The organism is Streptomyces sp. NBC_00557, assembly GCF_036345995.1.
Taxonomy (GTDB): domain Bacteria; phylum Actinomycetota; class Actinomycetes; order Streptomycetales; family Streptomycetaceae; genus Streptomyces.
Genome location: NZ_CP107796.1, coordinates 5,880,040 through 5,934,706, shown reverse-complemented (window position 1 = coordinate 5,934,706; position 54,667 = coordinate 5,880,040). Strand labels below are relative to the sequence as shown.

At 72.5% G+C, this 54,667-nt stretch carries 57 protein-coding genes, 1 tRNA gene and 2 pseudogenes (1 of these 60 cut by a window edge); 30 read left to right on the top strand and 30 right to left on the bottom strand.

All coding sequences use genetic code 11. The features are described 5' to 3' along the window. Window positions 1-103 precede the first annotated feature (103 nt). Window positions 104-886 (bottom strand): class I SAM-dependent methyltransferase, encoded by a 783-nt coding sequence (locus tag OG956_RS25980; RefSeq protein WP_330340404.1) that lies wholly within the window; start codon window positions 884-886, stop codon window positions 104-106. A 168-nt stretch (window positions 887-1,054) separates the two neighbouring features. Between OG956_RS25980 and OG956_RS25975 the strand changes: the two genes are divergently transcribed. Beyond that, entirely contained in the window at window positions 1,055-1,696 is a 642-nt protein-coding gene (locus OG956_RS25975) for a response regulator transcription factor (protein ID WP_330340403.1), read from the top strand. A 21-nt stretch (window positions 1,697-1,717) separates the two neighbouring features. Here OG956_RS25975 and OG956_RS25970 read toward each other — a convergent pair whose 3' ends face one another. Then, entirely contained in the window at window positions 1,718-3,154 is a 1,437-nt protein-coding gene (locus tag OG956_RS25970; RefSeq protein WP_330340402.1) for an MFS transporter, read from the bottom strand. Between the two features lie 211 nt (window positions 3,155-3,365). Here OG956_RS25970 and OG956_RS25965 point away from each other — a divergent pair, with 211 nt between their 5' ends. The 4 genes from OG956_RS25965 to OG956_RS25950 all read left to right on the top strand — a co-directional run bounded on the left by OG956_RS25965 (window position 3,366) and on the right by OG956_RS25950 (window position 7,803). Further along, the gene (locus OG956_RS25965; RefSeq protein ID WP_330340401.1) at window positions 3,366-5,111 is read left to right on the top strand and encodes an MFS transporter; all 1,746 of its coding nucleotides are present in this window, start codon (window positions 3,366-3,368) and stop codon (window positions 5,109-5,111) included. A 110-nt stretch (window positions 5,112-5,221) separates the two neighbouring features. Then, window positions 5,222-5,875 carry a class I SAM-dependent methyltransferase gene (locus tag OG956_RS25960; RefSeq protein WP_330340400.1) on the top strand — a complete coding sequence of 218 codons (654 nt, stop codon included), beginning with the start codon at window positions 5,222-5,224 and terminating at the stop codon, window positions 5,873-5,875. A 21-nt stretch (window positions 5,876-5,896) separates the two neighbouring features. Further along, window positions 5,897-6,889, top strand: coding sequence for an N-acetylmuramoyl-L-alanine amidase (locus OG956_RS25955; protein ID WP_330340399.1), 993 nt, complete (start codon window positions 5,897-5,899; stop codon window positions 6,887-6,889). Window positions 6,890-6,972: 83 nt separating this feature from the next. Further along, on the top strand, window positions 6,973-7,803 hold the full coding sequence (locus OG956_RS25950; protein WP_330340398.1) for a hypothetical protein: 831 nt from the start codon (window positions 6,973-6,975) through the stop codon (window positions 7,801-7,803). Between the two features lie 111 nt (window positions 7,804-7,914). On the opposite strand, the gene OG956_RS25945 is transcribed toward OG956_RS25950, so the two are convergent. After that, window positions 7,915-8,496, bottom strand: coding sequence for a hypothetical protein (locus tag OG956_RS25945; protein ID WP_330340397.1), 582 nt, complete (start codon window positions 8,494-8,496; stop codon window positions 7,915-7,917). A gap of 129 nt (window positions 8,497-8,625) precedes the next feature. On the opposite strand from OG956_RS25945, the gene OG956_RS25940 reads away from it, so the two are divergent. After that, a complete protein-coding gene (locus OG956_RS25940; protein ID WP_330340396.1) occupies window positions 8,626-8,919 on the top strand; it encodes a hypothetical protein in 294 nt (97 codons plus the stop codon). 21 nt (window positions 8,920-8,940) lie between these two features. Here the strand turns inward: OG956_RS25940 and OG956_RS25935 are convergent, their stop codons facing one another. The 3 genes from OG956_RS25935 to OG956_RS25925 are packed head-to-tail and all read right to left on the bottom strand — an operon-like array spanning window position 8,941 to window position 12,193. Beyond that, entirely contained in the window at window positions 8,941-10,011 is a 1,071-nt protein-coding gene (locus OG956_RS25935; RefSeq protein ID WP_330340395.1) for a prenyltransferase/squalene oxidase repeat-containing protein, read from the bottom strand. Then, window positions 10,008-10,742, bottom strand: a complete 735-nt coding sequence (locus OG956_RS25930) for a class I SAM-dependent methyltransferase (RefSeq protein ID WP_330340394.1) — start codon at window positions 10,740-10,742, stop codon at window positions 10,008-10,010. The genes OG956_RS25935 and OG956_RS25930 overlap by 4 nt, the downstream gene beginning before the upstream one ends. Further along, window positions 10,736-12,193, bottom strand: a complete 1,458-nt coding sequence (locus tag OG956_RS25925) for a glycosyltransferase family 4 protein (RefSeq protein WP_330340393.1) — start codon at window positions 12,191-12,193, stop codon at window positions 10,736-10,738. Before OG956_RS25925 ends, OG956_RS25930 begins: the two co-directional genes overlap by 7 nt. Before the next feature lie 220 nt (window positions 12,194-12,413). Here OG956_RS25925 and OG956_RS25920 point away from each other — a divergent pair, with 220 nt between their 5' ends. Then, on the top strand, window positions 12,414-13,034 hold the full coding sequence (locus OG956_RS25920; RefSeq protein WP_330340392.1) for a TetR family transcriptional regulator: 621 nt from the start codon (window positions 12,414-12,416) through the stop codon (window positions 13,032-13,034). Window positions 13,035-13,049: 15 nt separating this feature from the next. Here the strand turns inward: OG956_RS25920 and OG956_RS25915 are convergent, their stop codons facing one another. The 3 genes from OG956_RS25915 to OG956_RS25905 are packed head-to-tail and all read right to left on the bottom strand — an operon-like array spanning window position 13,050 to window position 14,721. After that, on the bottom strand, window positions 13,050-13,172 hold the full coding sequence (locus OG956_RS25915) for a hypothetical protein (RefSeq protein ID WP_330340391.1): 123 nt from the start codon (window positions 13,170-13,172) through the stop codon (window positions 13,050-13,052). A gap of 37 nt (window positions 13,173-13,209) precedes the next feature. Beyond that, window positions 13,210-14,100 carry a hypothetical protein gene (locus OG956_RS25910; protein WP_330340390.1) on the bottom strand — a complete coding sequence of 297 codons (891 nt, stop codon included), beginning with the start codon at window positions 14,098-14,100 and terminating at the stop codon, window positions 13,210-13,212. A gap of 9 nt (window positions 14,101-14,109) precedes the next feature. Continuing rightward, window positions 14,110-14,721 carry a hypothetical protein gene (locus tag OG956_RS25905; RefSeq protein WP_330340389.1) on the bottom strand — a complete coding sequence of 204 codons (612 nt, stop codon included), beginning with the start codon at window positions 14,719-14,721 and terminating at the stop codon, window positions 14,110-14,112. Window positions 14,722-14,952: 231 nt separating this feature from the next. On the opposite strand from OG956_RS25905, the pseudogene OG956_RS25900 reads away from it, so the two are divergent. Beyond that, window positions 14,953-15,234, top strand: a pseudogene (locus tag OG956_RS25900) (nuclear transport factor 2 family protein); the annotation flags it as partial. 52 nt (window positions 15,235-15,286) lie between these two features. On the opposite strand, the pseudogene OG956_RS40255 reads toward OG956_RS25900, so the two are convergent. Beyond that, window positions 15,287-15,699, bottom strand: a pseudogene (locus OG956_RS40255) (phosphotransferase); the annotation flags it as partial. 342 nt (window positions 15,700-16,041) lie between these two features. Here OG956_RS40255 and OG956_RS25885 point away from each other — a divergent pair. The 7 genes from OG956_RS25885 (at window position 16,042) to OG956_RS25855 (ending at window position 23,184) form a co-directional block, all read left to right on the top strand. Further along, a complete protein-coding gene (locus tag OG956_RS25885) occupies window positions 16,042-17,265 on the top strand; it encodes a prenyltransferase/squalene oxidase repeat-containing protein (protein ID WP_330340386.1) in 1,224 nt (407 codons plus the stop codon). Continuing rightward, on the top strand, window positions 17,262-17,924 hold the full coding sequence (locus OG956_RS25880; protein ID WP_330340385.1) for an SCO2322 family protein: 663 nt from the start codon (window positions 17,262-17,264) through the stop codon (window positions 17,922-17,924). Before OG956_RS25885 ends, OG956_RS25880 begins: the two co-directional genes overlap by 4 nt. Next, window positions 17,911-19,062: a CbiQ family ECF transporter T component gene (locus OG956_RS25875; RefSeq protein ID WP_330340384.1), complete on the top strand. Its 1,152-nt coding sequence runs from the start codon at window positions 17,911-17,913 to the stop codon at window positions 19,060-19,062. Before OG956_RS25880 ends, OG956_RS25875 begins: the two co-directional genes overlap by 14 nt. Continuing rightward, the gene (locus OG956_RS25870; RefSeq protein WP_330340383.1) at window positions 19,059-20,792 is read left to right on the top strand and encodes an ABC transporter ATP-binding protein; all 1,734 of its coding nucleotides are present in this window, start codon (window positions 19,059-19,061) and stop codon (window positions 20,790-20,792) included. The genes OG956_RS25875 and OG956_RS25870 overlap by 4 nt, the downstream gene beginning before the upstream one ends. Then, complete coding sequence (locus OG956_RS25865; RefSeq protein ID WP_330340382.1) at window positions 20,789-21,694, top strand: ECF transporter S component; 906 nt, start codon at window positions 20,789-20,791, stop codon at window positions 21,692-21,694. The genes OG956_RS25870 and OG956_RS25865 overlap by 4 nt, the downstream gene beginning before the upstream one ends. Window positions 21,695-21,980: 286 nt before the next feature. Further along, entirely contained in the window at window positions 21,981-22,397 is a 417-nt protein-coding gene (locus OG956_RS25860) for a transglycosylase SLT domain-containing protein (protein ID WP_330340381.1), read from the top strand. 88 nt (window positions 22,398-22,485) lie between these two features. Next, window positions 22,486-23,184 (top strand): YoaK family protein, encoded by a 699-nt coding sequence (locus tag OG956_RS25855; protein ID WP_330340380.1) that lies wholly within the window; start codon window positions 22,486-22,488, stop codon window positions 23,182-23,184. 90 nt (window positions 23,185-23,274) lie between these two features. Here the strand turns inward: OG956_RS25855 and OG956_RS25850 are convergent, their stop codons facing one another. Then, entirely contained in the window at window positions 23,275-25,317 is a 2,043-nt protein-coding gene (locus OG956_RS25850; RefSeq protein ID WP_330340379.1) for a bifunctional glycosyltransferase 87/phosphatase PAP2 family protein, read from the bottom strand. A gap of 388 nt (window positions 25,318-25,705) precedes the next feature. Here OG956_RS25850 and proP point away from each other — a divergent pair, with 388 nt between their 5' ends. Together proP and OG956_RS25840 are read left to right on the top strand one after the other, a co-directional pair. Next, a complete protein-coding gene (gene proP, locus OG956_RS25845) occupies window positions 25,706-27,079 on the top strand; it encodes a glycine betaine/L-proline transporter ProP (protein WP_443065609.1) in 1,374 nt (457 codons plus the stop codon). 177 nt (window positions 27,080-27,256) lie between these two features. Then, window positions 27,257-27,928 carry an O-methyltransferase gene (locus OG956_RS25840; protein ID WP_330340378.1) on the top strand — a complete coding sequence of 224 codons (672 nt, stop codon included), beginning with the start codon at window positions 27,257-27,259 and terminating at the stop codon, window positions 27,926-27,928. Between the two features lie 28 nt (window positions 27,929-27,956). Here the strand turns inward: OG956_RS25840 and OG956_RS25835 are convergent, their stop codons facing one another. After that, window positions 27,957-28,349, bottom strand: coding sequence for a hypothetical protein (locus tag OG956_RS25835; RefSeq protein WP_330342948.1), 393 nt, complete (start codon window positions 28,347-28,349; stop codon window positions 27,957-27,959). Between the two features lie 127 nt (window positions 28,350-28,476). On the opposite strand from OG956_RS25835, the gene OG956_RS25830 reads away from it, so the two are divergent. Continuing rightward, window positions 28,477-28,914: a J-domain-containing protein gene (locus OG956_RS25830; protein WP_330340377.1), complete on the top strand. Its 438-nt coding sequence runs from the start codon at window positions 28,477-28,479 to the stop codon at window positions 28,912-28,914. A 24-nt stretch (window positions 28,915-28,938) separates the two neighbouring features. Here OG956_RS25830 and OG956_RS25825 read toward each other — a convergent pair whose 3' ends face one another. Both OG956_RS25825 and OG956_RS25820 read right to left on the bottom strand, forming a co-directional pair. Next, window positions 28,939-29,712 (bottom strand): hypothetical protein, encoded by a 774-nt coding sequence (locus tag OG956_RS25825; RefSeq protein WP_443065608.1) that lies wholly within the window; start codon window positions 29,710-29,712, stop codon window positions 28,939-28,941. A gap of 5 nt (window positions 29,713-29,717) precedes the next feature. Then, window positions 29,718-30,350: a hypothetical protein gene (locus OG956_RS25820; RefSeq protein ID WP_330340376.1), complete on the bottom strand. Its 633-nt coding sequence runs from the start codon at window positions 30,348-30,350 to the stop codon at window positions 29,718-29,720. A gap of 189 nt (window positions 30,351-30,539) precedes the next feature. On the opposite strand from OG956_RS25820, the gene OG956_RS25815 reads away from it, so the two are divergent. Continuing rightward, on the top strand, window positions 30,540-31,043 hold the full coding sequence (locus tag OG956_RS25815; protein ID WP_330340375.1) for a GNAT family N-acetyltransferase: 504 nt from the start codon (window positions 30,540-30,542) through the stop codon (window positions 31,041-31,043). On the opposite strand, the gene OG956_RS25810 is transcribed toward OG956_RS25815, so the two are convergent. Next, window positions 31,030-33,069: an MDR family MFS transporter gene (locus tag OG956_RS25810; protein WP_330340374.1), complete on the bottom strand. Its 2,040-nt coding sequence runs from the start codon at window positions 33,067-33,069 to the stop codon at window positions 31,030-31,032. The two genes, OG956_RS25815 and OG956_RS25810, sit on opposite strands and share 14 nt — an antisense overlap. 141 nt (window positions 33,070-33,210) lie before the next feature. Here OG956_RS25810 and OG956_RS25805 point away from each other — a divergent pair, with 141 nt between their 5' ends. Continuing rightward, window positions 33,211-34,230 (top strand): peptidoglycan-binding domain-containing protein, encoded by a 1,020-nt coding sequence (locus OG956_RS25805; protein WP_330340373.1) that lies wholly within the window; start codon window positions 33,211-33,213, stop codon window positions 34,228-34,230. Window positions 34,231-34,370: 140 nt separating this feature from the next. Here the strand turns inward: OG956_RS25805 and OG956_RS25800 are convergent, their stop codons facing one another. Further along, a complete protein-coding gene (locus OG956_RS25800) occupies window positions 34,371-35,039 on the bottom strand; it encodes an HAD family hydrolase (RefSeq protein ID WP_330340372.1) in 669 nt (222 codons plus the stop codon). Between the two features lie 185 nt (window positions 35,040-35,224). Continuing rightward, window positions 35,225-35,806, bottom strand: a complete 582-nt coding sequence (locus OG956_RS25795; RefSeq protein WP_330340371.1) for a TMEM165/GDT1 family protein — start codon at window positions 35,804-35,806, stop codon at window positions 35,225-35,227. A gap of 395 nt (window positions 35,807-36,201) precedes the next feature. Here OG956_RS25795 and OG956_RS25790 point away from each other — a divergent pair, with 395 nt between their 5' ends. Continuing rightward, entirely contained in the window at window positions 36,202-36,846 is a 645-nt protein-coding gene (locus OG956_RS25790; RefSeq protein WP_330340370.1) for an HNH endonuclease family protein, read from the top strand. 55 nt (window positions 36,847-36,901) lie between these two features. On the opposite strand, the gene OG956_RS25785 is transcribed toward OG956_RS25790, so the two are convergent. After that, window positions 36,902-37,516 carry a DedA family protein gene (locus tag OG956_RS25785; RefSeq protein WP_330340369.1) on the bottom strand — a complete coding sequence of 205 codons (615 nt, stop codon included), beginning with the start codon at window positions 37,514-37,516 and terminating at the stop codon, window positions 36,902-36,904. A gap of 242 nt (window positions 37,517-37,758) precedes the next feature. On the opposite strand from OG956_RS25785, the gene OG956_RS25780 reads away from it, so the two are divergent. Then, window positions 37,759-38,292 carry a superoxide dismutase family protein gene (locus OG956_RS25780; RefSeq protein ID WP_330340368.1) on the top strand — a complete coding sequence of 178 codons (534 nt, stop codon included), beginning with the start codon at window positions 37,759-37,761 and terminating at the stop codon, window positions 38,290-38,292. 70 nt (window positions 38,293-38,362) lie between these two features. Here OG956_RS25780 and OG956_RS25775 read toward each other — a convergent pair whose 3' ends face one another. Next, a complete protein-coding gene (locus tag OG956_RS25775) occupies window positions 38,363-38,818 on the bottom strand; it encodes a DoxX family protein (RefSeq protein WP_330340367.1) in 456 nt (151 codons plus the stop codon). Window positions 38,819-39,089: 271 nt separating this feature from the next. After that, on the bottom strand, window positions 39,090-39,320 hold the full coding sequence (locus OG956_RS25770; protein ID WP_330340366.1) for a DUF2277 domain-containing protein: 231 nt from the start codon (window positions 39,318-39,320) through the stop codon (window positions 39,090-39,092). A gap of 93 nt (window positions 39,321-39,413) precedes the next feature. Between OG956_RS25770 and OG956_RS25765 the strand changes: the two genes are divergently transcribed. Further along, window positions 39,414-40,325, top strand: a complete 912-nt coding sequence (locus tag OG956_RS25765; RefSeq protein ID WP_330340365.1) for a ketopantoate reductase family protein — start codon at window positions 39,414-39,416, stop codon at window positions 40,323-40,325. A 131-nt stretch (window positions 40,326-40,456) separates the two neighbouring features. After that, window positions 40,457-40,798, top strand: coding sequence for a hypothetical protein (locus OG956_RS25760; RefSeq protein ID WP_330340364.1), 342 nt, complete (start codon window positions 40,457-40,459; stop codon window positions 40,796-40,798). 45 nt (window positions 40,799-40,843) lie between these two features. Here the strand turns inward: OG956_RS25760 and OG956_RS25755 are convergent. Further along, window positions 40,844-40,918: transfer RNA gene (locus tag OG956_RS25755), tRNA-Val, on the bottom strand. A gap of 217 nt (window positions 40,919-41,135) precedes the next feature. Here OG956_RS25755 and OG956_RS25750 point away from each other — a divergent pair. The 4 genes from OG956_RS25750 to OG956_RS25735 all read left to right on the top strand — a co-directional run bounded on the left by OG956_RS25750 (window position 41,136) and on the right by OG956_RS25735 (window position 43,934). Further along, window positions 41,136-41,501, top strand: a complete 366-nt coding sequence (locus OG956_RS25750; protein ID WP_330340363.1) for a hypothetical protein — start codon at window positions 41,136-41,138, stop codon at window positions 41,499-41,501. A 96-nt stretch (window positions 41,502-41,597) separates the two neighbouring features. Continuing rightward, the gene (locus tag OG956_RS25745) at window positions 41,598-42,989 is read left to right on the top strand and encodes a hypothetical protein (protein WP_330340362.1); all 1,392 of its coding nucleotides are present in this window, start codon (window positions 41,598-41,600) and stop codon (window positions 42,987-42,989) included. Window positions 42,990-43,097: 108 nt separating this feature from the next. Continuing rightward, a complete protein-coding gene (locus tag OG956_RS25740; protein ID WP_330340361.1) occupies window positions 43,098-43,706 on the top strand; it encodes a DUF4383 domain-containing protein in 609 nt (202 codons plus the stop codon). Between the two features lie 9 nt (window positions 43,707-43,715). After that, on the top strand, window positions 43,716-43,934 hold the full coding sequence (locus OG956_RS25735; protein ID WP_330340360.1) for an FmdB family zinc ribbon protein: 219 nt from the start codon (window positions 43,716-43,718) through the stop codon (window positions 43,932-43,934). Between the two features lie 61 nt (window positions 43,935-43,995). Here the strand turns inward: OG956_RS25735 and OG956_RS25730 are convergent, their stop codons facing one another. From OG956_RS25730 to OG956_RS25720, 3 genes are read right to left on the bottom strand one after another with little or no spacing between them, the layout of a single operon-like run. Beyond that, window positions 43,996-44,811: an HAD family hydrolase gene (locus tag OG956_RS25730; protein WP_330340359.1), complete on the bottom strand. Its 816-nt coding sequence runs from the start codon at window positions 44,809-44,811 to the stop codon at window positions 43,996-43,998. Beyond that, complete coding sequence (locus OG956_RS25725) at window positions 44,811-47,255, bottom strand: phosphoribosyltransferase (RefSeq protein ID WP_330340358.1); 2,445 nt, start codon at window positions 47,253-47,255, stop codon at window positions 44,811-44,813. The genes OG956_RS25730 and OG956_RS25725 overlap by 1 nt, the downstream gene beginning before the upstream one ends. Continuing rightward, window positions 47,252-48,418: an HpcH/HpaI aldolase/citrate lyase family protein gene (locus tag OG956_RS25720; protein ID WP_330340357.1), complete on the bottom strand. Its 1,167-nt coding sequence runs from the start codon at window positions 48,416-48,418 to the stop codon at window positions 47,252-47,254. Before OG956_RS25720 ends, OG956_RS25725 begins: the two co-directional genes overlap by 4 nt. A 186-nt stretch (window positions 48,419-48,604) precedes the next feature. On the opposite strand from OG956_RS25720, the gene OG956_RS25715 reads away from it, so the two are divergent. After that, entirely contained in the window at window positions 48,605-49,348 is a 744-nt protein-coding gene (locus tag OG956_RS25715; protein ID WP_330340356.1) for a TerD family protein, read from the top strand. 11 nt (window positions 49,349-49,359) lie between these two features. Here the strand turns inward: OG956_RS25715 and OG956_RS25710 are convergent, their stop codons facing one another. The 6 genes from OG956_RS25710 to OG956_RS25685 form a co-directional block, all read right to left on the bottom strand. Next, window positions 49,360-50,094 (bottom strand): TerD family protein, encoded by a 735-nt coding sequence (locus OG956_RS25710; RefSeq protein WP_330340355.1) that lies wholly within the window; start codon window positions 50,092-50,094, stop codon window positions 49,360-49,362. Between the two features lie 144 nt (window positions 50,095-50,238). Continuing rightward, window positions 50,239-51,378, bottom strand: coding sequence for a DUF475 domain-containing protein (locus OG956_RS25705; protein WP_330340354.1), 1,140 nt, complete (start codon window positions 51,376-51,378; stop codon window positions 50,239-50,241). 132 nt (window positions 51,379-51,510) lie between these two features. Beyond that, window positions 51,511-52,089: a TerD family protein gene (locus OG956_RS25700; RefSeq protein WP_330340353.1), complete on the bottom strand. Its 579-nt coding sequence runs from the start codon at window positions 52,087-52,089 to the stop codon at window positions 51,511-51,513. 106 nt (window positions 52,090-52,195) lie between these two features. Further along, a complete protein-coding gene (locus OG956_RS25695) occupies window positions 52,196-52,771 on the bottom strand; it encodes a calcium homeostasis/redox stress adaptation protein (RefSeq protein ID WP_330340352.1) in 576 nt (191 codons plus the stop codon). A gap of 138 nt (window positions 52,772-52,909) precedes the next feature. Next, a complete protein-coding gene (locus OG956_RS25690) occupies window positions 52,910-53,368 on the bottom strand; it encodes a peroxiredoxin (RefSeq protein WP_330340351.1) in 459 nt (152 codons plus the stop codon). 132 nt (window positions 53,369-53,500) lie between these two features. Beyond that, window positions 53,501-53,938 carry a DUF3052 domain-containing protein gene (locus OG956_RS25685; protein ID WP_330340350.1) on the bottom strand — a complete coding sequence of 146 codons (438 nt, stop codon included), beginning with the start codon at window positions 53,936-53,938 and terminating at the stop codon, window positions 53,501-53,503. A gap of 416 nt (window positions 53,939-54,354) precedes the next feature. Between OG956_RS25685 and aceE the strand changes: the two genes are divergently transcribed. Further along, on the top strand, window positions 54,355-54,667 hold the 5' portion of the coding sequence (aceE, locus tag OG956_RS25680) for a pyruvate dehydrogenase (acetyl-transferring), homodimeric type (protein ID WP_330340349.1). Its footprint extends 2,435 nt past the window's final position; the window shows 313 of its 2,748 coding nt (coding positions 1-313); the start codon lies at window positions 54,355-54,357; the stop codon falls past the right edge of the window.

Genomic DNA, 54,667 nt, shown 5'->3' with positions numbered 1-54,667 from the left:
ATTCGGCAGCGGAATTACGGAGGGGTTTCCTGAAATGCACGGGCGATTGTTTGGGCGCCGTCCAGGGCCGTCAACCCCTGCCGCACCGGAAAAGGGAGAGTCTTTAATCGGCCCGCGCCGTCAGCAACGGCTGGAAGAAACCCGTCTGTTCGGGCATCAGCCAGGCGACGCGAGTGAATCCCGCGCCTTCCGCGAACCGGGCGAGCCGGTCGCGGCCGAGCGCCCAGTAGGCGGCCCGCCGGACCCGGACCCGCCACTCCCCCGCGTCGTCCTGGCCGCCCTGGGCCGGTACCAGCTGGATGTGCTCCAGGTCGTAGTGCTCGCCGTCCTCGTGCCAGTGCCACAGCTGGAAGGTGACCGTCCGCCCGGAGCCGTCCGCGCTCTCGTGCACCTGCGGCGGTGTCGAGGCCGGGCGCTCGCGCAGCAGCTCGTCGTACGCCCGGGTGCTGAGCAGCAGCCGTCCGCCGGGCCGCAGCACCCTGCGCATCTCGGCCAGCGCGGCGCGCACGTCCGGCTCGGTGAGGAGGTGGGGCAGCGCGTTGTCGGCGCAGACGACGGCGTCGAACCGGCCGCCGGGGAACGGCAGTCGCCGCATGTCCGCGCCGGCCGTCGGCAGGTTCAGCCCCCACCGGGCGGCCTCCCGGCCCGCACGGGCGGCGGCCCGCACGCTGAGGTCGGTCCCGACGACCCGGTGGCCCCGCGACGCCAGCCCGATGGCCTGCGTCCCGATCCCGCAGGCGCAGTCCAGCACCACCGCCCGCTCCCGGCCCACCAGGGCGTCCAGCGCCACGCCCTGCCGGCGCACGCTCGCCGCCCAGTCCGGGTAGATCAGGTGGTAGTCGTCGGCCAGATCGTCGTAGAAACGGGCGGTCGAAGACGGGGACATACGGGGAGGTTAGCGGGGCACGCGGAGGCGGTGGCGGGGATTTTTCCCCGGGGCCGCATCGGGCGCCGCGAGGCCACGCGCCGGAGCCTTGCACAGCGCCCCCGGAGCCGCCGGGGCACGCTCCCGCAAGCTGTCAGAGCCGCGCGTCTCCCGCCGTAACCTGAAGCCATGAACGAGATGCCCCGGGAGCACCGGACCGCGAAGTCCATTCGGGTGCTGCTCGCCGAGGACCAGGGCATGATGCGGGGCGCGCTCGCACTGCTGCTCGGCATGGAGGAGGACATCGAGGTGGTGTCCCAACTGGGCTCGGGCGACGGCATCGTGGACGCGGTGCTCACTCACCGCCCGGACGTGGCCCTGCTGGACATCGAGCTCCCCGGCATCAGCGGTCTCGACGCGGCGGCCGAGCTGCGCGAGCAGGCGCCCGACTGCCGGGTGCTGATCCTCACCACCTTCGGCCGGCCCGGCTATCTGCGCCGGGCCATGGAGGCCGGCGCGGCCGGGTTCCTCGTCAAGGACGGCCCCGTGGAGGAGCTGGCCGCGGCGATCCGGCGCGTGCTCACCGGGGAGACCGTCGTCGATCCCGCGCTGGCCGCCGCCGCGCTGAGCGCCGGGCCGAATCCGCTGACGGCGCGTGAGTGCGAGGTGCTGAATGCGTCGGTGGACGGGGCGACGGTCGCCGACATCGCCGGCAGGCTGCATCTGTCGGAGTCCACCGTCCGCAACTACCTGTCCGCGGCGATCGGCAAGACGGGCACCCGCAACCGGGCGGAGGCGGTGCGGGAGGCCCGGCAGCAGGGCTGGCTGTGAGCCGCCGCCGAGCCGCCCGGGTCAGCCGCGCGGCCCGGTGACCCTGCGCGGCAGCCACACCAGCATCAGCACCGCCCCGCCCAGCAGCACCGCCGTACTGACCCGGAACGCCAGCGCATAGCCGTCGGTCAGCGCTTCCGGCCCGTGCCCGGCGCCCGTGCCGGCCGCGGCTACGGTCGACATCACGGCGAGCCCCAGCGAACCGCCCATCGTCCGCGAGGTGTTGACCAGCCCCGACACCACGCCCGCCTCGCCCGGCGCCGCCCCCGACGTGGCGAGGGAGGCGAGCGGGGTCGCCGCCAGGCCCGCGCCGAGCATCATCAGGACGCCCGGGACCATGATCGCGGTGACGTACTCCTCGTGCGCGCTCATCGTCGACTGCCAGCCGAAGCCGGCGGCGGCCACCAGCGTGCCCAGCACCGCCACGTTCCGCGGGCCCGCTAGCCGCATCAGGCGCGGCGCCAGCTTGGAGCCGACGACCACGGCCAGCGAGCTGGGGACGAGCGCGACACCGGCTTCCAGCGGCGAGTAGCCGAGGACGTTCTGGGCGTAGAGCGTCATGAAATACCACATGCAGAACATGGCCGAGCCGGAGAGGAACATCGCCGCGTTGGCCGAGGCGACCGGGCGCAGCCGGAGCAGGCCGAGCGGCATCAGCGGGGCCGCCGTGCGGGCCTCGGCCAGCAGGAACAGGGCGATCAGCAGCAGCCCGGCGAGCAGCGGCGTCAGCGTGGCCGGGGCCGTCCAGCCCTCCGCCTCGGTCTGCGAGATGCCGTAGGCCAGGGTGGCGAGGCCCGCCGTGACGAGCAGGGCGCCCGGCAGGTCGAGGCGCCGCCCGTCGCCGGCGCGGCTCTCGGTGAGCCAGAGCACCGAGCCGGCCAGCACCAGCGCGCCCACCGGCACGTTGATCAGCAGCACCCAGCGCCAGGAGAGCACGTCCACGAGCACCCCGCCGACCAGCCCGCCCGCGGCTCCGCCGCCGGCGCCGACCGCGGTCCAGGTGGCGATCGCGCGGGCCCGTGCCGCGCCCTCCGGCACGGCGGAGGTCAGCAGGGTCAGCGTGGAGGGCGCGAGCACCGCCGCCCCGAGGCCCTGCACGGCCCGTGCCAGGAGCAGCTGCGGGCCCTCCTGGGCGAGGCCGCCGCCCAGCGAGGCCAGCGTGAACAGGCCGAGGCCGACCAGGAACATCCGCTTGCGGCCGTAGAGGTCGCCGGCCCGGCCGCCGAGCAGCATGAACCCGGCGAAGGCGATGGCGTAGGCGTTCACGACCCACTGCAGGCCGGTCGCGGTCAGGCCGAGCCCGGACCGCATGGACGGCAGGGCGACGTTCACCACCGACACGTCGAGCACGACCAGGAACTGTCCGGCGCAGGCGAGTGCCACCACCAGCCAGGTGGGCGGTGCCGTGCGGCGGGATATACGGGGTGCGGTGTCGGCGGCTTCCAGCATGGGCGTCATGGTCTCAAGCCGGTTGCGGTCCTTGCATCGGCTTTTCGGACCACGAGCGCCCTCAGCCCTGCGGCCTAGGTCCCACACCCTCTCCAGCTGCTGACGGCGCGTCAGAAACCCATGAGGAGGTCAAGAATTCATTAGCAGCCCGAAGCAACGGAATAGTTGCCTGTGCATACGAGGTTTACCCGGCACTTATGTACACGGGAGGCCTCACTCAATGACCCACACGACGACCGACCAGCCGCCCCGGAGGGCCGGCGGCGCCCTGGTCCCGGTGCTCGCCTTCGCGGGCATCGTCGTCGCGGTGATGCAGACGCTGCTCGTGCCGGTCATCAAAGACCTGCCGCAGCTGCTGGACACCGCGCCCTCCAACGCCACCTGGGTCCTCACCTCGACCCTCCTGTCCGGCGCCGTGGCCACGCCCATCATGGGCCGGCTCGGCGACCTCTACGGCAAGCGGCGGATGCTGATCCTCAGCCTGGCCGTGATGGTGGTCGGCGCCCTGATCAGCGCCCTCACCAGCCAGCTGCTGACCATGATCGTCGGCCGTACCCTCCAGGGCTTCGCCATGGGCGCGATCCCGCTCGGCATCGGTCTGATGCGCGACATGCTGCCCCGCGAACGGCTCGGCTCGGCCATGGCCCTGATGAGTTCCTCCATCGGCGTCGGCGGCGGCCTCGCCCTGCCCGCCGCGGCCCTGGTCGCCCAGCACACCGACTGGCACGCCCTGTTCTACGGCGCCGCCGGCCTCGGCGTGCTGTCCATCGCCCTGACCCTGCTCGTCGTCCCCGAGTCCCCCGTGCGCGCCGAGGGCTCCTTCGACCTGCTCGGCGCCGTCGGCCTGTCCGGCGGACTGGTGCTCCTGCTGCTGCCGATCACCAAGGGCAGCGACTGGGGATGGTCGTCGGGCACGACGCTCGGCCTGTTCGCCGGGTCGGTCGTCGTCCTCGTGCTGTGGGGCCTGTACGAGCTGCGCAGCCAGGCGCCCCTGGTCGACCTGCGCACCACCGCGCGCCCTGCCGTCCTCTTCACCAACCTCGCCTCGATCATGGTCGGCGTCGCGTTCTACGTCGTCTCCCTGGTCCTGCCCCAGCTGCTCCAGCTGCCGAAGGCCACCGGCTACGGCCTCGGCCAGTCCATGGTCGTCGCGGGCCTGTGCGTGGCCCCGCTGGGTCTGACGATGATGTTCACGGCGCCGGTGTACGCCCGGCTGTCCGCCCGGTACGGCCCGAAGACCACCCTCATCATCGGCCTGCTGGTCATCGCGATCGGCTACGGCGGCGGGCTCGGCCTGATGGACGCCGCCTGGCAGACGATCGTCACCTCCGTGATCCTCGGCGCGGGCATCGGCCTCGCCTACTCCTCGCTGCCCGCGCTGATCGTCGGCGCGGTGCCGGCCTCGGAGACCGGCGCGGCGAACGGCCTCAACACCCTGATGCGGTCCATCGGCACCTCGGTGTCGAGCGCCGTCGTCGGGATGGTGCTGGCCAACACGGCGCAGAACGCCGGCGGCGTCGCGATCCCGACCATGCACGGGTTCCGGGTGTCCTTCCTGATCGCGACGGCCGCGGTGGCGGTGGGTCTGCTGCTCGCGCTGTTCCTGCCCAGGGCCTCCCGGCCGGGTCCGCAGCACACACAGCTGCGGGCCAGCAGCGAGGAGGACGCCGTGCTGGAGCGGGCCGAGGAGGTGCTGCGGGGCTTCCGCGGCCGGGTGCTGGGCGCCGACGGCGTTCCGGTCGCCCGGGCCAGGGTCACGCTGATCGACCGGCGGGGCCGGCAGGAGGGCGCGACCGTCACCGACGAGGACGGCAGCTATGCCCTCGCCGTGCCGGCGCAGGGGGCGTACGTCCTCGCCGCGAAGGCCTCCGGCCACGGGCCGCGGGCCTCCGCCGCCACGCACTCCGGTGAGGAGCGGGCCGTCGAGCTGGATCTTTCGCTGCCCGGGGAGACCGTGAGCGCCTAGCCGCACGGCCCCGCGCCCCTCCGCGGCGCCTGCCGCACCCCCCGTCGACGCGCCGACGGGGGGTGCGGCAGCATGGGCGCCCGGAACAGCCGTACGACCGGAAGGCCCCCATGTCCGCCACCGCCCCCAAGCCCGAGATCCTGGCCGCGTTCGAGGCGGCCAAGGGGTTCATGCCCGTGGACGAGGGGCTGGCGCTGTACGCGGCGGCGGTGGAGGCCGGGCGGCTGGGGCTGCCGCTGCTGGAGGTGGGGACGTACTGCGGCCGGTCCACCGTGCTGCTCGCCGACGCGGCCCGGGCGGCCGGGGTCACGGCGCTGACGGTGGACCACCACCGGGGCAGCGAGGAACAGCAGCCGGGCTGGGACTACCACGACCCGGAGACCGTCGACCCGGAGGTCGGCCTGATGGACACGCTGCCGGCCTTCCGGCGGACGCTGTTCAAGGCGGGCCTGGAGGAGCACGTGGTCGCCCTCGTGGGGCGCTCGCCGCAGATCGCCGCCCTGTGGAACACCCCACTCGGCCTCGTCTTCGTCGACGGCGGCCACACCGACGAGCACGCCGCCGCCGACTACGAGGGCTGGGCGCCGCACGTCGCCGAGGGCGGCCTCCTCGTCATCCACGACGTCTTCCCGGAACCCGAGGACGAGTTCACCGGCCAGGCGCCGTACCGCGTGTACCTGCGGGCCCTCGGGTCCGGGGCGTTCACCGAGGTCTCGGTGACCGGCTCCCTGCGTGTCCTGCGGCGAACCGGAGCGGGGATCTGACGGCCCGGTTAGAGTCGCAACGTGTCCTACCTAGGCCCCGAGTTCGATCCCCCGCAGTCGCGCCGGTCCCGGCGTGGTCCGTTGGCTGTGGCGCTCGCCGCGCTGGTGCCCGGCGCGTTGCTCGGCTGGGTGGTGTACGAGGCGGTGGGCGGCGGCGCCGGGAAGGGCGGCGCGGACCGTACGGCGTCCGCGGCGCCCGTGTCCGGTACGGCCGGCGCGTCCGCGCCGTCGGCCCACGCCGCGTCCCCTTCCTCGTCCTCTTCGTCCTCTTCCTCCGCTTCCTCCGTCTCCTCCACCGACGACGGCAAGCGGCCCTCGGGTGCGGCCGGGGCCGGCCCGCTCAAGGGCAAGGTCGTCGTCATCGATCCCGGGCACAACCCCGGCAACTTCCAGCACACGGCCGAGATCAACCGCAAGGTGAACATCGGCACGAACTGGAAGGAGTGCGACACCACCGGGACGTCCACCAACGGCGGTTACACCGAGGCCCGGTTCACCCTGGACGTCGCGCACCGGCTGCGCGCGCTGCTGGAGAAGCAGGGCGCCACGGTGAAGCTGACCCATGACGGCGGCAGCCCCGCCTGGGGGCCCTGCGTCGACCAGCGGGCGCGGGCCGGCAACGAGGCGCACGCGGACGCGGCGATCTCCATCCACGCCGACGGCGCCGCCGAGGGCGACCGCGGCTTCCACGTGATCCTGCCGGGGCCCGTGCACGCCGGTGCCGCCGACACCCGGCACATCGTCGGCCCCTCGCACGACCTCGGTGTGCGCATCGCGGGCGACTTCGTGCGCGAGACCGGTGAGCCGGCGTCCAACTACCTGGGCCACGGTACCGGTCTCGTCACACGCACGGACCTGGGCGGTCTCAATCTGTCAACGGTTCCCAAGGTGTTCATCGAGTGCGGCAACATGCGCGATAGCAAGGACGCGGCACTGCTGACCAGCGGGGCCTGGCGACAGCGGGCGGCACAGGGGATCTCTGAGGGAATCGTGAGTTTCCTGCGTCGGTCGTGACCGGCGGGTGGATGCGGCCGGACACCGGGATCTTGTGGACGGTAGTGTCTACCGACGACGAGACGACCTACGAAGGACCTAAGGTGAATATCCGCTCCCTCACTAGAGGCGACGGCGTGGTGATCGTGGCAGCGGTTGCGCTGCTCATCGCGTCGTTCCTCAGCCTCTACTCGATCGACGGAGTCAGTAGCTCGGAGATCCCCAACGCCTGGAGCAGCGGGCCCGTCTTGTTGGGTGTCGTCCTGGCGGGCATCATCGGGGCCGCGCTGATCGTCGTCGCTCGCGGGCTGCCGCAGGCACCCAAGGTCGCGGGTCTCGACCTCGGTCACTTCGGCGTCGCGTTCACCGTCTTCGCCGCTTGGAGTGCGCTCGGGAACATCTTCGACCCGGCCAGCGGCATCGACAACATCGGCAACAGCTCCGACAGCGGCCTGAGTGCCGGCGGTGGCCTCATCCTCGCCCTGATCGCCTCGCTCGTCATGGCCGCCGCCGCCATCGCCACCCCCCTGGTCCCCGCCCTCCAGGCCGCTCTGCTCCCGGCCCCCAAGCCGGCCGCCCCGCAGCCCTACGGCGCCCAGCCGCCCGGGGGTTACGGCTACCCGGGTGCCCAGCCGCAGCCGGGCCAGCCGTACGGTGCGCAGCCGCAGCCGGGGCAGCCGTTCGGGCAGCAGCCGGCCGCGCAGGGTGCTCCGGCCGCCGCGCAGCCGCCCGCCGGTGACTTCTCGCCGTTCTGGTTCGCCGTGCCGGTGACCCGTCCGCTGTTCGCGGAGGACGGTTCGCCCAACCCGATCGCCGAACTGGCGCCGGGCACCTGGTACCTGGCCGTGGAGCAGCGTGGTGCCGCGCTCGTCGCGCAGACCCAGGACGGCCGCCGTGGCGTCCTGCAGGACACCACCGGGATTCAGCGCGGCTGAGTCCGCCGCAGCCGTCGCACACGGCCCCTCGCCCGTCCGGGCGGGGGGCCGTTGCCGTCGTACGGCCGCTCCCGACAAGGGAATTGACGGTGTGCCGGGACGGCGGACCTCCTAGCTGCTTCCCCTGAGCTGGGAGGCGGACGGCACCTTGTCCTCGACCGGGGCGCCGGCGCTCGCGCCCGCTCCCTTGACCTTGTCGATGGTGTCGTTGAAGGAGTTCACCGCGCTGCCGTCGCCCTTGCGGAGCCTGGACGGCAGGTCCTTCAGGCCGGCGATGGCGGAGTCGAGCGGCGCGAGCGCCTTGGACAGCGTGGGGTCGGCCTGGGCGTTGCGGACGGCGGCCTTGAGGCGGTTGTAGGCGAAGGCGCCGGCGACGGCGGCCTTGACGAGGGCCGTCTTGCGGCCGTGGGCGCCCTTCTTGAACTTCCCGGCCTTGTAGGGCTTCACGATCCACTGGTAGGTCGCGCCGGCCGCGAGACCGGCGTCCACGACGAAGCGCGTCCTGGCGAACCTGCGCTTCTCCGCGGAGGTCGTGGGGCCGGGGGTGGCGGCGGCCGGGACGGTCTGCAGGGCCGGTACCGCCGCGGTGTCCTTCGTGGTGGCCCTCTCGCTGCTCCCGCAGGCGGTGGAACCGGCCAGCAGGGCAAAGCACAGGGTGAGCGCCACGCAGAGGCGCCGTACGGGTACGGGCACGGGATCCTCCGGTACCTCTCCTCCCCGAGCGGTTGGCTTCCTCCGGCAGCGTCGCCCGGGGTGGCCGGGGGCGCCACTCGGCGCCCGCCGTTCGGGTTTCACCGGTCGCGGCCCGGCAATCCGGAAGGTATGTCCCCTCGATATCGCAACAGCGCGAATCAGGCCGGGACGGTCATCGCGGTCGTCGCCGACATCATGGCCGTGATCCTCGGCCTGTGGATCCTGATGTATCTGCTGGACGCCAACCGCGCCAACAGCCTGGTGCAGTTCGTCCACCAGGCCGCCGCCTGGCTGGCCGGCTGGTCGCACGACCTGTTCACCTTCGACGAGGCGTGGGCCCGGGTGGTGGCCGGGTACGGTCTGGCCGCGGTGGTGTACCTGTTCGTCGGCCACGCCATCGCCAACCGGATGCACCGGCACTGAGTACCCGGCGCTGGGCCCCGGCTAGGCGCAGCAGTCGGGGTCCAGGCCGGCCGGGAGGTGTTCCCCGCCGAAGACCGCGCAGGTGGGCTCGTGGCCGCCGAGCGCGGCGACGGCGAGGAGCAGGGCGCCGGCCGTCCAGGTGGTCAGTTCGCGGGGCCAGACGGCGTCGTCGTCGAAGACGTAGCCCGTCCAGTACAGGCCGCTGTCCGGATCGCGCAGGTGCTGGATGGACTGCAGGATCTCCAGGGCCCGGTCCGACTCGCCCACCGCCCACAGGGCGAGGGCGAGTTCGCTGGACTCGCCGCCGGTGACCCACGGGTTGGGGACCACGCAGCGCACGCCGGTGTCCGGCACCACGAACCGGTCCCAGGACGCGGCGATGCGGGCCCTGGCCTCCTCGCCGGTGAGCGCGCCGCCGAGGACCGGGTAGTACCAGTCCATCGAGTAGCGGTCCTTGTCGAGGAAGCGCTCGGGGTGCCGGCGGATCGCGTGGCGCAGCGCGCCGACGGCCAGCTCCCAGTCGGGCTGCGGCTCTTCACGCTGCTCGGCGATGGCGAGGGCGCAGCGCAGCGCGTGGTGGATGGAGGAGCTGCCGGTGAGCAGGGCGTCGGGGGCGGGGGTGCCGTCGTCGTCGCGGCGCCAGCCGATCTGGCCGCCGGGCTGCTGCAGCGCGAGCACCCACTCGATGGCCGCGTAGACGGTGGGCCACATGCGGTCCAGGAAGGTGTCGTCGCCGGTGGAGAGGTAGTGATGCCAGACACCGACGGCTATGTAGGCGACGAAGTTGGACTCGCGGGCGCGGTCGGTGACGTCGTCGTGGGCGCCGTCGGCGTAGGCGGCGTACCAGGAGCCGTCCTCGTTCTGGTGCCGGGCGAGCCACCGGTAGGCCCGCTCGGCGGCCTCGTGTTCGCCGGCCGCGTCCAGGGCCATCGCGGCCTCGGTGTGGTCCCAGGGATCCAGGTGGTGGCCGCGGAACCAGGGGATCGCGCCGTCCTCCCGCTGGTTGGCGAGGATGCCGCGGACGGTCGCGGCGGCCTGCCCGGCGGTGAGGACCCCGGGCAGGACGAGGTGTTCTGTCCGGGGGGTGGTCACTTGGCGTCCACCCGGGGCAGGTGCGGCTTGGTGGCGTAGACGACGAAGCTCTTGCCGATCAGCGGGTTCAGCGCCTGTTCGGCGACCCGGGTGGCCAGCGGCTTCTTCATGATGTCCCAGACCAGCAGCTTGTGGTACGCCCGCACCGGCAGCGCCTTGTCGTTGTCGACGCCGAAGGCGCACTTCAGCCACCAGTACGGCGAGTGCAGGGCGTGCGCGTGGTGGCTGCCGTACGGCTTCAGGCCCGCCTCGCGGATCTTCGCGACGAGTTCGTCGGCCCTGTAGATGCGGATGTGGCCGCCCTCGACCTCGTGGTAGGCGTCGGACAGCGCCCAGCAGACCTTCTCGGGGCCGTAGCGCGGCACGGTGACGGCGATCCGGCCGCCCGGCCTGAGCACGCGGACCATCTCGGCGAGCACGCCCTTGTCGTCGGGGATGTGCTCCATCACCTCGGAGATGATGACCACGTCGAAGGACTCGTCGGGGAAGGGCAGCGCGAGGGCGTCGCCCTCCAGGGCGGTGGCGGTGGCGCCCTCCGGTGCCTCTCCGGCCTCCTTCATCGCCGCGAACCACTTGGCGACCTCGCGGATCTCGTCGCCGTTCCGGTCCAGGGCCACGACCTGGGCGCCGCGCCGGTAGCACTCGAAGGCGTGCCGGCCGGCCCCGCAGCCGAGGTCCAGGACGCGGTCGCCCGGGGCGAGCGGGAACCGGGAGAAGTCGACGGTCAGCACGTGGCCCTGCTTTCGGAGGAGACGCCTGCAGTTGCTGGGGCCGCGAAGCGGCCGGGAGTGGGGGAGCCGATGCCTGCCGGGGTGCGGCCGCCGGAGCGGGGGCCGGTGGAGCGGCCGGCGCGGGCGATGGCCTCGCGGTACTGGGCGACCGTGCCCTCGGCGGCCCGCGCCCAGGTGAAGTGCCGCAGCACCCGTTCGCGGCCCGCGCGGCCGAGCCGCACCCGGAGCTCGGGGTCCCCGAGCAGCCGGCCGAGTCCGGCGGCCAGCGCGCCCGCGTCGCCCGGCGGTACGGCCAGGCAGGTCTCGCCGTCGCGTCCGGCGACCTCGGGGATCGCGCCGCCGGTGGTGGCGAGCAGCGGGGTGCCGGTGGCCATGGCCTCGGCGGCGGGCAGCGAGAAGCCCTCGTAGAGGGAGGGCACGCAGGCGACCTCGGCGGAGCGGATCAGGTCGACGAGTTCGGCGTCGGAGATGCCCTTGACGAACTCCACGGCGCCTTCGAGGCCGTACCGCTCGATCGCCGCCGCGACCGGCCCCTCCGCGGGGCGTTTGCCGACGACGACGAGATGCGCGGCGGGATGCTCGGTGCGCACCTTGGCGAGGGCCTCCACCAGGAACACCAGTCCCTTGAGCGGCACATCGGCGCTGGAGGTGGTGACGATCCGGCCCGGCACCTCGCGCACGGCGGGATTCGGCGCGAACAGATCGGTGTCGGCGCCGATGTGCACGACGTGCACCCGCTCCTCGCGGACGCCGAGGTGGTCGACGATCTCCTGCCGGGAGGTGCCGGAGACGGTCAGGACGGAGGGCAGCCGGCGCGCGACGCGCTTCTGCATCCGGGTGAAGGCGTACCAGCGGCGCACCGACCAGCGGCGCTGCCAGCCGTCGGCGGCGTCCAGCTCCAGCTGCCGGTCGACGGTGATGGGGTGGTGGACGGTGGTGACCAGGGGGGCGCCGATGTCGCCCAACAGGCCGTAGCCGAGGGTCTGGTTGTCGTGGATGACGTCGAACTCGCCGCGCCGGGCGCGCAGATGGCGGCGGGCGCGCAGGGAGAAGGTCAGCGGCTCGGGGAAGCCGCCGGTCCACATCGTGGCGACCTCCAGGGCGTCGATCCAGTCCCGGAACTCCTCCCGCCCGGGGGTGCGGAAGGGGTCGGGCTGGCGGTAGAGGTCGAGGCTGGGCAGCTCGGTCAGGGTGAGTCCGGGGTATCCCTCGTCGAGCACGGGGTACGGCTGCGAGCCGATGACCTCGACGCGGTGGCCGAGCCGGGCCAGTTCGCGGGAGAGGTGCCGTACGTAGACTCCCTGGCCGCCGCAGAACGGGTTCCCTTTGTAGGTGAGGAGCGCGATGTCGAGCGGTCGCTCTCCCCCGCTCTCGGCTCCGCTCGAGCGGGAGGGGCCCCCACCGGCGGCAGGGTCGGGACGGGCGCCCGCCACCCGGGCCTCAGCGGTCACTGACGTGCCCCCTTCTGCCTGCACTGTCCCGCGAGACTACGCGGGACGCTAACCTAGAACAAGTTTCAGACTTGATCGTTCAAGAGGCTCTGAATCTACCGGCAGGTAAGGGCGCTGTGAGCGGTGGATCAGGTGATTCGCGCCACGGCCCGGCGCCCTGCCATGCTGTTCGATCACGTGCCCCACAGACGCCTTCACCGACTGTCACGGAACGGTGCCCATGCCTGCGGAAGCCAGTGTTTCGAGGCCGGTCTCAGCGCCGCTCACCGAGCGTCAGGAGGCCCGCCGCCGGCGGATCCTGCACGCGAGCGCCCAACTGGCCGGCCGCGGCGGTTTCGACGCCGTGCAGATGCGTGAGGTCGCCGAGTCCTCCCAGGTGGCCCTCGGCACGCTGTACCGCTACTTCCCGTCCAAGATCCATCTGCTGGTGGCGACGATGCAGGACCAGTTGGAGCACCTGCACGCCACGCTGCGGAAGAAGCCGCCGGCGGGTGACACGGCCGCCGAGCGGGTCGCCGGGACCCTGATGCGGGCCTTCCGGGCGCTGCAGCGCGAGCCGTATCTGGCCGAGGCGATGGTCCGCGCGCTGACCTTCGCCGACCGCAGCGTCTCGCCGGAGGTCGACCAGGTATCCCGGCAGACGACGCTGATCATCCTGGACGCGATGGGCCTGGAGGACCCCACGCCCGAGCAGTTGTCGGCGGTCCGGGTGATCGAGCACACCTGGCACTCGGCGCTGATCACCTGGCTCTCCGGGCGTGCCTCCATCGCGCAGGTCAAGATCGACATCGAGACGGTGTGCAGGCTGATCGACCTGACGGAGCCGGGCCGTTCGCGCTGAGGCCCGGCCCGGCGTTCAGGCGACCGTCAGCCCCTTCCAGCTCCGGCCGGCCGCCGTCTGCCCGGCCCACTGCTCGAGCAGGCGCCGGGCCTCCTCCCCGGGGGCGGCCAGGGCGACCGGCTGGGCGCCCGCGTGCACGGTGCGGTCCTTGCGAGGCCGGCCGTCGGCCGGGAGATCAGCCCAGATCGCGGTCGGTCAGCGGGCGCGAGTGGGATTCGATCACTTGGTACATCTGCCGCAGACATGAGTACAGCGATCCGGTCCCGTCTTCGAAGAAGAGCGCACCGTACCTGAATTGACGCTGGCTCTCCTGGTCGTGACTGAGGATCGGCATGATCACAAATCTCCGGTCAATGAGAATGAAATGAAGTCGTATCATTGCCGGGGACAGTCGAACGCGACAGGACAGCGGGTACCGTCTTTGGCACGAGCTGACGTACTCCAAGTACTCCTTGAACGGCGGATCCACATGGAAGGGTATAGGCCCTTCCAGCAGATCTCGCGGGACCTGTACGACTCGCCGGTGAAAAGGCCCCGAATCGGTGGAATGGCTGCGAATGGCCTCCTTGATGGCGGCATAGAAGTCCTCACGGGCCGGGCGAGTTTCGTCAGCAATACCCAGGTCACCCGTCTGATACTGCTCGAACGGCTCCCATAAGTCCACGAACGTCAGACTGTCACGTGCGCCCCGGATTATTTCCGCAGCCTTCCTGTAGGATGCCCCGACTCCCGCATCGGCTACATATTCAACGGCGATTCCCGAGGTCATGGCCATGCGACCGAGGACGGTGCCGACCTGGTTGGAGTACTCCTGCAGAATTTCCTTCACCTGGTCAAGGCCGTCGGAATGCTTCTGAACCTGCAATCCCAGCAGAACCGCGGTGCACGCCCCCACGATCACCACACAGAACAATCCGATGGTTATGGCATTGTGATGACTGAGCCACTCCTGGAGCAGCTGCTGCGCCACGACGCCCAAGGAGAACGTGACCACCGGTGTGAATATCGAGTACAGCAGTCGACGTGGAACCGCCAGCCCAAGAATGCTGAAACGCCGCTCCCCCATGCCCACCCTCTAGACTTCGTGCCCCATGTTCCGCTTGTCCAGGTACGACTGCCGCAGCTCAGGCCGATCGGTGAGATCTTCGACCCGGAGTTGAGTGGTCTTCTCCACGGAAATTCCGCCGTCGACGAGCGACTGGACCTTCTGCGGGTTGTTGGTCAGCAGATCCACCGCACGAATGCCGAAGTACCGCAGCACCCCGATGGCCGACCTGTAGTTCCGGGCATCACTGTCCCCGAGGAGATCCGCGTAGGCCTTGCTCTGCGGAATCCCCCTGCTTCGCGAATACTCCGCCACCGCCATAAATGCCTGATGACCGAAGCCGCGGCCATCCTGCATAAGGACGACAATAATCCCCGCCCCGTTCTTCACGATCAGCTGCTGGGCCATCAGCATCTGCTCGACGCAGTCGCATTCGGCGGAAAGCAGGACGTGTGACGACATGCAGTACGAGTGAATCCGGCACAGCGGCGCCGAGGTGGACGTCAGGTCGCCGTACTGAATGCTGGCGACCTCTCGCACGCCGTCGTAGAAGAGTGATTCCCTCCATTCGCCGGTGACGGTGCGCAATGATCGGCTCTGCAGGTGGGTGACTAGGTTATTCTGCGAAATTGCATCGCTCACTCGGGCAGTGTATACCGATGGAGAAGCCGAACGGGAGTAAACGCCCCGGGACTTGTGCCGCCGCGATTCTCGGCTGTGCCCGGAGTGACAGAAGATTCATTCGGGACCAGAGGCTGCCTGCCGCCCCGTCCCCGTCCGGCTTCCTCACCTCATTCCAGGACCGGTTGACGGTCGCGGGACTGCAGGACGTGCGGCGGGGCACGAACCAGTGGTCCACGGAGCCGAGTCATGCGGCCGGCCGGCCGGCTGTCCCGGCGTCTGATGTCCAACGTGCTGGTCACGGTGACCGGCCCGGAGACGGCGAGCGCGACCTCGTACTTCACGACGTACCGCGTCGACGGGTACGCAGCGGGCCTGCTCCCCGCCGGTCCGCCCGTCCAGGTGGGGCATTACGTGGACGCCTTCCGCCGGGCCGGCGGCAGCTGGCTGATCGCCTCCCGCACCCTGCACCTCGCCTTCGGCGGTGAGACCCCGAAGGCCGGCGCCGGTCTCACCCGAAGTCCAGGTTCCTGACCAACTCCTCGGCCGGGGGGAGAAGTTCGGTCACCTGCCGGGTCATCGTGGGGTTGGACCAGTCCATGACCCGGGGGCCGGCCGGGGTGAGCATCACGTTGCCGGGGTGCGGATCCAGGTGCAGGACGCGGGAGTGCGGGTCGGCCGGGTCGCGTCCCGGTACGGCGTGCAGCCGGCGCAGCAGGGAGGCGAGCAGCGCGCCCGCGTCCTGGGCGCTCACCCGGCCGTCCCCGAGGGCCTCGAGCAGGGTGGGCCCGGACAGCCGCTCCATCACCAGCTCGGTGCGCGACCCGGTGGGCCGTACCCGCGGATCCGGACAGCCGTGCTGCCGTACGTACGTCATCACGGCGCCCTCGGCCGCCGCGTCCCCCGGCCCTCGCGGTCCCGGCGCAGCACCCAGGCGTCGTCGATCTCGTACACGTCGGCCGAACGGCCCGAGCCCAGCAGTCTCCCCGTCTCCGTCATGACCGTGACCCTGGTCACCGCGAGCGCGTGGGCACAGCCACTGATCAGCCCGCGCAGGGCTGCCGGTAAAGTGGCGTGAGTCGTCGTCACACCCGTACGGGGGGAAGCCGGTGCGATTCCGGCGCTGGCCCTCCCCCACGCTCTCGACTTCGCTCGAGCCCGGGGCGCCCCCAACCGTGAGCCGTCACACCGATGGTGAGCCGGAATGCCCCGGGCGGGACGTTGACCGGCTCGCGTGCGCCGGCGGTCCGCCGCGCACGGCACCGTCGAGGTTTACGGAGCCGAGCCGCCCGGGGGTCTCCCGTGCGCTGCCGGTTCCCCGCAGAGAGGCAGTCGCCGACCATGAACGTCCGCCGCAGTGCCGCGGCTCTCGCCGCCGTAGGCGTGCTGGCCGCCGCCGCGCCCGCCACGGCCGCCGGCCAGTCCCCGTCGCCGTCTCCCAAGGTCGCCGTGCCGTCCGGTCTGTACGGAAAGTCCGACCCGACCTACGACGGCGTCTGGCGGCAGTCGCTGACGCTCGTCGCCCAGCGCACCCTCGGCTACCGGCCCGCCGCCAAGGCGGTCGACTGGCTCACCGGGCAGCAGTGCGCGAACGGCGCCTTCGCCGCGTTCCGCGCCGACCCGGCCAAGGCCTGCGACGCCAAGGTCGTGGTGGACACCAACAGCACGGCCGCCGCGGTCCAGGCCCTCGAGGCCGTCGGCGGGCACGACGACGCCGTCGGCAAGGCGGTCACCTGGCTGAAGTCCGTGCAGAACAAGGACGGCGGCTGGGGGTACTCGCCGGGCGGCGCCAGTGACACCAACTCCACCTCCGTCGTCATCGGCGCGCTCACGGCGGCGGGCACGGACCCGGCGTCCGCGAAGGCGTCGGGCAGGTCCCCGTACGACTTCCTCGCCGCCATGTCCCTTCCCTGCGGCAAGGCCGGCGGCGGCGCCCTCGCCTACCAGCCGGACAAGAAGGGCAAGCTCGCCGCCAACGCGGACGCCACGGCGGCCGGGGTGCTCGGCGCGCTCGGCAAGGGGTTCGCGGCCGAGGCCGGCAAGGCGCCCGCGAAGGACGCGTGCGCCGGGGCCGGCCACCCCGCCCCCGCACGGATCGCCGACAACGCGGGCGCGTATCTCGCGGCGGCCGTCGCCAGGACCGGTCACCTGCAGTCCACGCTCCCCGGCGCCAAGGACCAGCCGGACTACGGCAACACGGCGGACACCGTCGTGGCGCTCGCCGCGGACGGCCGCACCGAGCCGGCGAAGAAGACCTACGCCTGGCTGGAGAAGAACGCCGGGCCCTGGGCGGCGCAGAGCGGCCCCGCGGCGTACGCGCAGCTGATCCTCGCCGCGCACGCCGTCGGCGCGCAGCCCGGCGACTTCGGCGGCACCAGCCTGGTCCGGTCCCTCTACGCCCTGGGCCCGGCGCCGGCCATGGACGGCGCCACGCACGCCACCAAGAAGCCGGGCAGGTCCGACGGCGGTTCGAGCTTCGGCGTGTGGTGGTTCGTCGGCGTCTGCCTCGTCGCCGGCATCGGCGTCGGCTTCCTGCTCAGCGGCCGGAAGAAGCAGCAGCCGTGAGTGCCGTCCGCCGCGCCGCGAGCGTCCTGCCGGCCGCGTTCCTGCTCCTGGCCGCCGCGGCCCCGGCGCACGCCACCGGGTACCGCTACTGGTCCTTCTGGGAGCGGACGGCGGGCGGTTCGGGCGGTTGGGTGTACGCCACGCAGGGTCCGTCGACCGCCCGTCCCGACGACGGCGCGGTGGAGGGCTTCCGCTTCGCGGTGAGCGAGGACTCGGCGGACGCGAGCCGGCCGCGCGGGGCGGCGGACTTCGGCACCATCTGTGCGGGGACGCCCGCCAGGTCCGGCACGAAGCGGGTGGCCGTCGTCCTCGACTTCGGCACCCCGGCCGACGCACCGTCCGGCGAGACGCCGCCGGCCCGCCGTACGGCCTGCGCGCGGATCCCGGCCGGCGCGACGGCCGCGGACGCCCTCGCGGCCGTAGCCCCGCCGCTGCGGTACGACACCAACGCCCTGCTGTGCGCGATCGCCGGGTTTCCGAAGAAGGGGTGCGGCGAGCAGGTTTCCGGCTCCGCGGGCGAGAAGGCCACCGCCGGGGAGAAGAAGAGCGGTTCGGACGGCGGGCCCTCGCTGGGGTTGCCGGTCGGCGCCGGGGTGGTGGCCGTGCTGGCGGGCGCGGCGGTGTGGCAGTACCGGCGGCGACGCGATGACTCCGCCTGACCGCGGGCCGGCCGGGGCCGACCGCGCCCACGCGGCTCAGCCGCACACCGGTACGGCCCGCGCTCCTCACGGGACGCTCGTTCATCCCGGCGCCTGGTGGCTCTGGGCGCTGAGCCTCGGCACCGCCGCCACCCGCACCACCAACCCCCTCCTGCTCGCCCTGCTCATATCCGCCTCCGCCTACGTGGTGGCGACGCACCGCACCGACACCCCGGCCGCCCGCGCCTACCCGGCCTTCGCCAAGCTCGCCCTCGCCGTGCTTCTCGTCCGCCTCCTGTTCGCGGCGGCGCTGGGCTCGCCCATCCCCGGCACCCACACCCTGCTCACCCTGCCCGAAGTCCCCCTGCCGCACTGGGCGCAGGGCATCCGGCTGGGCGGCGCGGTCACGGCGGAGGCGCTCGTCTTCGCCGCCTACGACGGCCTCAAGCTGGCCACCCTGCTGATCTGCGTCGGCGCGGCCAACGCCCTCGCCGGCCCGACCCGGCTGCTGAAATCCCTCCCCGGCGCCCTGTACGAGACCGGTGTCGCCGTGGTCGTCGCGCTGACCTTCGCCCCGCATCTCATCGCCGACGTCCAGCGTCTGCGCGCCGCCCGCCGGCTGCGCGGCCGCCCGGACCGGGGCCTGCGCGGCCTGCTCCAGGTCGGACTGCCAGTGCTGGAGGGCGCGTTGGAGCGTTCGGTCGCGCTCGCCGCCGCGATGGAGGCCCGGGGCTACGGCCGCGGTGCCCGGGTTCCCGCACGGGTGCGCCGTACGACGGCCGCGCTCACCCTCGGCGGTCTGCTCGGCGTGTGCGCGGGCAGCTACGGTCTGCTCACCGCGGAGGGCGGCGGCTACGCCGTCCCGCTGCTCCTCGCCGGTGTGGCCGCCGCGCTCGCGGGGCTGCGGCTCGGCGGCCGGCGCTCGCTGCGCACCCGGTACCGGCCCGATCCGTGGGACGTACGGGCCTGGCTGGTGGCCGGCTCCGGCGCCGCGGTCGCCGCGCTGCTCAGCCTGGCCGCCGCCCGCGACCCGGAGGCGCTGCACCCGGGTGTCGTCCCCCTCGTCTCCCCCGGACTTCCCCTGTGGCCCGCCGCGGCGGTCCTCCTCGCCCTGGTCCCCGCCTTCGCCGTACCCGAGAAGCACAAGGAGCCGTCGTGATCCGCTTCGAGGACGTCAGCGTCACCTACGACGGGGCCGCCGGACCCGCCGTCCAGGGCGTCGACTTCGAGGTGCCCGAGGGCGAACTGGTGCTGCTCGTCGGGCCGTCCGGGGTCGGCAAGTCGACCGTGCTCGGCGCGGTGAGCGGACTGGTGCCGCACTTCACCGGCGGCACCCTGCGCGGGCGGGTCACGGTGGCCGGCCGGGACACCCGTACCCACAAGCCGCGCGAACTCGCCGACGTGGTCGGCACGGTGGGCCAGGATCCGCTCGCCCACTTCGTGACCGACACCGTCGAGGACGAACTCGCCTACGGCATGGAGTCCCTCGGCCTCGCGCCCGAGGTGATGCGGCGCCGGGTCGAGGAGACCCTCGATCTGCTGGGCCTCGCCGGGCTGCGCGACCGGCCGATCGCCACGCTCTCCGGCGGGCAGCGGCAGCGGGTCGCGATCGGCTCGGTCCTCACGCCGCATCCCCGGGTGCTGGTGCTGGACGAGCCGACGTCCGCGCTGGATCCGGCCGCGGCGGAAGAGGTCCTCGCCGTGCTGCAGCGGCTGGTCCACGACCTCGGTACGACGATCCTGCTCGCCGAGCACCGTCTCGAGCGGGTCCTCCACTACGCCGACAGGGTGGTGCTGCTCCCGGCGCCGGGCGAGCCGCCGGCCGTCGGCACCCCGCCGGAGGTGATGGCCGTCTCGCCTGTCTTCCCTCCGGTGGTGGACCTGGGCCGGCTGGCCGGCTGGTCGCCGCTTCCGCTGACCGTGCGGGACGCTCGGCGCAGGGCCGGTGAGCTGCGGGAACGCCTTTCCGCGGCAGCAAGGGGCGGCACCTCTCCGTCGGTGACCGCGGGTCCGTCCGGGCTGGTCGCGCCCACGCGGCGGAGCCGCACACCGATACCGCCCGCGCCCCCTCGGGGCGCTCCCAAGCGCAGGCGCCTTTTCCGTCGCCGCCCCGCCCTCGCACCGGAGCCCCACGGCACCTCTGTCGCCGAGATCCGCGCCCTGTCCGTCCACCGCGGCCGCGTACCCGCCCTGCGCCGCACAGACCTCACCGTCGCCGCGGGCGAGACCATCGCCCTCATGGGCCGCAACGGCGCCGGAAAATCCACCCTGCTCGGCTCCCTGGCCGGACTGCTCGCGCCCACCACCGGCACCGTCACCGTCGCAGGCGCCGTACCCCACCGCACGGCGCCGCCCGATCTGGTGCGCCGCGTCGGCCTGGTCCCCCAGGAGCCCCGGGACCTCCTCTACGCCGACACGGTCGCCGACGAGTGCGCGGCGGCCGACCGGGACGCGGGCGCGGAGCCCGGTACCTGCCGGGCGCTGGTGTCGGAGCTGCTGCCGGGGATCACGGACGGCACCCACCCCCGCGACCTGTCCGAGGGGCAGCGCCTGGCGCTGGCGCTGGCCGTCGTGCTGACCGCCCGCCCGCCCCTGCTGCTGCTCGACGAGCCGACCCGCGGCCTGGACTACGCGGCCAAGGCCCGCCTGGTGGCCGTCCTGCGCGCCCTCGCCGCCGAGGGCCATGCGATCGTGCTGGCCACGCACGACGTGGAGCTGGCGGCCGAGATCGCGCACCGGGTGGTGCTGCTGGCGGAGGGGGAGGTCATCGCCGACGGTCCGACGGCGCAGATCGTCGTCTCCTCGCCGTCCTTCGCCCCGCAGGTGACGAAGATCCTCGCTCCGCAGCAGTGGCTCACGGTGACCGAGGTCCGCGAGGCCCTGGCATGAGCCCGAAGAGCCGCATCGGCCCTGTCCGCCCCGCCCGGCTGCACGCCGTCCGCCTCGGCCCGCGTTCGCTCGCCGCGCTCGTGCTGGCCGGGGCCGTCGGGGTGGTCGCGTTCGGGTGGCCCTTTCTCACTCCGCCGGAGTCCCGGCTGAGCGCCCACGCCCAGGACGCGCCCTGGCTCTTCGCGGGCCTCCTGGCCCTCCTGGTCGCGGTGGTGGCCGCCACGATCTCGGAGTCGGATCTGGGGCCGAAAGCCGTGGCGATGCTGGGCGTGCTGGCCGCGACGGGCGCCGCGCTGCGGCCGGTCGGCGCGGGTACGGCCGGGATCGAGCCGATGTTCTTCCTGATGGTGCTCAGCGGACGCGTGCTGGGCCCCGGCTTCGGCTTCACGCTGGGCTCGGTGACGATGTTCGCGTCCGCCCTGCTCACGGGCGGGGTCGGGCCGTGGCTGCCGTTCCAGATGCTGGCGATGGGCTGGTTCACGATGGGTGCCGGGCTGCTGCCGGGCGCGGTCCGGCTGCGCGGCCGTGCGGAACTGGTGCTCCTGGCGGTCTACGGCTTCCTCGCCGCCTTCGCCTACGGCACCGTCATGAATCTGGCCGGCTGGCCCTTCATGGGCGGCGCCGCCTCGGACATCTCCTTCGACGCCCACGCCTCCGTGGCCGCCAACCTGGCCCGCTTCACCGCCTATTGCCTGGCCACGTCGCTCGGCTGGGACCTGGGCCGGGCCCTGTGCACCGTGCTGCTGACCCTCGCTCTCGGCCCGGCGGTGCTGCGCGCGCTGCGCCGGGCCACCCGGCGCGCCGCCTTCGAGACCGCGGTCACATTCGACGGCCCGGAGCGCTCACCCAGCGGATCGACGGCTTCACCCACCGGAAGCGAGACGGTGAAGCGCCCCACATGACGCAGGTCACCTACGACGCCGGGCCGTAGTCCTGAATGTCCGATACATCCTTTTGGGCACCCCTGCTGACCTGCGGTTTGCGACCCGCGTCACACACTCGGCGATTCCGCCCCATCCGGCCACAACTAGTAAAAGGGGTCATTGCGGACGGCTTTTCGGGCTGCTTCTCTGGACGACGTCGCCAGGCGCCACGAGCCCCTACGGGCCGGGCGCCGACGCATGAAGGTCACAGCGCGTGGCCCACCCCATGCGGGCGATCCCCTGTCCCCGACGCAAGAGGTACTCCGTGTCCGTCTCCTTCATCCGCCGCATCGCTTCCCCGAAGAAGGCCCTCACCACCGCCGCCGTGGCCGCCGCCACCGCCGGTATGGCTCTGTCCGCGGCGCCCGCCCAGGCCGCGGCCCCCGCATCGGCCTCCTCCGCCCAGGCGATCGCGCACAAGATGATCCCGGACGCCGCGCAGTTCAACGCGTTCAGCAAGATCGTCTCGCATGAGAGCGGCTGGAATCCGACCGCGACCAACTCCTCGTCCGGCGCCTACGGCCTGGTCCAGGCCCTGCCGGGCTCGAAGATGGCTTCCGCCGGCAGCGACTGGAAGACCAACCCGGCCACCCAGATCAAGTGGGGCCTGGACTACATGAACTCCCGCTACGGCAGCCCCGTGAAGGCCTGGAACTTCTGGCAGGCCAACGGCTGGTACTGAGCCGTCCACAGCCGCCGAAGGCGGCGGCCCCCGATCCCCGGGCCGCCGCCTTCGGCGTTTCCGCGTCCCCGCGTGGTCGACTGGGGCGGTGAGCGCAGCGGATGACACATCGCCGGACGAGCCGTACGACCCGGAGGCGCGCGGGCTGCGCCTGGTGTCCGTCCTGCTGGTCCTCACCATGGTCAGCGGACTCATCGACGCCGTGAGCTATCTGGGGCTCGGCCGCGTCTTCACCGCCAACATGACCGGCAACGTGGTCGTCCTGGGCTTCGCGGCGGCCGGCGCGCCCGGCTTCTCCGTGCCCCACACGGCGACCTCGCTCGCCTGCTTCCTGCTCGGCGCGGTGACCGGCGGCCGGCTCGCGGCCCGCGTCGGCCGGAGTTCGCGCCGCACGTGGACCCGCCTCACCCTCACCACGGAGGCCGTACTCGTGGCCCTGTCGGCGGCGGTCGCCTTCGCCTGGCCGCACGCCACCGCGACGGTGTACGCCCTGATCGCCCTCACCGGCTACGCGATGGGCCTGCGCAACGCCACCGTCCGCAAGCTGCGCGTCGCCGACCTCACCACCACCGTCCTGACCATGACCCTGACCGGTCTGGCCTCCGAGTCCCGCGTCGGCGACGCCACCGGCCACCGCTCTCCGCGCCGCACGGCCTCGGTCCTCGCCCTGCTCGCCGGCGCCTGCCTGGGCGCGTGGCTGGTCCTCCACCACGGCCTGGGCATCCCCCTGCTCATCGCGGCGGCGGCTTCGGGCACGCTTGCGCTCCTGGCCTCGGGCCGCGAGTGAGCGCCGGGAGGATCACTCGGCGGCCGTGGCGGGCCGGTCTCACGAGGGGCGGCTCGCCGAGGTCGAGCGTGGGCGGGGCGCCGCGCCCGGTCAGCGCTGCCCTTCCGGCACGGCGAGCGGGGCCTCGGACTCCTCGCGGGCCGCCGTCGCCGTGCCGAGACGGGCTCGCGGGCCCTGGAACACGTACGACAGCCCGAAGCCCGCCGAGACCACCACCGCGCCGCCGACCGCGTCCAGCACCCAGTGGTTGCCGGTGGCGATGATCGCCGAGACGGTGAAGAGGGGGTGCAGGAGGCCGAGGGCCTTCATCCACCACTTCGGGGCGATGACCGCGATGACGACACCGCACCACAGGGCCCAGCCGAAGTGCAGCGAGGGCATCGCCGCGTACTGGTTGGTCAGGGCCGTCAGCGTGCCGTAGTCCGGCTTGGCGAAGTTCTGCGCGCCGTGGACGGTGTCGATGATGCCGAGGGTCGGCATCAGGCGCGGCGGGGCCAGGGGGAACAGCCAGAAGCCGATCAGGGCGAGGAAGGTGGCGAAGCCCAGGGAGGCGCGGGCCCAGCGGTAGTCGACGGGGCGGCGCCAGTAGAGGATGCCGAGGACCGTCAGCGGGACCACGAAGTGGAAGGACTCGTAGTAGAAGTCGAAGAAGTCCCGCAGCCAGCCGGTCCGCACCACCGCGTGGTTGGCCCAGTGCTCGATGTCGATGTGCAGGAACCGCTCGGCGTCCAGCACCATGTGCCCGTGGTGCTCGGCGCGCGCCCGGCCGCCGGAGATGGTGCCGCCGGTCGCGGCGAGCCGGACCTGGGAGTAGGCGGCGTACACCACCCGGATCAGCAGCAGCTCCAGCAGGAGGTTGGGGCGGGTGAGGACCCTGCGCAGGACGGGCAGCAGGGGGACGTGGCGGAAGCGGGCCGGGACCGCCGGCGCGTACTCGGCCGGGACGGGCCGCTGGTAGGTGGGGGACGTCCGGGACAGGAACGGTACGGCCGTGGCGGCGGCCAGCGCGGCGATCAGGACGAGGTTGTCGCGCAGCGGGTGCATCACCGCCATGTTCGGCAGCATCATCTTCGCCGGCAGGGTCGTCACCAGGACCATCGCGACCGGCCAGACATAGCGGTCGGAGGCGCGTGTGCCGACCCGGCCGGCCATGGCGAGCAGCACCCACAGCAGCTGGTGCTGCCAGGCGGTCGGGGACACGGCGACGGCGGCGCAGCCGGTGATCGCCACGGCGAGCAGCAACTGGCCGTCGTGGGCGTAGTGGACGGCGCGGCGCAGGGCGAGGGCGGCGACGACGGCGCCCAGGGAGAGGAAGAGCCCGATCTCCAGGGGGCCGGTCAGGCCCAGGCGGAGCAGGGCGCCGTGCAGGGACTGGTTGCCGAGGGCGTCGGCCTTGCCACCGAGGCCCACCCCGGCCATGTGGTGCACCCAGTACGTGTACGAGTCGTGCGGCAGCGCCGCCCAGGCGAGCGCGGCGCAGGCGGTGAAGGTGACGGCGGTGGCGGCGGTGGCCCGGCGGCGGCCGGTGAACCACAGCAGCGGGGCGAACAGCAGCATGGCCGGCTGCAGCGCGGCGGCCAGGCCGATGCACACCCCGCTGCCCCGCTCTCCGCGTACGGCGAAGCAGCCGAGCAGGACGAGCAGCACCGGGATGATGCTGGTCTGGCCGAGCCACAGGGCGTTGCGCACCGGCAGCGACAGCATGAGCAGGCTGATCGCGACGGGCGCGGCCAGCAGGGAGGTGCGGCGGCCGACCGGCTGGGGCAGCGCGCGGGCGGCCACCAGGCCGAGGGCGACGACCAGCAGAAGGGTGCCGAAGGTCCAGCCCCAGCCGAGGGCGGCCTGCGCGGACCGGGTGAGGGGTTTGAGGACCAGGCCGGCGAAGGGGGTGCCGGTGAACCGGGTCGAGTCGTAGAGCGAGCCCTTCACGTGCAGGACGCCGTGCGGGCCGACCCAGGTCTCCAGATCGGTCAGCCGCTCGCCGCTCGGCGTGGTGAGGACCACGGTCAGCTGCCGTACCGCGAGGATGGCGGCCACCGCCCACAGGGCGAGCCGCGCCGCGCGCAGCCGCGCACCGGCCGGTGCCCTGCCGAGGGTGTCCGCCGGTCGCCCGCTGTGCTCCACGTTCGCCACGCCTCGTCGGCCTCCCGCCCCGTCGTCCCGGCGCCGGGCACGCCGGATGCTGCTCAGAACCCTATGAGGGTCCTGGTCCCCCGGAGAAGGACGCAGGTTACCGCGACTTCACCTGACGTCCGTTCTCCTTTTGTCCGGAAGACGATAGTCGGGGGCCCGGACGGTTGCCCCGCCGGGGCGCGACAAGGATCACAGCGTCCGGCGGGATCGGCTGGTCGTGGACGGGCAGACGTACCTGCGTACGCGCCCTTTAGGTGCACTGGGCAACTAAGCGCGTACGGCACGTAAGGGGCCGAACACCGCCTATGGTCTTTTTTCGGCCCGTTTCCCGGCAGCGTCGCCGCACGGACCGCGCCCTGTCCCCGACGAAAGGTAGGCGAGCCCCGTTTTGGCGACCGTCACAGCCGTCACCCCGTCCCTGAAGACCCGGCGGGCCACGAAGGCCCGCGACGTCACCGTCACCGACCCCGCCCTGGTCAAGCGCGCCGTGAAGGCGGCCGCGCTCGGCAACGCGATGGAGTGGTTCGACTTCGGTGTCTACAGCTACATCGCCGTCACGCTGGGCAGGGTCTTCTTCCCGTCCGGCAACCCGACCGCGCAGTTGCTGTCGACCTTCGGCGCGTTCGCGGCGGCCTTCCTTGTGCGTCCGCTCGGCGGCATGGTCTTCGGTCCGCTGGGCGACCGCGTGGGCCGGCAGAAGGTGCTCGCCCTCACCATGATCATGATGGCGGCGGGCACGTTCGCGATCGGCCTGATCCCGTCGTACGCCTCGATCGGCGTCGGCGCGCCGCTGCTGCTGCTCGCCGCCCGGCTGGTACAGGGCTTCTCCACCGGCGGTGAGTACGCGGGCGCCTCGACCTTCATCGCCGAGTACGCCCCCGACAGGAAGCGGGGCTTCTTCGGCAGCTGGCTGGAGTTCGGCACGCTGGCCGGTTACATCGGCGGCGCGGGCCTGGTGACCCTGATGACGGCGCTGCTGTCCTCGCACGACCTGCTGACCTGGGGCTGGCGGGTCCCGTTCCTGATCGCGGGCCCGATGGGCGTCATCGGCCTGTACCTGCGGATGCGACTCGAGGAGACCCCCGCCTTCGCCGCCGAGGCCGGGAAGGCGGAGGCCGCCCGGCCGAAGGTGCCGCTGCGCGAGATGGTCGCGGGCCAGTGGAAGGCGCTGCTGCTGTGCATGGGCCTGGTACTGGTCTTCAACGTCACCGACTACATGCTGCTGTCGTACATGCCGAGCTACCTCACGAGCGAGCTGAAGTACGACGAGACGCACGGGCTGCTGGTCGTGCTGGGCGTGATGGCGCTGATGATGATCGTCCAGCCGTTCGCCGGCGCGCTGACCGACCGGATCGGCCGCCGCCCGGTGATCGCGGCGGGCTGCGCGGGCTTCCTGTTCCTGTCCGTCCCCGCCCTGCTGCTGATCCGCCAGGGCAGTCTGCTCGCCGTCGGGCTGGGCATGGGGGCGCTGGGCCTGCTGCTGGTCTGCTTCACGGCCGCCATGCCGGCCGCGCTGCCCGCTCTCTTCCCCACGCGGGTGCGGTACGGGTCCCTGTCCATCGGGTTCAACGTGTCGGTGTCCCTGTTCGGCGGGACGACGCCGCTGGTCGTGACCGCGCTGATCGGGGCGACGGGGAACATGATGATGCCCGCGTACTACATGATGGCCGCGGCGGTGATCGGTGGTTTCGCGGTGTGGCGCATGTCGGAGTCGGCGGGCCGGCCGCTGCCGGGTTCCGCGCCGGCGGTGGAGCGGCGGTAGGCGCCGCAGGGGTCACGGGGAGGCGTCCGGCCGGCGCCGGCGGGCGAAGCCCCCGGCCCGCGCCCCTGGCCGGAACCGACCCCGTGGGCGGCGAGTCCGCCGGTGATCACCCCGTGCGTGCCCCTCGGCTGAGACGATGTCGGGGAAGCGCAGGCACTCGGGAAAGGCAGCAGGACCATGAGCGACTCCCAGCTCTGGGACGACGTCGACGACTACTTCACCAGCCGCCTCGCGCCCGACGACGAGGCGCTGCGGGCGGCCCTGCGGGAGAACGACGCGGCCGGGCTGCCGCACATCGCCGTCACGGCGGCACAGGGCAAGCTGCTCCAGCTGCTCGCCCAGGTGCAGGGCGCACGGCACATCCTGGAGATCGGCACGCTCGGCGGGTACAGCACGATCTGGCTGGCCCGCGCCCTGCCGGAGGACGGCAGGCTCGTGTCCCTCGAGTACAGCGCCAAGCACGCCGAGGTGGCGACCCGCAACATCGCCAGGGCCGGCCTGGACCGGATCGCCGAGGTGCGGGTGGGCCCCGCCCTGGAGTCGCTGCCCAAGCTCGCCGACGAGAACCCGGCCCCGTTCGACCTGGTCTTCATCGACGCCGACAAGGCCAACAACGCGCACTACGTGGAGTGGGCGCTGCGGCTCACCCGCACCGGCAGCCTGATCGTCCTGGACAACGTGGTGCGCGGCGGCCGGGTCACCGACGCGGACAGCACCGAGCCCGACGTGGTGGGCACGCGCGCCGCGATCGAGCTGATCGCCACCCATCCGCGGCTGAGCGGCACGGCGATCCAGACGGTCGGCGCCAAGGGCTACGACGGCTTCGCGCTGGCCCGGGTGCTGGAGTGAGCCGCGTCGGCGCCGGCCGGCCGAGCGCTCAAGCCTCGTGGTGGAAGCCGACGTTGACGCTGCGCGGCGCGGTGCGGTCCTGGACGACGATCTCGCCGGATCCGCCGCGCGGCAGGGCCACGGTCGCGCCGTAGCCGAGGGGCTGCGCGTACTCCCCGGCGGTCAGCCGCACTTCTGCGGCCGGGTCGGGCTGGGATCCGCGCAGCCAGGTGAGGTGCCAGCCGCCGTCGGGGCCGCACACGAACTCCAGATGGACCCGGGAGACGAACAGCCAGTCCTCGGGGGTGACCAGCCGGCACACCGACGCGTCCCGGCCGACCCGGAGCACGGCGCCCGGCTCGCTCGGCGCCTCGGCCATCGTCATGCCGGCGGTGGCGCCCGCGTCCTCCCCGGAGACGGTGGCCATGGTGAGTTCGAGCACGTGCGTTTCCCCCTGTACGACCAGCTGCGAGACCAGCTGCACGACCATCGTGGCACGGCGGCCGGATCGGCGGACCGCCGCCGCATGATAAAACGCCCGGCCGGGCCGCGTCCGGCACAATGGGTTCATGACCGAGCGAAAACCACCGGGTGTGCCGTTCGAGTCCTGGGCCGACAAGCAGATCCGCGACGCGCAGCGGCGCGGTGAGTTCGAGCGGCTGCCGGGGGCGGGGGAGCCGCTGCCCGCCGATCTGTACGCCGCGTACGACGAACTGTGGTGGGTCAAGCGGAAGTTGGCGCGCGAGGGGCTGTCGGTCCTGCCTCCCGCCCTCGCCCTGCGCAAGGAGGCGGAGGACGCGCTCGCGGCGGCCTACGCGGCGCCGTCCGAGCGGATCGCCCGGAAGATCATCGAGGACGTCAACGTCAAGATCAAGGACATGATGTTCAAGCCGCCGCCCGGTCCCCCGCTGGGCAGGAAGCCGTACGACGTCGAGGAGGTCGTACGCGAGTGGCGGCAGCGCAGGGCTGCCGCCGGGAGGGAACTGCCGGATCCGGGCGCCGCGTAGGCGCGCGGCGGGCGGATCCAGGGCTCACATGTGCAGCAGCCGTCCGGCCAGCTCACGGTAGTCGCGCAGGGCGAGCCGCAGTTGCTCGGTGTCGGCGTCCGAGCCCGGGCCCCGGTCCTCGGAGGCCTCCCAGGACCGGCGCAGCGTACGGCGGCGCCGCTCCACGGCTTCCTCGAACCGCCCCGCGATCTCCTCCAGCACGTGATCGGCCTGCTCGACCGCGGTACGGGGCTCGTCCACGAACCCCGCGGCCAGACGGCGCATCTCCTGCTCCCACCGATCGGTCTCCTCGTGCGGCAGCAGGGGCGCGCCCACCCCGGAGGGGCCGGGAGCGGCCTCACCGACAGCGCCGGAGGAGGCGGCAGCGGAACCACCGGGTGCGGCCGCGGGCACACCCGCACGGTCGCCTTCCGGCCCGGGCCCGCCGGCGCGTCCGGCCGCGCCGCCGGTACCGGCCGCGGGCTCGGGTGCGGTGGCGGGGCCGGGCGTCGTCGCCCTGCCGCCCGGTGCAGCCGGCCAGGCGTCCGGCGCCGGGTAGTCGGTCGTGTGCGCCTCCCGCCCGGCCATCTCCCCGGAGGACGGCACCCCCAGCCCGTCGTCCGGCATGGGACTGTCGTGCCCGGCTCCCCTCTCACCGGACATCCGGCCCTCGCCGGGAGCCTCCGGCAGGTCCCTCGGGGTGTGGTGGTGCAGCGGCGCGTCCTCGGGGGTCCAGTCCTCGTCCGGCAGCGGCTGCGGGATGCGGCCGGCCCGAGGCGCTTCGCGCTCGTCGCCGGGACCGCTCGTCCTGTCCGTCATGACGCTCAGCTCTCCTTCGGATGGCTCCGGGCGAGCACCCGCGGCGCGTGGGTCGCGCGATGGCGGCCGGTCTCCCGGGCAGGGTGAGTCAGGTCCTCGAAGAGGGCGCGGGCGTCGACGAGCGCGGTGCGCATCTCCTCGGTGCCGGAGCCCGCCTCGGTCAGCCCGTGGCTCGGCCCGGCCTGGGCCACCTGGTGCACCCGCCGATAGCCGTCGACATGGTCGGCGTGGTGCACGGACAGCGCGGCGAGCTGCTCGTCGTACCGTCCGCCGTCCGGGTAGCCGCGTGCGGCGGCGACTTCCGCGAGCAGCCGGTCGGCCTCGGCCACCGCCTGCCGCGGCGCGTCGACGAAGTGTTCCTGTACGGCCGTCCAGCGGGCCTCGAACTGCTCACGCCCGGCCGGGTCCAGCGGCCGTTCCCGCAGGTCTCCGTGGCGTTCGAGACGCTCGGCCAGTTCCTGTTCGGCGGCCTTGGTGTCACCGCCGTGCCGGGCGACGGTCCGCTCGTACTCGGGTCCGAAGCGCCGCTTCAGGCCGGCCCCGCCGGCCCGCCCGCGGCGGAACCGGGCCAGGGCGACGGCCGCGCCGACGACCAGGACCGCGACGATCACAATCAACACGATCAGGCCTGTGGACATGGTTGCCTTCCGCTCGCGCCGGCCCCCTTGGCCGGCTCTCCTTCCGGGTCACCCGCGAGAACCGTCACAAACGGCGGCCGGTGCACCGAGGCGGCGCCCGCGCCGCACCGGGTGACCGGCCGCGGCCGCACCCCGCGCCCGCCGGAAAACCGCTCGGCGGTGTCGCCACGGCCGCCGACAATGGGCGCCATGACGTGGACGATCAGCCCGGAGCCGTACGACTCCCCGGTCGCCGCCGCGCTGTGGCGGGCGTACTACACCGAGGTCAGCGACCGCTGGTACCTGTTGCACGAGGGCCGGCGCACCGACCCGGAGGAGCTGGAGCGGGAGATCGCCGCCCGGACCGGCGCCGAACTCGCCCCGCCGACCGGACGGTTGCTCGTGGGCCGGTACGACGGCGAGCCGGCCGGTTCGGCGGGGGTACGGCTGCTGGAGCCCGACACGGCCGAGCTGACCCGGGTGTTCGTGCACCGGCACCTGCGCGGCAGGGGCGGCGCCCCGCTCCTCGTGGCCGCCGCCGAGGAGGCGGCCCGCGCGCTGGGCGCCCGGCGGCTGCTCCTGGACACCCGGGACGACCTGGTCGAGGCCCGCGCCCTGTACGCCCGCCTCGGCTACACCGAGACCGCCCCGCACAACGACGACGTGTACGCGGAGCACTGGTTCCGCAAGGAGCTGGCGGTCAGCGGGCCCTGACCCCCGCCTCCTCGTGGGGGCGTTCGCGGTCGGTGCCGCACAGTTCGGCGGTCAGTTCCCTGACGAGCTGGGTCAGGTCGGTCGGACGGCCGGTCGTCCACCAGTCGCCGAGGAGTTCCGCGAGGGACTCCTCGCGGGCCTTGGCGAGCCGGGCGGCGGCCACCCGGCCGGACGCGGTCAAGTACAGGTCCAGGCCACACCGTTCGGCGAGGTGCCGTTCCTCGACCTGGCGGGCGGCGGCGATGACGGCGTCGAGCGGGACGGGGCTGCGCTCGGCGAGCAGGGCCGGTTCGACGGAGCCGTACTTGCGGATGCGCAGCAGCATCCAGCTGGCGGCGGGCAGCAGGTCGTACCCGGCCCGTTCGGTGATCGTGCGGTAGATCGCGCGGCGGCCCTCGCGGGTGCCGAGCAGGGACAGGGCCCGCGCGCACTCGTCGTAGGAGGAGCGCTCGACCGGGTTGGGCGGGATGGTCTCGGAGGCGTCCGGCGCGGTGACCGAGCCGCGCAACCGGTCCTCCTTCAGGAACCAGGCCAGCAGGAAGCCGAGGACGGCGACGGGGGCGGCGTACAGGAAGACGTCGGTGATGGCGGACGCGAAGGCGTGCAGGGCCGCCGGGCGCAGGGCGGGCGGCAGGGCGGCGATGCCGCGGGGGTCGGACTTGAGCGTGTTCGCGGAGACGCCGGGCGGCAGGTGGGCGCCGCGGAAGGCGGCGGTGAGCTTGTCGCCGAGCCGGCTCGCGAACACCGTGCCGAAGACGGCCACGCCGAAGGAGGCGCCGATGGAGCGGAAGAAGGTCGCGCCGGAGGTGGCGACGCCCAGGTCCTCGTACGACACCGCGTTCTGCACGACGAGGATCAGCACCTGCATGACCAGGCCGAGTCCGAGGCCGAAGACGAAGAAGCAGGCGCTCATCGCGGCGGTCGGGCTGTGCTCGTCGAGCCGGTGCAGCAGGAGCAGGCCGATGGTGGTGACGGCGGTGCCGGTGACCGGGAAGACCTTCCAGCGGCCGGTGCGGCTGACGATCTGCCCGGAGACGGTGGACGACAGCAGCAGGCCGACGACCATGGGCAGCATGTGCACGCCGGACAGGGTCGGCGAGATGCCGTGCACGACCTGAAGGAACGTCGGCAGATAGGTCATCGCGCCGAACATGGCGAAGCCGACGATGAAGCCGATGACGGCGGCGAGCGTGAAGGTGCGGATGCCGAACAGCTTCAGCGGCAGCACGGGTTCGGCGGCCCGCCGCTCGACGGCGACGAACGCCACGGCGAGCAGCACGCCCAGCACGGCCAGCCCGGTGATCTGCGGCGATTCCCAGGCCCAGGTGGTGCCGCCGAGGGAGGCGACCAGGACGAGGCAGGTCGCGACGGAGGCGATCAGGAGGGTGCCGAGGTAGTCGATGACGTGGCGGGCGGTGCGGCGCGGGATGTCCAGGGCGGTGGCGATCACGGCGAGGGCGACGGCGCCGACGGGCAGATTGACGTAGAACACCCAGCGCCAGCTCAGGTGCTGGGTGAACAGCCCGCCGAGCAGCGGCCCGAGCACGCTCGTCGCCCCGAACACGGCCCCGAACAGCCCTTGGTAGCGGCCGCGTTCGCGCGGCGGCACGATGTCGCCGACGATCGCCATGGACAGCACCATCAGCCCGCCGCCGCCGAGTCCCTGCAGCGCGCGGAACGCGATCAGCTGGGGCATGTTCTGCGCCATGCCGCACAGCGCGGAGCCGATCAGGAAGATGACGATCGCGGTCTGGAAGAGCCGTTTGCGGCCGTACTGGTCGCCGAGCTTGCCCCACAGCGGGGTCGCGGCGGTCGAGGCGAGCAGGTAGGCGGTGACGACCCAGGACAGGTGCTCGAGTCCGCCCAGATCGCTGACGATGGTGGGCAGCGCGGTCGACACGATGGTCTGGTCGAGTGCGGCGAGCAGCAGGCCGAGGAGCAGGGCACCGATCGAGACGAACACGTTGCCGGTGACGTGCTCGGCGGCCTGCGCCTCCTTCTCCGTGCCGTGCGTGTCCAGGGCCATGGAGACCTCCCGGGGCTCGGGTGCACCTCTTCCATCGTGGTCGGTGTCACCTTTTATGGCCTGTTGAGTCCCGCGTTTCCGGCGGCGCATGCGAAGAAGGTGCGCATAAGGTCTGTGGTTCGTGAGGGGAGGGACGAACACATGACTGATTCCGAGGGTCCTCTGGACCACGCCTGCCCGGAGTGCGGTGCGCCCAGACGCCCGGACCGCAGCCCGTCCTGCGACTGCACGGCCCGCGCGGCCGAGGCTCTCCAGGAGACGCGCACGGCCGAGGCCGCGGCGGCGGAGGACTTCGACCCCTTGCGCATCCGCCCGTACGTGGACTTCGAGGGGCCCGTTACGACACCGGACACCCCGGCCGCGACCGGCACATCGCCGGCCGTGGACGGGAACGCCGGGCCCGCGGGAGGCCGGGCGGAGAGCGCGGGGGGCGGGACCGGGAACGCGGCAGACGGGGCCGGGGACCCGGGGGACCGGGCGGCCGGGACGGGGACGCAGCCGCACGCCGAGGACCTACGGCCACCGGACGCGACGGAGCGGCAGCCGGACGGCGCCGGGCCGGATGTGCGCCCGCGCCCGCGGAGTGCTCGTCGTGCCGTGCTGGTGTCGGTCGCCGGTGCGGGAGTGGCCGTCGTGGCCGCGGCCGGGTTGGCGAGCGGGCTGCTGTCGTACCACCCGCCGACCCGGGACCGGGCGGCTCAGGAGGTGCGGGAGAGCGTGCCGGACGTACGCGGCTCGACCCCGGCGTCACCGACGGCGCCCTCCTCGCCCGCGCCGCCGTACTCCGCCGTGCCGACGGCGCAGTCCTCCACACCCCCTCCGGCGAGTCCCTCCGCGAAGCCGTCCGCGTCGCCGTCCCCGACCGGCTCCGCCTCCGGTACGACCCGCCCGGCCTCCCCCACCGCCTCCACCACCACGCGGAGCACCCCCGCGGCGGCCCCGGTGCTGCAACTCGGCGACCGGGGCCCGGAAGTGGCCGGACTCCAGCAGCGCCTGCGCCGGCTGAACCTGTACGGCGACCAGATCACCGGCGTCTTCACCCGTCCCGTGGAGGATGCCGTACGCACCTACCAACTGGCGCGCGGCATCCGCGGCGACACCCTGGGCGTGTACGGACCGGCGACCCGGAAGAGCCTGGAGGCGGAGACTGCCGAGCCGTAGAGCCGCAGCCGCCGTCCGGCGCCGGCGGGGCAGACCCCCAAGGACGCCACCCGGCACACCACGCACCGCGCACCGGCACCCGGGCCGAAACCCCACCCGACCGGCACGCCCTGCTTTCCCCGGGCGGGCGCGAGCGGGCGTCAGCCGATGTGCACCCGCATCGCCCCGTCCCCCGTCGCCTCCACCCGCACCTGCGTGAGGTCGCGCACCACCACGTCCGGCCCGTGCAGCCCCGCGCGCGGGCCGACGCCCACCACGGTCATCCCCGCGGAGCGGCCCGCCTCGATCCCGGCCCCCGAGTCCTCGAAGACCACGCAGTCGGCCGGATCGACGCCCAGCTCGGCCGCGCCCTTCAGGAAGCCCTCCGGGTCGGGCTTGCTCGCGCCGACCGACTCGGCGGTGATGCGGACCTCCGGCAGCGGCAGCCCGGCGGCGTTCATGCGCGCGGTGGACAGCGGCACGTCGGCGGAGGTCACCAGCGCGTGCGGCAGTCCGCGCAGGGAGGCGAGGAGGGCCGAGGCGCCGGGGATCTCCACGACGCCCTCGGTGTCGGCGGTCTCCTCGGCGAGCATGCGCGCGTTGTCGGCGAGGTTGTGCTCCATGGGCCGGCCGGGCAGCAGGACCGCCATGGAGGCGTGCCCCTGCCGGCCGTGGACGACCTTCATCACCTCGTCGCCGTCCAGCCCGTGCCGCTCGGCCCAGCGGCGCCAGATGCGCTCGACGACGGCGTCCGAGTTGACGAGCGTGCCGTCCATGTCGAGCAGGAGGGCGCGGGCGGTGAGCACGGTGGGCGCGGGGGTGGCCGTCATCGGCAGCTCCAGGAACGAAGAAGGCCCCGAAGGGTGGGACAGGCCCCGAAGGGACGGACAAAGAAGCCCCGCCCGCCGGTCAGGGAAAACGGGCGGGAGCCACTTTGTTTCTCTACGGTACAAAACCGGGGCGGGTCCCGCCACCGCGCCGCGAAGGGTTCACCGGACGTTCAGCTCGGCCGGGCTCAGCCCGCCACCGCCTCGTACAGGCTCCACACGCCGAGCCCCAGCATCAGCAGCGCCGCGATCTGCGTGATCAGCCGCAGCGGCACCCTCCTCATCAGGGCCTTCCCGCCGACGATGCCGAGTCCGGCGACGGCCCACAGGCCGAGCACCGCGCCGAGGCCGACGGAAACCGGGTCGTCGTAGCGGGCGGCGAGGTTGGCGGTCATGATCTGGGTGAGGTCGCCGAACTCGGCGACGAGGATCAGCGTGAAGCCGGTGCCGGCGACCTTCCAGAAGGACTGGTCGGCGGGCTTCCTGATCTCCTCCTCGTCCTCGCCCTTGTGCAGCAGCAGCATCGCCGCGCCGCCGACGAAGAGGACGCCGGTGACGGCGTGCACGATCCGCTGGGGCAGCAGGGTCAGCGCGCTGCCGGCCGCGACGGCGATCACGACGTGCAGCAGGAAGGCGGCGGCGACTCCCGCGAAGACATGACTCGCGCGGTAGCGGGTGCCGAGGACGAGGCCGGCGAGCGCGGTCTTGTCCGGCAGCTCGGCGAGGAAGATGACGCCGAAGACGAGCGCCGTCACGGTGATGCTGATCAAGGTTCCTCAATCGGTCGGGGCTGCCCCGCCGAGAGTGCGGTACGTCATGCGATGACACCTCGGCACGGCAGCACACTTCGCGCCCGTGTCGCGGGGACACGGACGTGCACTGCTTGCCGAAGGTCTCGCTGGCGGTCCTCGAGGGATCCGGGGGTCCGCCTCCGGGCGCCGGCTCAGGCTGGCTGAGCAGTATGTCGACGGTCCGGCGAAGAGCTACTCCCCTTCTGCGCCGCCCATCGTACGGGATGTGAAGGTTCCGCCGCGAACCCCGCCCGCCCCTTGTCGTGACATGAACGCGTCACTAACTTCTTACCGAGCGCTCACCCACCGGCCACGCGGCCTCGCGAGCATTCCCTCGCTCGCACCCGATTCCTTGACCCCACAAGGGAGTTCGCATGCCCAGGTTCTACGCGCGTCGACGGCTGAGCGTACTCGCCGTCCTCACCGGGCTCATAGCCTCCGCCGCCCTGTTCGACTCCCCCAGCGCCTCCGCCGCCCTGCCCACCCCGGTCAGCGCCGCCACCGCGCGCGGCTACCTCTCCCAGCTCACCGTCGCCACCGAGAACCGCACCGGCTACAGCCGCGACAAGTTCCCGACCTGGATCACCATCTCCGGCACCTGCAACACCCGCGAGTGGATCCTGAAGCGGGACGGCACGAACGTCGTCACCGACTCCGCCTGCACCGCCACCAGCGGCAGCTGGTACTCGCCGTACGACGGCGCCACCTGGACCTCCCCCTCCGACGTCGACATCGACCACCTCGTGCCGCTGGCCGAGGCCTGGGACTCCGGCGCAAGCAAGTGGACGACCGCGCAGCGGCAGGCGTTCGCCAACGACGTCACCCGCCCCCAGCTCCTCGCCGTCACCGACAACGTCAACCAGGCCAAGGGCGACCAGGACCCGGCGACCTGGGTGCCGTCCCGCTCCGCGTACGTGTGCACCTACGTCCGGGCCTGGGTGCAGGTGAAGTACTACTACGACCTCTCGGTCGACTCCGCGGAGAAGAGCGCGCTGACGAACTACCTGGCGAGCTGCTGACCCCCGGCCGCACGCCCGGGCACACGCCCCGCGCCCCCTCGCGGGGCGCGGGGCGTCAGGAAGCCGGGCGGCGGCGCATCAGATAGCCCGCCGCCGCGCCCGCCGCGACCAGGGCCGCGAACGAGACGGCCGTGGCCAGCCAGGTCGCGCCGAGCCACTGGGCGCCGTAGTAGCCGAGGGCCACGCTGTAGGCGGCCCAGGAGAGGCCGGCCAGGGCGGACCAGGGCACGAAGTCGCGGGCGCGGCGGTGGGCGGCGCCCGCACAGAAGGAGACGACCGAGCGGCCGGCGGGCGCGAAGCGGGCGAGGACGACCAGCGCGCCGCCACCCCGGGCCAGGGCGTCGCCGAGACGTTCCTGCGCGGTGGTCAGCCGCCGGGAGCGCGCTATGGCCCGGTCCAGCCGCTCGCCGCCCCGCCAGGCCAGGCGGTACGCCACCAGGTCGCCGAGGACCGAGGCGGTCGCCGCGGAGAGGATCAGCACCAGAAGGTCGGGCACGTCGTGCGGGACCCGGCCGGCCGCCGCGCCCGACCCGGCGGCAGCGGCCGTGCCCGCCGTGATGACGAGCACCCCGCTGGGCAGCACCGGCACGAACACGTCGAGCAGCACGGACATGACCACCGCGGCATAGATCCACGGCCCGCCGGCCAGCGACCCCACACTCTCGAACACGACGACTCCCGTTGCTCCCCCGTTGACAGCCGTACAGCGTACGCCGCCGGTGTGACACCAGAGCCGGAGGGGGCCTGAGGTGCTACGGAGCGTCGTGGCATGGAGGCGCGCCGTCACCCGAACGGCGCCCGCTGTGCGGCGCGCCGGTGCCGTGTCCGTAGCAATGGAGACAGACCTGCACGGAGTTCAGGCACACATCGGAACGAAAGACGGCGCGTATAGCGCAGAAAAAGGTGCACATCATGGTGGCAGCCGTTTACGCGGGCGTCCTCGCCGCGGCCCTGTTCGCGACCGGGACGCCGAGCACCGCCCATGGCCACTCGCTGGAGACCTACGGCGTGTTCTCCGCGCCGGCCGGGTCCGCGAAGCCGATGGCGGTGACGTACGACAAGAAACTCGTCCCGTCCGGTGCCCTGGTCCAGGTCCACCAGAAGACGGCGGCGAACGGCGCCACGACCGTCGAACTGCGGGTGGCCGGCGTCAAGCCCAACCACCTGTTCGGGGTTCACGTCCACCAGAAGGCCTGCGGCGCCGACCCCGCCGCCGCCGGCAAGCACTACCAGGACAAGCCGGGCACGGACGCCGCCCACATGACCAAGGACAACGAGATCTGGCTGGACTTCAAGTCCGACGCTAACGGGATCGGCAGCGCGAGCGCCAAGCACGCCTGGTCCTTCCGCAAGGGCGAGGCCGGCTCGGTGGTGATCCACAACGCGCCCGGCATGAAGGGCGCCCGCGTGGCCTGCATCACCGTGCCGTTCCGCAGCGCGTCGTAAGCGGGACCGGCCGCGGGAGGCAGGACGGCGCCCTTCCCCCTCGTGGCGGGGAAGGGCGCCGTCGGCCGTGTCAGGCGGCCATCGGGGCCTGCTCGCTGCCGGCCCGGGCGTCCGCGGCGGTGCGGCGGGCGACGAGCCGGTCGAGCCCGAAGGCGCCGGACCCGGTGAAGACCAGCAGGAAGAAGGACCAGCAGAACAGCACGGACAGTTCGCCGCCGTTCTGGATGGGCCACAGCGCGGCCTGCTGGTGGACGTCGAAGTAGGCGTACGCCATCGAGCCGGAGGCGATCAGCGCGGCCCCGCGGGTGCCGAGGCCGAGGAGCACCAGGGCGCCGGCGACCAGCTGGATCACGGCCGCGTACCAGCCGGGCCAGGCGCCGGCCGGGATCGTGCCGCCGTGGGTGCCGGCGGCGCCGCCGAGGACGCCGAAGAGGGACGCGGCGCCGTGCACGGCGAAGAGCAGGCCCACGACGATGCGGAAGAGCCCGAGGACATAGGGCTGAGCGGTATGGAGGCGTGCGGTCATGAGGGGGGGTGCTCCTCTTCGGTGTCGGTCGGGCCGGCCGGGGACGGGAGAAGGGCCGGTCGTGGGGGCGGCGGTACCGAATGAGCACCCAGGTTAGGGGAACCTAACCAATGCTTGCAAGTTCAACATTTGGCCAGGGGTGAGCCGTACGCGTCTGCCGTGCGCCGCTCGGCGACCGCACGGGGGCGCGGAGGGCCGCACGAGGGCATGGCAGTCCCGTCAACTGCGCCGATGCCCGGCCCAGTTGTCCTGATGGCACGTCACCGGGCCGCTACGGGGCGCTCCTGGCCGACTGCCCGCGCACCTCCAGCCCCCCGAGCAACTCCGCCGTGGCCTCGGCCACCGCCGCCACCGCCCGGTCGAAGACCTCGCGGTTGTGCGCGGCGGGGGCCCGGAAGCCCGACACCTTCCGTACGTACTGCAGGGCGGCGGCGTGGATGTCCTCTTCCGTGGCCTCATCAGGCAGCACGGGCGGACGCAGCGTCTTGATGCTCCGGCACATGCCCCCAGTCTCACGCAGTCGGCGGTGCGGTGCGATGATCCCGCCGAGGGCGGCCACCGATCCCCGGGGCCGACCGTCGAAGGGAAGAACCTCATGGCGAACGTCGTGGCGAAAAGGAACACCGTGGCCGTGCTCGGCCCCGGCGGCATCGGCGGCCTCCTCGCCGCCCTGCTGTCCCGCGCCGGGCACCGCGTGATCTGCCTGGCCCAGGACGGCACCGCCGAAGCCCTGCGCCGCACCGGAATCACCGTCCGCAGCCCGCAGTTCGGTGCCTTCACCGCCCCCGTGGAGGCGGACACCGAGCTGCGCGAACCGGTGGACGCCTGCCTGATCGCCGTCAAGCACACCGCGCTGGACGCCGCCCTCACCCGGGTGCCACCCGCCGCGCTGGGCGACGCCCTCGTCGTACCGCTCCTGAACGGCGTCGAACACCCCGCGGCCCTGCGCGCCCGGTACCGCCCCGACCGGGTCGCCCCGGCGGTGATCCGCGTGGAGTCCACCCGCGTCGGCCCCGGCGTGATCGAACACGGCAGCCCGTTCACGGAGATCGACCTGGCCGGGGACGCCGTACCACGGCCCCGCCTCGAGGAGTTGGCGGCCGTCCTCGCGTCCGCCGGCACGACAGCCCGTGCGGTCGGGGACGAGACGGCGGCTCTGTGGGCGAAGATGGCGTTCCTCGCCCCCTTCGCCCTGCTCACCACCCGGTACGGCCTCCCGCTCGGCGAGGCCCGCACCCGGCACCGCGAGGAGCTTCAGGCGCTGGTCGCCGAGGCCGCCGCGGTCGGCCGCGCCTGCGGGGCCCCGGCCGACCCGGCCCAGGCGATGGCCCGGTACGACGCCTTCCCGCCCGGCGCCAAGTCCTCCATGCAGCGCGACGCCGAGGCGGGGCGGCCGCTCGAACTGGACGCCATCGGCGGGGCGTTGCTCCGCGCGGCCGCCCGGCACGCGGTGGCGGCGCCGGTGACGGCCCGTCTGGTGGGCGAGCTGCGGGCCGCCGGCCATTGACCGCGGAAGGAGACGGCGACGGCACCGGCGGGCGGGGCGTCCTGGCCGCCGGGCCACCCGTTCGGCTGAACCTCCCGCGGACCTCGCGAACGAACTCGCTCCCCTAAATCGAACAGGCGTAGCATTGGTGTGTGGCTACGACCTATGAATTCCCCAGTGACCTCCTCGCCGGTCAGGAGGAGCTGCATCAGGTCCGGGCCGAGCTGTCGGCCCTGCTCAAGCGCCTGCCCTGGTCGGTCGAGCCGATGGACGGCTTCAGCGACGACACCGGCTGGCGCAAGGTGGAGCGTCCCGCGTCCCCGGGCTGGACGGCGGACGAACAGGCCGAGGTGGAGAAGCTGCGCCGCCGTGAGCACGAGCTCGCGGTGTTCATCACCACGCACCGCTTCTGGGCCGAGGTCGCGGCAGCCGACCGCATGGACGCCCGCTCCAGGCTGAAGCACGCCCATGAACAGCCCGATGAGGAGGAATGACGGCGCGATGACGAAAGCCCCCGGCCGCATGGGCCGGGGGCTCGCTGGTGGGCGCGGACGGTTTCGAACCGCCGACATCCTGCTTGTAAGGCAGGCGCTCTACCCCTGAGCTACGCACCCGGACACCCGGGCACGCGCCCAGGACGAGTCGACAGCCTACCTTGCCCGCACCGGTGCGCGGCAAACCCGTAACGCCGGGCCAGGGGCCGGGTACGGGGGTCAACCCCACCCCAGGTCCGGGAGGCTGCCGGATCGGGGCCGGGCCGGTGCTCGCCCAAGGTCGGCGCAGACCGGGTTTCTCCGGCCCGCCGGGTCCCGGCGGGCCGGTTCCAGGGGGGTGGAGATCGTCGCGGCGCAGGGCGGCAAGGCGGGGACGGTGCGGGTCACCCGGCGGTTCAAGGGGAAGGTCGTCGGCGGCTCGCCCAGGGTGAACCTCGATCCGGTACGTGGCCGAGCAGTCGGCGATGAACCCGTCGCAGTGCATCCGCAGCTTCAGCCGGTCCTCCTGGAAGGACCAGTGCCCCGCGGCATCCGGGTCACCGTCGACGACGGGAACGGCAGCGTGCGGGCGCGCGGCTTCGCCGAGCCCCTCGGCATCCGCACCAGAGGGGTGTCGGTGTCCGTGCCCCGCGACGACAGCAGCCCGCACACCGTGTCCGCGGACTCCGCGAACGGGAAGGTCACGGTCCGCACGGCGAACTGAGCCGCCCGGAACCGCGAACTGACCGGCCCGTGTGTTCGTCTACAACGGGTGGGAGAATGACACCACCCACGGCGGACCACAGCACGGGAGAGGGATGTGACGGGGACACCGGGCACGCCAGCGACGCGGTCGTACCCGCCGTCGACCGCCGCAGGAGCCCGGTCCGGGTCCGCGGCCCTGCGCGACACCCTCACCTTGATCGGCCTGCCGGTGCTGGCCGCGCTCGCCCTGCCGGCCGCGTTCGCCGGCGGCGGCACCCGGCGCTGGTTCGGCGGCCGGGCCGAGAGCCAGCGCGCCGAGGCACAGGCCGCGAAGGACGCCGCGGCCGCCGCGTTCTACGAACTCGACACCGCCCAGCGCGACCTGAGGATCTCCGTCGAGACCATCACGGCCGTGGACGACTCCCCCGCCGCCCGGCGGGCCGCCGCCGACTTCGCTGCGCTCGGGCAGCGCATCGACGAGGTCAGCCGGCGCTACATCCAGGCCGTCGACGCCCATGACCTGGACCGGGACGACCTGGAGGCCGCCGCGGCGGCCCGGGCGCGCTCGGAGCTGACGTCCGCGAAGGACGAGCTGATCCGGGCCAAGCAGGAGCTGGACCGTTTCGGCAGCTCGCTCGGGCCGCTGCTGGGCAAGGCCGAGACCCAGCTGGCCCGGCTGGCGCCCGCCGTGGAGCGGGCCCGGCAGGCGCTGCTGGGCGCGAGCAACGCCCTGGACGCCGTACGGGCCAAGGGCCTGCGCGCCGACGACCTCGCCACCCGGCTCGCCGCCCTGTCGCCGGAGCTGACCAAGCTGAACCAGGGCGCCGCGCAGCACGGGGCGCAGCAGACCCTGGAGCGGGCCGAACGGGTGCAGCGGGAGGCCGGGGCGATCCGCGCCGAGGCCGAGCGGCTGCCGGAGAAGGCCGCCGAGATCGACCACCGGCTGGTCAGCCTGCGCACCCGCGCACAGGCGCTCACCACCAGGGCCGGGCAGGTGGAACCGGTGCTGAGCGAGTTGCGGCGCCGGTTCGCCGCCGCCTGCTGGCAGGACCTGCAGCACGTGCCCGAGCAGGCCGCGGAGAACGTACGGCAGGCCGAGCTGAAGCTCCGCGAGGCCCAGGCGGCGCGGGAGGCCCAGCGCTGGCCGGACGCCACCTCGCTGCTGTCGACGGTACGGGCCCTGCTCAACACCACCGACGAGGCCGTGTCGGCCGCCGGTGACCGGCTGCGGCGGCTGAACGAGGTCCAGAAGGATCCGCAGGCGGAGATCGAGCGGACCCGGTTCGCGATCCGCGACGCCCAGCGGCTGGCCATGACGGGCCGCACCACCCCCGATCCCCGGCACGCCCGGCCGCTGGACGAGGCGGTGGAGCGGCTGGAGCGGGCGATCGGGTCGCTTCAGGGGCGCCACCCCGACTACTGGCACTTCCTGACCGAGACGGACGCCGTCCGGCAGACGGCGGCCCGGGTGGTGGCCCGGATCCGGGAGGAGCGCGGGGGTCACTGAGCGGCCGGCTGCCCAGGTGTGCGGCGGGCGTGTGTGTTGCCGGGTGTGGTCGGGCAGGCGGATATTGGATGGACGGATGGCCTCCGCTAGCGCCCGAGGGAGGCGGATATGGCCACACACGCACCAGTCCACGCGAGGCCGCGGCGGCGGATCTCGTTCGACGAGCACCTGCCCGTCGACCACAAGCTGAACACGGTCTACCGGATCGGCGCGGGGCTGATCGGCGCGTTCCTCGTCGTCTTCGGCATCCTGGGCCTGATCAACCACATCGGCTTCTTCAGCCTCAGCGGTGACCGCGTCGCCGGGCTGAACACCAACGGCACGCTGAGTGTGCTGTCGATCGCCGTCGGGGCGGTCCTGCTGGCCGGCATGGTGGTCGGCGGGAACGTGGCGTCGACGCTGAACATGGTGTTCGGCGTGCTGTTCCTGCTGAACGGCTTCCTGTTCCTGGGCCTGCTGGACACGAACTACAACTTCCTGGCGTTCAGGATCCCGAACGTGTTCTTCAGCTTCGTCGTCGGCCTGCTGCTGATGACCTTCGGCATGTACGGCCGGGTCGGCTCGAGCCTGCCGCACGACAACCCGTACTGGCGGGCCCGCCATCCCGATCCGCGCACCGAGCCGCCGGGGCGTGAGCACGAGACCGGTACGCCGCCGATGACGATGCCGCTGCCCGGCAAGGGCACGGAAGAGCCCGGGTCCCGCGGCGCCGGTTAATCTGTGCGCATGCCTCGCTACGAGTACCGGTGCCGTACCTGCGGCGACACGTTCGAACTGAACCGTCCGATGGCCGAGTCGGCCGCGCCCGCGTCGTGCCCCGCGGGGCACGACGACACGGTCAAGCTGCTGTCCACCGTGGCGGTGGGCGGCAGGGCGGCAGCGACCGCTCCGGCGCCGGCCGGGGGCGGCGGCGGTGGCTGCTGCGGCGGTGGCTGCTGCGGGTAGCCGCCCACGGGTGGGGCCGCTGCGAGTAGCCGCCCAGGGGGTGCCGCACAGCTCCGCGCCGCTAGGCGGCTGCCGTGCGCGTCGCCCTCAGGAACTCCCGTACGATCCGCTCCCCCGCCAGCACCCCCCGCTCCGGCAGCGCCGCGACCTCCGGCGCCGTCCAGCCCGTGTCCGCCAGCTCGCCGTGCCCCGGGCGCCAGCCCCGGTCGGCGGCGAGGAGGAGGTCGGCGTCCAGGAGGGAGTCCCCGGCCGCCAGGGTGAGGCCGGCGCCCGTGCGGCGGGCGATCTCGCGGACGGCCGCGCTCTTGGTGAGCGGCTGCGGGACGGCGTAGATCTTGCGGCCCTGCAGCGAGACCGTCCAGCCGCGGTTCTCCGCCCACACCGCCAGCTCCTTGACCCACTCCTCGGGCAGCAGCTCGCGCTCGACGACGAGATAGGCGAAGAGGTCCTCGGCGATCCGGTGCTTGCGCACCCAGGCGGGGTCGGCCGAGCGCAGAAGGTGCTCGGCGACCTCGGCCAGCGGCGCGCACTCGGCGGCGAGGCGGGCCTGCACGCCGGCGTGCCAGTCGGCGTCGGTGACCCCGTCGACCAGCAGATGGCCGCCGTTGGCGCAGATCGCGTACTTCGGCGGCGGCCCCGGCAGGTTGATCCGCTGGTACTGCTTGCGCGTCCGGGTCGTCGTCGGCACGAAGAGCGCCGCGTCGCCGAGATCGGTCAGCAGCTGGGCCGCCGTCTCCGTCATGTACGACAGCGGCCTGCTCTCGTGCACCTCCACGCACAGCAGCCGCGGCGCCCTGGCGTCCGGCATGGTCAGGGCGAGGGCCGCCGAGGAGTAGATCAGCGTGCGGTCGAGGTCGCTCGCCACCAGCACCGGCATCAGACGCTCACCGCCCGGCCGTCGGCGCCGGTGGCGCCGCGCGTGTACCTGGGGTGGATCAGCCCGACGCAGCTGTACGGCAGTTCCCCGACCTCCTCGACGGGGACTCCGCGCTGCTCGGCGAGCAGCCGGACGTGGTCGAGGTCGGCGCCGGCTCCCGCGCGCGCCAGGATCTTCCACGGCACGCGGCGCAGCAGCACCCGGGTGGTCTCGCCGACTCCGGGTTTGACGAGGTTCACGTCGTGGATGCCGTACTCCTCGCTGATCCGCTCCACCGCCCGCCAGCCGGCCCAGGTCGGGGTGCGGTCCTCGGCCATCAGCTCCTTCACCGCGGTGCCGACGGTGTCGGCGACCTCGGGGAAGCGGACGGTGACGGCGTCGAGGAAGGTGACGGAGACGTCGGCGCCCGCGAGTTCGCGGTAGAACTTCGCGCCGTGGAAGTCGTCCGGGCCGACCAGGTCGGCGCGCAGAACGGTGCGCGAGATCAGGCCGGAGACGGTGGAGTTGAGGCACGCGGAGGGTATGAGGAAGTCCTCGCGGGTGCCGTAGGTGCGCACGCAGGAGCCCGGGTCGGCGAGCACGGCGATCTCCGGGTCGAAGCCGGTGATGCCCTCTTTTCTCTCGAACTCCTCGATGGCCTGGGCGAGTTCGCGGGTGATGGCGCCCTTGCCGGTCCAGCCGTCGACGAACACGACGTCGCGCGGGTCGTGGTGGGCGGCGAGCCAGCGCAGGGCGTTGGCGTCGATGCCCCGGCCGCGCACGATCGACACCGCGTAGTGCGGCAGGTCCAGGCCGTGCCGGAACCGGGCCCAGCGGCGCATCAGGATGCCGACCGGGGTGCCCGCGCGGGCGAGCGAGACGAGCACCGGGCGCGGCGACCGCTCGGCGATCACCGTCTCGGTGACCACGCCGACCGCCTGGGCGATCCGGGCGGCGGAGGTGGCCAGGGCCGCGTGGAACAGCTCCTGGTACTGCTCGCTGGGCTGGTACTCCACCGGCAGCGACTCGGCGTAGTGCGCGCCGCCGCTCTGGATGGCCTCCTCCCGCTCCTCGGTCGGCGCCTCCAGCGTGACGTCGGAGAGGTCCTGGAGCAGCCAGCCGACCTCCTCGGGCGGGTAACTGGAGAACGCGGGGCCGCGGAGGGGCTCGGGCAGCATGGCCGGCCTTTCGGGAGCGTGCGGTACGTACGACGGGACGACCGCGAGCAGGACGTGCGGGGTGTGCGCGCCGAGCCGGGCCAGCAGGCCGTCGGGCGCGTGCAGGGCGGGGGTGTCGGCGACGGAGTCCACCACGGCGACGACGGCGTCGAAGCCTCCGCCAGCGACGTTGTAGGCGTAGCGCTCGCCGGGGCCGTCGGCCGGGTCGTCGTGCGCGGGGAAGACCAGCCGGGTGCGGATGGCGTACCCGGGGTCGTCCACGGCGAGGACGGGCGAACGGGTGGTGGTCGAGAAGCGCACCTGCGCGTCCGCGACCTGCTCCAGCTCACGCGCGAGCCGCAGCGGGGCGTACATCAGCTCCTCGAAGCCGAGCACGAGGACGCGGCGGACGCCGGCGGGCAGGGCGTCCGATATGCGGGCCGCCATCTCGGGCAGCGCGGCCTCCAGGCGGGCCCGGTGGGCGGGGGTGAAGCCGTGGCGGCCGCCGTCGGGAAGGCGGTGGGGCCAGCGCAGGTCGACACGGACGACGTGCGCCGGCCGCTGCGGCCCCGCGAAGGCGCCGGACCGTGTCTCGTGGGCGGCCACCAGCCGCTGCCCCTTGTCCAGCACGTCCTCCGGCAGCCGTACGGCCCCGGATGCGGCGGCGACGAGATCCAGTCGCGCCCCGGTCTCCTCGGCGAACCGCTCCATCCGCGCGACGTCCTCGGCCGAGCGCATGTCGACCAGGGCGACCACCACATACCGGGCGCGCGGATACCGTGCGTGCAGGTCACGGATGGTGTTCAGCACGGTGTTGCCGGTGGAGAACTCGTCGTCGACGAGGACCAGGGGGCCGTCGCCGGCCAGCAGAGCGGGGTCTTCGGGCAGCAGCAGGTGCGAGGTGGCGTGCGAGTGCGACTCCTCGAAGCCGCCCGCAGGGGCGATGCCGGCCACCGGCCGCCGCGTGGAGTGCAGGTACGGCGCCGTGCCGAGCCCGTCGGCGACCGCGTGGCCCAGGCCGGTCGCGGTCTCCGCGTAGCCCAGGACCACCGCGGCGCGCGCCTCGGCCGGGGAGAGCAGTTCGGCGACCCTGCGGCCGAGCCGGAATCCATGGCCGTAGACCACCGCCGGCGACTGCGGCACATGCTTGCCGAGGACGTTCGACACCAGAAGGTGGGCGCGCTTGGGGTTGCGGCGCAGGGCGAGCCCCAGCAGGGACCGCAGGGTGTCGTCCCCCACGAGTTCGACCCCGAGCCGCTCGGCGACCCAGCTGCCGGACCAGACGGCGTCGTGCACTGCGTTCCTCATGCGTTCATTCCCGCGGCGAGCAGCTCCACGAAGCCGACGTCCTCGTGGGCGACCCCGAAGACCTCGGCGCGCAGCAGGGTCCGTTCGGCCCAGGCGCGGTGCGGCTTCACCTCGTTCATCTTGTTCGTGTAGGCCGACCTGAGTACACCCCCGCCGCCGCGTTCCGGCCGCAGGATGTCCTGGGCGTCGCTGTACTCCTCGTGGCTGACCACGGACAGCGCGTGCACGGGCAGCACGTGGGTGGGGTGGATGCAGGTCTTGCCGAGGAGGCCGTTGGCCTGGTCGAGGGAGATCTCCCGCAGCAGCCCGTCCAGGGCGTGCTCGATCAGCTTCTCGCGCAGCTCGACCGCCTGCACCTCCAGGAAGGGGCTCTGCCGGAGCTGTGGTTTGAACATGCGCTCGGAGAGCCGGAAGTACTCCCAGACCGGCCCGGTCACGGTGAACCCGGTGCCGTCGGCCCGGCCCAGCATGTTCACGACGTCGGCGATCACCGAGGCGACGATCTGGACGTCGTAGGCGGTCATGTCGGGGGCGCGGCGCAGGCCGTAGGAGGAGCAGAAGTCGGTCACGCCGAGGCGCAGCGCGAGCACCCGGTCCCGGTACTTGTCGACGGCGCGGAAGATGCCCTCCAGGGTGTCCACGCGGGACTCGCGGTACAGCAGCTCCGGGGACTCCAGGACGGGCATGGCGAACAGCCGGCGCCCGCACTCCGCCTCGGCGGCGGTCAGGGCCTCCAGGAAGGGTATGCCGCGCTCCTCGGTGAACTTGGGCAGCACGAATCCGGACAGCAGCCGCACCGACGCGCCGAGCCGGCGTGCCAGGTCGGGGATCTGCCCGGGGGTGCGCACGCGGATGAAGAGCAGCGGCGGCTCGAAGCCGGGCCGGGCGGCCAGGTCGGCGAACTGCCGGACGAGGTTCTCCTCGCCGGCCACCACGTCCGCGTCGTCGATCGAGTCCTCCAGGCACAGCACCATCGAGACCACGCCGTTGCCGGCCTGCTTGACGATGTCGTCGGCGAGCCGCGGCCGGGTGGCCGGGCTGTACAGGGTGGCGCCGAGGGCGGCGGCGAGCAGCCGGGCCGGCCCGTCCGCGGTGAACGCGCACGGCTCCCGGTGGAAGAGGCGTCGCCGCACCTCGGGGGCGATGTGCCCGAAATGACGCATAGAACTCCCCAGGGCGATGAACCCGAGTCTCATTGTTCGGTAAAGGGTGGCCGGTAATAGTACGTAGGGACCCATGTCGGAGGTTCCCCGCGGGCATGAATTTCCGGTAACTCGCCCGTGTCCGCGCCGCTGTGGACACTACCCCCCGCATTGTCGTGGCCAGGACCGAGAAGGCAGGATGACCGCATGACGCACGCGATGCTGAAGGGGTCGAACGTCCCTCTGGAAGCCGGCACGGTCCGTGCCGTGCTGCGCTGGACGCCGGGGCAGTCGGTCCCGGACGTGGACGCTTCGGCGCTGCTGCTGGGCCCCGACGGCCGTGTGCGCTCCGATGAGGACTTCGTCTTCTACAACCAGCCACGGCACCCCTCCGGGAAGGTGTGGCGGCTGGGCAAGAAGCGGGTCGCCGAGGGCCTGACCGACACGGTCCAGGCCGATCTGGCCGGTGTCGAGCCGGACGTCACCCGGATCCTGCTGGTCGCGTCCGCCGACGGCGTCACCTTCGACCGGGTGCCGTCGCTGTGCATCCTGCTGTACGACGCGGCAGTCGCCGACGCCGAGCCGCTGGCCGTGTTCGAGATCAAGCCGGAGACGGGCGCGGAGACGGCGCTGATCTGCGGTGAGCTGTACCGGCGCGGGGAGGGCTGGAAGTTCCGCGCGCTGGGCGAGGGGTATTCGAACGGGCTGAAGGGGCTGGCCACGGACTTCGGCATCTCGGTGGACGAGTCCGAGGGCGAGGGCCCGGCGGTCGCGCCGGAGCAGCCGACGTCGGCGGTGCCGCAGCAGCCGCCCGCGTACGGCTATCCGCAGCCGGTCTCGGCTCCGCCGGCGTACGGCTACCCGCAGCCCGCGCCGGTGCCGGCGGCCGTGGGACCGGTGGACCCCGACTTCCGGTTGCCTCCGCAGGGGCCGCAGTTCATCGGGCGGTGAGCGCGGCTACCTCACCGCTCCACCTTCGTTTTGTAGCCCCTGCCCCACTGCAGCCCCCACCCGTACAGCCGGTCCAGCTCGCCCTGGAAGCCGTAGACGAACTTCACCTCGCGGCGGACGACCAGCTCCCCCTTGACGTTCTCGATCATCACCACGGCGCAGGAGCGGGCCTGGGGGTGGCGTTCGTCGAGGCCTATCTCGATGTGGGGGCCGTTGCTCGGGTAGAGGGTGACGATGGCGTGGGTGCGGTCGAAGGCCGGGGTCTGGTCGTAGATGTAGACGAAGACCAGCAGCCGCTTGATGGCGTCGCGGTGGTCGAGGTTGATGTACATCGTCTCGCCGGAGGCCGAGCCGAACCGGTCGTCGCCGCTGAGTTTGATGTACGGAGGTGCGTTGACGTCGCCGAGGTAGCCGCCCAGCGGCTGGACGACGCCCTTCGTGCCGTCGGACAGTTCGTACAGGCAGCCCAGGTCCAGGTCGACGTTGACCATGCTCTGGCCGTGGCCGAGGACCTCCGGCGGCCTGAGGGCCTTGAAGGGGTGCCGCAGCAGGCTCTGGCGCCGGCCCGCGTCGAAGTCGGAGGTGCGCATCCGCCAGGTGAGGTTGATGCGCAGGTGGCCGGTGGCCGCGCCCTGCTTGGTGAGGGACACCGTCTGGTGCCGCTTGGTGAGTTCGATGCCGTTCGCCGAGTTGCCCGCGTCGAAGTCGGCGGCGCCGGCGCCGCGCAGCCCGTCGAAGAGACCCATTCCCGCCCCAGGTGTTCGTGTGCTCGTCGTCCATGACGCTCGGGGCGGCCGACCGCGTCGGCCGCCCCGATTCAGAGCGTTCCCTCGCCGGGCGCGGTGCCACACCCCGTCACCGCCCGGATCTGTCCCGTAAGGGACGGGGGATCACACCCCTGAGGAGACCTCGGCCTTCTCGCCGGAGCCGTCGCCGGCGGCCGCCAGGGCGCGGTTGCGGCGGACGGAGGACCAGAAGGACCAGGCGATCAGGACGACGCCGACGAGACCGGTGATGACCTCGTTGATCTCGTACTGGATGGTGACCATGAGGATCACGGCCAGGGCGCCGATGGCGTAGTGGGCGCCGTGCTCCAGGTAGACGTAGTCGTCGAGGGTGCCCTGGCGGACCAGGTAGACGGTGAGGGACCGGACGTACATGGCGCCGATGCCGAGGCCGAGCGCCATCATCACGATGTCGTTGGTGATGGCGAAGGCGCCGATCACACCGTCGAAGGAGAAGGACGCGTCCAGGACCTCCAGGTAGAGGAACATGAAGAACGCGGCCTGGCCGGCCAGGACGACCGGCGAGCGCTTCTTGCCGGTGCGGGCGGCCTCTTCCTCCTCCTCGTGCTCCCGCTCCTCCTCTTCCTCGAGCCGGTCCTCGAAGTAGCCCGAGAGACCGCCGACGACCATGTAGGTGATCAGGCCGGCGATGCCGGCGATCAGGACCGTCTGGGCCTTGTCCACGTGCGCGCCGCCGTGCTGGTGGGCGTGGGTGGCGAAGGTGAAGGAGGTGATGAGCAGGACGATCAGCGAGATGCAGACCGACAGCATGTCGACCTTGCCGAGCTTGGCCAGGGGCCGCTCGATCCAGCGCAGCCACTGGATGTCCCGGTCCTCGAAGATGAAGTCCAGGAAGATCATCAGCAGGAACATGCCGCCGAAGGCGGCGATGGCCGGGTGGGCGTCCGTGACGAGCTGCTGGTAGCGGTCCTTGTCGGTGAGGGCCAGGTGGACCGCGTCGTACGGGTTGAGCTTGGCGGTGAGGGCGACGATGACGACGGGGAAGACCAGCCGCATGCCGAAGACCGCGATCAGAACGCCGACGGTGAGGAAGATCTTCTGCCAGAAGGCGTTCATCTTCTTCAGAATGCCGGCGTTGACCACGGCGTTGTCGAACGACAGGGAGATCTCGAGGACGGCCAGGATGGCGACGACGCCGAAGGCCTCCCACCCCCCGTAGAAGACCGCGGCGACCAGGCCGAGCGCGGTGACCGCGAACGACCAGCCGAAGGTTTTCAGAAGCACTGGCTACCCAATCGTGTGATGGGGGCGTACCTCCCCCGCGGAATCCGAGGAAGGGTCTCCCCCACGCCGCACTCGGCTTTGCGAAACGTTGACCCCGAGTCTAGACGTGCACCCTACCGGCGGTACCGGGGGCTATGAAACGTTCACCCCGAAGTCCAGGGCGATGCCGCGCAGGCCCGAGGCATAGCCCTGGCCGACGGCGCGGAACTTCCATTCGCCCTGGTAGCGGTAGAGCTCGCCGAAGATCATGGCGGTCTCGGTGGAGGCGTCCTCGCTCAGGTCGTAGCGGGCCAGCTCCTGGCCGTCGGCCTGGTTGACGACCCGGATGAAGGCGTTCGAGACCTGGCCGAAGGTCTGGCCGCGCTCGTCGGCCATGTGGATGGAGACCGGGAAGACGATCTTCTCGCACTGCGGGGGCACCTTGGCGAGGTCGACCAGGATCGTCTCGTCGTCGCCCTCGCCCTCACCGGTGAGGTTGTCACCGGTGTGCTCGACCGACCCCTCGGGGCTCTTGAGCTGGTTGTAGAAGACGAACCACTCGTCGCCCAGCACCCGGTTGTTCGCACCGCACAGCAGCGCGCTCGCGTCCAGGTCGAAGGGGGCGCCGGTGGTGGAACGCGCGTCCCAGCCGAGCCCGATCATGACGTTGGTGAGGTTCGGTGCGGCTTTGGAGAGGGAGACGTTGCCTCCCTTGGCGAGCGTGACGCCCATGATGCTGGTCCTCCCCTAGTGGTGCTTCCCTGGTTGTCCTGCGCGTCCGGCGCCGCCCGTAAACGGTGCGGCGCCGGACGGTACAGGTGCCGGATCCCTGCCGGGATCAGACGTTGACGCCGAAGTCCTGGGCGATGCCGCGCAGACCCGAGGCGTACCCCTGGCCGATGGCGCGGAACTTCCATTCCGCGCCGTGCCGGTACAGCTCGCCGAAGACCATGGCGGTCTCGGTGGAGGCGTCCTCGCTCAGGTCGTAGCGGGCGATCTCCTGCTGGTTGGCCTGGTTCACGACGCGGATGAAGGCGTTGCGGACCTGGCCGAAGGACTGCTGGCGGTTCTCGGCGTCGTAGATCGACACCGGGAAGACGATCTTCTCGATGTCGGCCGGGACGGCGGCGAGGTTGACCTTGATCTGCTCGTCGTCGCCCTCGCCCTCACCGGTGAGGTTGTCACCGGTGTGCTCGACCGACCCGTCGGGGCTCTTGAGGTTGTTGAAGAAGACGAAGTGCTGGTCGCTGGCGACCTTGCCGGAGTTGTTCAGCAGCAGCGCGCTGGCGTCGAGGTCGAAGTCCGTGCCGGTCGTGGTGCGCACGTCCCACCCCAGACCGACGATGACGGCGGTCAGGCCCGGGGCCTCCTTCGTCAGCGATACGTTGCCGCCCTTGCTGAGGCTGACTCCCACGGGTCCTCCATGTGGTGTCCAGGGGCGGGGAGCCCCGTCGTGCTTCGGATAGGGGATCAACGAGCCGATCCTAGTGACGGGTTCCCGCCCCCCGCAGGCCCTGGACCCGCGGCAGCGCGGATGTCGGCCACGGTCGGCCTACAGGGTGTCGAGCGCCTTCACGTAGTCGTTCAGGTCGCGCGCGTCCGGCAGGCCGTTGACCACGGTCCACCGCACGACGCCCTCCTTGTCGATGATGAAGGTGCCCCGGACGGCGCATCCCTTGTCCTCGTCGAAGACGCCGTACGCGCGCGAGACGTTGCCGTGCGGCCAGAAGTCGCTGAGCAGCGGGTACTCCAGGCCCTCCTGCTCGGCGAAGACGCGCAGGGTGTGGATGGAGTCGTTGGAGACGGCGAGCACCTGCGTCCCGCGGTCGGAGAACTTCGGCAGGTTGTCGCGCAGCTCGCACAGCTCACCGGTGCACACACCGGTGAAGGCGAAGGGGTAGAAGAGCAGGACCACGTTCTTCTCGCCGCGGAAGTCCGAGAGCTTCACGGTGCGGCCGTGGTTGTCCTTGAGCTCGAAGTCGGGCGCCTTGTCGCCGACCTGGATCGCCATCGTCGTGCATCCCTTCGGTGGGCTGTTCGGGTGAGCGCACAGCAAACGCTCGGGTCCACCCTACGCAGCGATCACCGGGGAGCCGGGGACGGGCCGGGGCGAAGACCGGCCCGTCCGCTCACACGGCGAAGATCACCTCTTGGACTTGGCGGCCTTCGGCGTGGCCAGGCGGCTTCCGCTCCAGTCCTTGCCCACGCTGACGCTCTTCGACGCCGTCAGGCCGGCCGTCGTGGCGGCGTCCTGGATGTCGCTCGGCTCCACGTACCCCGCACGGCCGGTCTTCGGCGTGAGGAGCAGGATCGCGCCGCCCTCTTCGATGTACGTGGTGGCATCCACCAGCGCATCCGTCAGGTCGCCGTCGTCGTCACGGAACCACAGCACAACGGCGTCGGCCACGTCGTCGAAGTCCTCGTCCATGAGGTCGCCCTCGATGGCTTCCTCGATGGCCTCGCGGAGCTCCTGATCGACGTCGTCGTCGTAGCCGATCTCCTGGACCACCTGCCCGGGCTGGAACCCCAGCCTGGCGGCAGGGTTCGTCCGCTCCTCCGCGTGGTCCGCGGTCGCGCTCACGGGTTGCCTCCTGATCATGTCTTGGTGAGTATCTCAGCCACGCGCGTGCGCGAAGCATTGGCCGTAGTCCACACGGGCGGGGCGGATCGCGCAAGTACCCGGCCCTCCGGACCGCCGAAACGGTGACGATCCCGGCCGTGTCGACGCAACTCCTGGCACCGTATCCCGATTATCAGCGACCCACATCACACCGATGTGCCCGCTTTGCCCTGTTTGGAATCCTCTCGGAATCATCCAGTGATACGCCCCTCGAACAACTTTGCCAAGCACGTCACACCCCGGGCGTATCGTTGCGTTTTGACCCGCGGGAGACAGCGCCACGGCACCGAGGAGATGACGTACGCCGTCCCGAGGTACACGATGGGGAACGGTGCAGCACGAGTGAAAAATCGGCCCTCCGACAGGTAAGGAACAGCGTGGCTTCCGGATCCGATCGCAATCCGATCATCATTGGCGGCCTTCCGAGTCAGGTTCCTGACTTCGATCCCGAGGAAACCCAGGAGTGGCTCGACTCCCTGGACGCCGCCGTCGACGAGCGCGGCCGGGAGCGGGCCCGCTATCTCATGCTGCGGCTGATCGAGCGCGCCCGCGAGCGACGCGTCGCCGTGCCCGAGATGCGCAGCACGGACTACGTCAACACCATCGCCACCAAGGACGAGCCGTTCTTCCCGGGCAACGAGGAGATCGAGCGCAAGATCCTCAACGCCACCCGCTGGAACGCCGCGGTGA

Coding starts and splice junctions, on each gene's coding strand:
- OG956_RS25980 (WP_330340404.1), bottom strand. CDS start 886: ATGTCCCCGTCTTCGACCGCCCGTTTCTACGACGATCTGGCCGACGAC.
- OG956_RS25975 (WP_330340403.1), top strand. CDS start 1,055: ATGAACGAGATGCCCCGGGAGCACCGGACCGCGAAGTCCATTCGGGTG.
- OG956_RS25970 (WP_330340402.1), bottom strand. CDS start 3,154: ATGACGCCCATGCTGGAAGCCGCCGACACCGCACCCCGTATATCCCGC.
- OG956_RS25965 (WP_330340401.1), top strand. CDS start 3,366: ATGACCCACACGACGACCGACCAGCCGCCCCGGAGGGCCGGCGGCGCC.
- OG956_RS25960 (WP_330340400.1), top strand. CDS start 5,222: ATGTCCGCCACCGCCCCCAAGCCCGAGATCCTGGCCGCGTTCGAGGCG.
- OG956_RS25940 (WP_330340396.1), top strand. CDS start 8,626: ATGTCCCCTCGATATCGCAACAGCGCGAATCAGGCCGGGACGGTCATC.
- OG956_RS25920 (WP_330340392.1), top strand. CDS start 12,414: ATGCCTGCGGAAGCCAGTGTTTCGAGGCCGGTCTCAGCGCCGCTCACC.
- OG956_RS25910 (WP_330340390.1), bottom strand. CDS start 14,100: ATGGGGGAGCGGCGTTTCAGCATTCTTGGGCTGGCGGTTCCACGTCGA.
- OG956_RS25885 (WP_330340386.1), top strand. CDS start 16,042: ATGAACGTCCGCCGCAGTGCCGCGGCTCTCGCCGCCGTAGGCGTGCTG.
- OG956_RS25875 (WP_330340384.1), top strand. CDS start 17,911: ATGACTCCGCCTGACCGCGGGCCGGCCGGGGCCGACCGCGCCCACGCG.
- OG956_RS25865 (WP_330340382.1), top strand. CDS start 20,789: ATGAGCCCGAAGAGCCGCATCGGCCCTGTCCGCCCCGCCCGGCTGCAC.
- OG956_RS25840 (WP_330340378.1), top strand. CDS start 27,257: ATGAGCGACTCCCAGCTCTGGGACGACGTCGACGACTACTTCACCAGC.
- OG956_RS25830 (WP_330340377.1), top strand. CDS start 28,477: ATGACCGAGCGAAAACCACCGGGTGTGCCGTTCGAGTCCTGGGCCGAC.
- OG956_RS25825 (WP_443065608.1), bottom strand. CDS start 29,712: ATGACGGACAGGACGAGCGGTCCCGGCGACGAGCGCGAAGCGCCTCGG.
- OG956_RS25820 (WP_330340376.1), bottom strand. CDS start 30,350: ATGTCCACAGGCCTGATCGTGTTGATTGTGATCGTCGCGGTCCTGGTC.
- OG956_RS25815 (WP_330340375.1), top strand. CDS start 30,540: ATGACGTGGACGATCAGCCCGGAGCCGTACGACTCCCCGGTCGCCGCC.
- OG956_RS25810 (WP_330340374.1), bottom strand. CDS start 33,069: ATGGCCCTGGACACGCACGGCACGGAGAAGGAGGCGCAGGCCGCCGAG.
- OG956_RS25805 (WP_330340373.1), top strand. CDS start 33,211: ATGACTGATTCCGAGGGTCCTCTGGACCACGCCTGCCCGGAGTGCGGT.
- OG956_RS25800 (WP_330340372.1), bottom strand. CDS start 35,039: ATGACGGCCACCCCCGCGCCCACCGTGCTCACCGCCCGCGCCCTCCTG.
- OG956_RS25790 (WP_330340370.1), top strand. CDS start 36,202: ATGCCCAGGTTCTACGCGCGTCGACGGCTGAGCGTACTCGCCGTCCTC.
- OG956_RS25780 (WP_330340368.1), top strand. CDS start 37,759: ATGGTGGCAGCCGTTTACGCGGGCGTCCTCGCCGCGGCCCTGTTCGCG.
- OG956_RS25775 (WP_330340367.1), bottom strand. CDS start 38,818: ATGACCGCACGCCTCCATACCGCTCAGCCCTATGTCCTCGGGCTCTTC.
- OG956_RS25770 (WP_330340366.1), bottom strand. CDS start 39,320: ATGTGCCGGAGCATCAAGACGCTGCGTCCGCCCGTGCTGCCTGATGAG.
- OG956_RS25765 (WP_330340365.1), top strand. CDS start 39,414: ATGGCGAACGTCGTGGCGAAAAGGAACACCGTGGCCGTGCTCGGCCCC.
- OG956_RS25740 (WP_330340361.1), top strand. CDS start 43,098: ATGGCCACACACGCACCAGTCCACGCGAGGCCGCGGCGGCGGATCTCG.
- OG956_RS25735 (WP_330340360.1), top strand. CDS start 43,716: ATGCCTCGCTACGAGTACCGGTGCCGTACCTGCGGCGACACGTTCGAA.
- OG956_RS25730 (WP_330340359.1), bottom strand. CDS start 44,811: ATGCCGGTGCTGGTGGCGAGCGACCTCGACCGCACGCTGATCTACTCC.
- OG956_RS25725 (WP_330340358.1), bottom strand. CDS start 47,255: ATGAGGAACGCAGTGCACGACGCCGTCTGGTCCGGCAGCTGGGTCGCC.
- OG956_RS25720 (WP_330340357.1), bottom strand. CDS start 48,418: ATGCGTCATTTCGGGCACATCGCCCCCGAGGTGCGGCGACGCCTCTTC.
- OG956_RS25715 (WP_330340356.1), top strand. CDS start 48,605: ATGACGCACGCGATGCTGAAGGGGTCGAACGTCCCTCTGGAAGCCGGC.
- OG956_RS25710 (WP_330340355.1), bottom strand. CDS start 50,094: ATGGGTCTCTTCGACGGGCTGCGCGGCGCCGGCGCCGCCGACTTCGAC.
- OG956_RS25700 (WP_330340353.1), bottom strand. CDS start 52,089: ATGGGCGTCACGCTCGCCAAGGGAGGCAACGTCTCCCTCTCCAAAGCC.
- OG956_RS25690 (WP_330340351.1), bottom strand. CDS start 53,368: ATGGCGATCCAGGTCGGCGACAAGGCGCCCGACTTCGAGCTCAAGGAC.